This is a genomic window from Pedobacter sp. ASV28, from assembly GCF_016428855.1.
Taxonomy (GTDB): domain Bacteria; phylum Bacteroidota; class Bacteroidia; order Sphingobacteriales; family Sphingobacteriaceae; genus Pedobacter.
In genome coordinates this window covers 1-42,267 of sequence record NZ_JAELTN010000044.1, presented here as the reverse complement: position 1 = coordinate 42,267, position 42,267 = coordinate 1, and the positions used below count along the sequence as shown (strand labels likewise).

General features: G+C 41.0%; 51 protein-coding genes and 1 pseudogene. 26 read left to right on the top strand and 26 right to left on the bottom strand.

The window, feature by feature from the left end; genetic code table 11:
* Positions 1-333, top strand: a 333-nt coding sequence (locus tag JHD79_RS15910; RefSeq protein WP_199120287.1) for a cupin domain-containing protein, incomplete at its 5' end; no start/stop codon positions are given.
* A 174-nt stretch (positions 334-507) separates the two neighbouring features.
* On the opposite strand, the gene JHD79_RS15905 is transcribed toward JHD79_RS15910, so the two are convergent.
* From JHD79_RS15905 to JHD79_RS15890, 4 genes are read right to left on the bottom strand one after another with little or no spacing between them, the layout of a single operon-like run.
* Positions 508-906, bottom strand: a complete 399-nt coding sequence (locus tag JHD79_RS15905) for a glyoxalase (RefSeq protein WP_233164742.1) — start codon at positions 904-906, stop codon at positions 508-510.
* A 10-nt stretch (positions 907-916) separates the two neighbouring features.
* Positions 917-1,366, bottom strand: a complete 450-nt coding sequence (locus JHD79_RS15900; RefSeq protein WP_199120285.1) for an SRPBCC family protein — start codon at positions 1,364-1,366, stop codon at positions 917-919.
* Positions 1,356-1,739, bottom strand: coding sequence for a DoxX family protein (locus JHD79_RS15895; protein WP_199120284.1), 384 nt, complete (start codon positions 1,737-1,739; stop codon positions 1,356-1,358). Before JHD79_RS15895 ends, JHD79_RS15900 begins: the two co-directional genes overlap by 11 nt.
* Before the next feature lie 13 nt (positions 1,740-1,752).
* Entirely contained in the window at positions 1,753-2,172 is a 420-nt protein-coding gene (locus JHD79_RS15890; protein ID WP_199120283.1) for an SRPBCC family protein, read from the bottom strand.
* 132 nt (positions 2,173-2,304) lie between these two features.
* Between JHD79_RS15890 and JHD79_RS15885 the strand changes: the two genes are divergently transcribed.
* From JHD79_RS15885 to JHD79_RS15870, 4 genes are all read left to right on the top strand, one after another.
* Entirely contained in the window at positions 2,305-3,282 is a 978-nt protein-coding gene (locus tag JHD79_RS15885; RefSeq protein WP_199120282.1) for a GlxA family transcriptional regulator, read from the top strand.
* 255 nt (positions 3,283-3,537) lie between these two features.
* Positions 3,538-3,897 carry a VOC family protein gene (locus JHD79_RS15880; RefSeq protein WP_199120281.1) on the top strand — a complete coding sequence of 120 codons (360 nt, stop codon included), beginning with the start codon at positions 3,538-3,540 and terminating at the stop codon, positions 3,895-3,897.
* A gap of 12 nt (positions 3,898-3,909) precedes the next feature.
* A complete protein-coding gene (locus JHD79_RS15875; RefSeq protein ID WP_199120280.1) occupies positions 3,910-4,338 on the top strand; it encodes an EVE domain-containing protein in 429 nt (142 codons plus the stop codon).
* 4 nt (positions 4,339-4,342) lie between these two features.
* Positions 4,343-4,804, top strand: a complete 462-nt coding sequence (locus JHD79_RS15870; RefSeq protein WP_199120279.1) for a MarR family winged helix-turn-helix transcriptional regulator — start codon at positions 4,343-4,345, stop codon at positions 4,802-4,804.
* A gap of 35 nt (positions 4,805-4,839) precedes the next feature.
* Here the strand turns inward: JHD79_RS15870 and JHD79_RS15865 are convergent, their stop codons facing one another.
* Complete coding sequence (locus JHD79_RS15865; protein ID WP_199120278.1) at positions 4,840-5,541, bottom strand: CPBP family intramembrane glutamic endopeptidase; 702 nt, start codon at positions 5,539-5,541, stop codon at positions 4,840-4,842.
* Positions 5,542-5,602: 61 nt separating this feature from the next.
* On the opposite strand from JHD79_RS15865, the gene JHD79_RS15860 reads away from it, so the two are divergent.
* Complete coding sequence (locus JHD79_RS15860; protein WP_233164741.1) at positions 5,603-6,040, top strand: helix-turn-helix domain-containing protein; 438 nt, start codon at positions 5,603-5,605, stop codon at positions 6,038-6,040.
* A gap of 209 nt (positions 6,041-6,249) precedes the next feature.
* Here the strand turns inward: JHD79_RS15860 and JHD79_RS23010 are convergent, their stop codons facing one another.
* The 5 genes from JHD79_RS23010 to JHD79_RS15835 all read right to left on the bottom strand — a co-directional run bounded on the left by JHD79_RS23010 (position 6,250) and on the right by JHD79_RS15835 (position 9,007).
* Complete coding sequence (locus JHD79_RS23010) at positions 6,250-6,612, bottom strand: outer membrane beta-barrel protein (protein WP_199120276.1); 363 nt, start codon at positions 6,610-6,612, stop codon at positions 6,250-6,252.
* 11 nt (positions 6,613-6,623) lie between these two features.
* Positions 6,624-6,986: an outer membrane beta-barrel protein gene (locus tag JHD79_RS23005; protein WP_199120290.1), complete on the bottom strand. Its 363-nt coding sequence runs from the start codon at positions 6,984-6,986 to the stop codon at positions 6,624-6,626.
* Positions 6,987-7,201: 215 nt separating this feature from the next.
* Complete coding sequence (locus JHD79_RS15845; protein WP_199120275.1) at positions 7,202-7,402, bottom strand: hypothetical protein; 201 nt, start codon at positions 7,400-7,402, stop codon at positions 7,202-7,204.
* A gap of 137 nt (positions 7,403-7,539) precedes the next feature.
* On the bottom strand, positions 7,540-8,112 hold the full coding sequence (locus JHD79_RS15840; protein ID WP_199120274.1) for a YceI family protein: 573 nt from the start codon (positions 8,110-8,112) through the stop codon (positions 7,540-7,542).
* A gap of 106 nt (positions 8,113-8,218) precedes the next feature.
* Positions 8,219-9,007 (bottom strand): SDR family oxidoreductase, encoded by a 789-nt coding sequence (locus tag JHD79_RS15835; protein WP_199120273.1) that lies wholly within the window; start codon positions 9,005-9,007, stop codon positions 8,219-8,221.
* Between the two features lie 393 nt (positions 9,008-9,400).
* Between JHD79_RS15835 and JHD79_RS15830 the strand changes: the two genes are divergently transcribed.
* The gene (locus JHD79_RS15830; RefSeq protein ID WP_199120272.1) at positions 9,401-9,667 is read left to right on the top strand and encodes a hypothetical protein; all 267 of its coding nucleotides are present in this window, start codon (positions 9,401-9,403) and stop codon (positions 9,665-9,667) included.
* A 290-nt stretch (positions 9,668-9,957) separates the two neighbouring features.
* Complete coding sequence (locus tag JHD79_RS15825; RefSeq protein WP_199120271.1) at positions 9,958-10,143, top strand: hypothetical protein; 186 nt, start codon at positions 9,958-9,960, stop codon at positions 10,141-10,143.
* A 29-nt stretch (positions 10,144-10,172) separates the two neighbouring features.
* Here the strand turns inward: JHD79_RS15825 and JHD79_RS15820 are convergent, their stop codons facing one another.
* Positions 10,173-10,877 carry a VIT family protein gene (locus JHD79_RS15820; protein ID WP_199120270.1) on the bottom strand — a complete coding sequence of 235 codons (705 nt, stop codon included), beginning with the start codon at positions 10,875-10,877 and terminating at the stop codon, positions 10,173-10,175.
* A 60-nt stretch (positions 10,878-10,937) separates the two neighbouring features.
* Between JHD79_RS15820 and JHD79_RS15815 the strand changes: the two genes are divergently transcribed.
* The 5 genes from JHD79_RS15815 to JHD79_RS15795 all read left to right on the top strand — a co-directional run bounded on the left by JHD79_RS15815 (position 10,938) and on the right by JHD79_RS15795 (position 17,663).
* Positions 10,938-12,791, top strand: coding sequence for an ABC transporter ATP-binding protein (locus tag JHD79_RS15815; protein WP_370583346.1), 1,854 nt, complete (start codon positions 10,938-10,940; stop codon positions 12,789-12,791).
* On the top strand, positions 12,788-14,599 hold the full coding sequence (locus tag JHD79_RS15810) for an ABC transporter ATP-binding protein (RefSeq protein WP_199120269.1): 1,812 nt from the start codon (positions 12,788-12,790) through the stop codon (positions 14,597-14,599). The genes JHD79_RS15815 and JHD79_RS15810 overlap by 4 nt, the downstream gene beginning before the upstream one ends.
* A 176-nt stretch (positions 14,600-14,775) precedes the next feature.
* Positions 14,776-15,771, top strand: a complete 996-nt coding sequence (locus tag JHD79_RS15805; RefSeq protein WP_199120268.1) for an NADP-dependent oxidoreductase — start codon at positions 14,776-14,778, stop codon at positions 15,769-15,771.
* A gap of 26 nt (positions 15,772-15,797) precedes the next feature.
* On the top strand, positions 15,798-16,481 hold the full coding sequence (locus JHD79_RS15800; protein WP_199120267.1) for a type 1 glutamine amidotransferase domain-containing protein: 684 nt from the start codon (positions 15,798-15,800) through the stop codon (positions 16,479-16,481).
* A 96-nt stretch (positions 16,482-16,577) separates the two neighbouring features.
* Positions 16,578-17,663: a glycosidase gene (locus tag JHD79_RS15795; RefSeq protein WP_199120266.1), complete on the top strand. Its 1,086-nt coding sequence runs from the start codon at positions 16,578-16,580 to the stop codon at positions 17,661-17,663.
* A 19-nt stretch (positions 17,664-17,682) separates the two neighbouring features.
* Here JHD79_RS15795 and JHD79_RS22850 read toward each other — a convergent pair whose 3' ends face one another.
* The 3 genes from JHD79_RS22850 to JHD79_RS15785 all read right to left on the bottom strand — a co-directional run bounded on the left by JHD79_RS22850 (position 17,683) and on the right by JHD79_RS15785 (position 19,917).
* Complete coding sequence (locus JHD79_RS22850; RefSeq protein ID WP_233164740.1) at positions 17,683-18,069, bottom strand: hypothetical protein; 387 nt, start codon at positions 18,067-18,069, stop codon at positions 17,683-17,685.
* 6 nt (positions 18,070-18,075) lie between these two features.
* Positions 18,076-18,426 carry a hypothetical protein gene (locus tag JHD79_RS22845; protein ID WP_233164739.1) on the bottom strand — a complete coding sequence of 117 codons (351 nt, stop codon included), beginning with the start codon at positions 18,424-18,426 and terminating at the stop codon, positions 18,076-18,078.
* Positions 18,427-18,534: 108 nt separating this feature from the next.
* Complete coding sequence (locus tag JHD79_RS15785) at positions 18,535-19,917, bottom strand: NAD-dependent succinate-semialdehyde dehydrogenase (RefSeq protein ID WP_199120265.1); 1,383 nt, start codon at positions 19,915-19,917, stop codon at positions 18,535-18,537.
* 223 nt (positions 19,918-20,140) lie between these two features.
* Between JHD79_RS15785 and JHD79_RS15780 the strand changes: the two genes are divergently transcribed.
* The gene (locus JHD79_RS15780) at positions 20,141-20,701 is read left to right on the top strand and encodes an AraC family transcriptional regulator (protein ID WP_233164738.1); all 561 of its coding nucleotides are present in this window, start codon (positions 20,141-20,143) and stop codon (positions 20,699-20,701) included.
* A gap of 32 nt (positions 20,702-20,733) precedes the next feature.
* The gene (locus tag JHD79_RS15775; protein WP_199120264.1) at positions 20,734-21,756 is read left to right on the top strand and encodes a zinc-dependent alcohol dehydrogenase family protein; all 1,023 of its coding nucleotides are present in this window, start codon (positions 20,734-20,736) and stop codon (positions 21,754-21,756) included.
* A gap of 466 nt (positions 21,757-22,222) precedes the next feature.
* Here JHD79_RS15775 and JHD79_RS15770 read toward each other — a convergent pair whose 3' ends face one another.
* Complete coding sequence (locus JHD79_RS15770; RefSeq protein WP_199120263.1) at positions 22,223-22,531, bottom strand: phosphoribosylpyrophosphate synthetase; 309 nt, start codon at positions 22,529-22,531, stop codon at positions 22,223-22,225.
* Between the two features lie 267 nt (positions 22,532-22,798).
* Here JHD79_RS15770 and JHD79_RS23190 point away from each other — a divergent pair, with 267 nt between their 5' ends.
* On the top strand, positions 22,799-22,957 hold the full coding sequence (locus tag JHD79_RS23190; RefSeq protein WP_370583345.1) for an SHOCT domain-containing protein: 159 nt from the start codon (positions 22,799-22,801) through the stop codon (positions 22,955-22,957).
* A gap of 13 nt (positions 22,958-22,970) precedes the next feature.
* Entirely contained in the window at positions 22,971-23,360 is a 390-nt protein-coding gene (locus JHD79_RS15760) for a hypothetical protein (RefSeq protein ID WP_199120262.1), read from the top strand.
* 5 nt (positions 23,361-23,365) lie between these two features.
* On the opposite strand, the gene JHD79_RS15755 is transcribed toward JHD79_RS15760, so the two are convergent.
* From JHD79_RS15755 to JHD79_RS15745, 3 genes are all read right to left on the bottom strand, one after another.
* Positions 23,366-24,013 (bottom strand): DUF6629 family protein, encoded by a 648-nt coding sequence (locus JHD79_RS15755; protein WP_199120261.1) that lies wholly within the window; start codon positions 24,011-24,013, stop codon positions 23,366-23,368.
* A 14-nt stretch (positions 24,014-24,027) separates the two neighbouring features.
* Positions 24,028-24,513 carry a hypothetical protein gene (locus tag JHD79_RS15750; protein WP_199120260.1) on the bottom strand — a complete coding sequence of 162 codons (486 nt, stop codon included), beginning with the start codon at positions 24,511-24,513 and terminating at the stop codon, positions 24,028-24,030.
* A 65-nt stretch (positions 24,514-24,578) separates the two neighbouring features.
* On the bottom strand, positions 24,579-25,250 hold the full coding sequence (locus JHD79_RS15745; protein ID WP_199120259.1) for a BON domain-containing protein: 672 nt from the start codon (positions 25,248-25,250) through the stop codon (positions 24,579-24,581).
* Positions 25,251-25,491: 241 nt separating this feature from the next.
* Here JHD79_RS15745 and JHD79_RS15740 point away from each other — a divergent pair, with 241 nt between their 5' ends.
* The 5 genes and pseudogenes from JHD79_RS15740 (at position 25,492) to JHD79_RS23185 (ending at position 30,823) form a co-directional block, all read left to right on the top strand.
* Positions 25,492-26,112 (top strand): HAD family hydrolase, encoded by a 621-nt coding sequence (locus tag JHD79_RS15740; RefSeq protein ID WP_199120258.1) that lies wholly within the window; start codon positions 25,492-25,494, stop codon positions 26,110-26,112.
* A 63-nt stretch (positions 26,113-26,175) separates the two neighbouring features.
* Positions 26,176-28,560 carry a phosphoketolase gene (locus JHD79_RS15735; protein WP_199120257.1) on the top strand — a complete coding sequence of 795 codons (2,385 nt, stop codon included), beginning with the start codon at positions 26,176-26,178 and terminating at the stop codon, positions 28,558-28,560.
* Positions 28,557-29,582, top strand: a complete 1,026-nt coding sequence (locus JHD79_RS15730; protein WP_199120256.1) for a class I fructose-bisphosphate aldolase — start codon at positions 28,557-28,559, stop codon at positions 29,580-29,582. The genes JHD79_RS15735 and JHD79_RS15730 overlap by 4 nt, the downstream gene beginning before the upstream one ends.
* A 77-nt stretch (positions 29,583-29,659) precedes the next feature.
* On the top strand, positions 29,660-30,427 hold the full coding sequence (locus JHD79_RS15725; RefSeq protein WP_370583344.1) for a PAS domain S-box protein: 768 nt from the start codon (positions 29,660-29,662) through the stop codon (positions 30,425-30,427).
* Positions 30,428-30,823: pseudogene (locus JHD79_RS23185) on the top strand (sensor histidine kinase).
* A 546-nt stretch (positions 30,824-31,369) separates the two neighbouring features.
* Here the strand turns inward: JHD79_RS23185 and JHD79_RS15720 are convergent.
* The 3 genes from JHD79_RS15720 to JHD79_RS15710 form a co-directional block, all read right to left on the bottom strand.
* On the bottom strand, positions 31,370-33,766 hold the full coding sequence (locus JHD79_RS15720) for an outer membrane beta-barrel family protein (protein ID WP_199120255.1): 2,397 nt from the start codon (positions 33,764-33,766) through the stop codon (positions 31,370-31,372).
* 94 nt (positions 33,767-33,860) lie between these two features.
* Entirely contained in the window at positions 33,861-34,985 is a 1,125-nt protein-coding gene (locus JHD79_RS15715) for an energy transducer TonB (protein WP_199120254.1), read from the bottom strand.
* On the bottom strand, positions 34,985-35,353 hold the full coding sequence (locus tag JHD79_RS15710) for a BlaI/MecI/CopY family transcriptional regulator (protein WP_199120253.1): 369 nt from the start codon (positions 35,351-35,353) through the stop codon (positions 34,985-34,987). Before JHD79_RS15710 ends, JHD79_RS15715 begins: the two co-directional genes overlap by 1 nt.
* Before the next feature lie 512 nt (positions 35,354-35,865).
* Between JHD79_RS15710 and JHD79_RS15705 the strand changes: the two genes are divergently transcribed.
* From JHD79_RS15705 to JHD79_RS15695, 3 genes are read left to right on the top strand one after another with little or no spacing between them, the layout of a single operon-like run.
* On the top strand, positions 35,866-36,885 hold the full coding sequence (locus JHD79_RS15705; protein WP_199120252.1) for an SDR family NAD(P)-dependent oxidoreductase: 1,020 nt from the start codon (positions 35,866-35,868) through the stop codon (positions 36,883-36,885).
* A 3-nt stretch (positions 36,886-36,888) separates the two neighbouring features.
* A complete protein-coding gene (locus JHD79_RS15700) occupies positions 36,889-37,617 on the top strand; it encodes an SDR family oxidoreductase (protein ID WP_199120251.1) in 729 nt (242 codons plus the stop codon).
* Positions 37,618-37,671: 54 nt separating this feature from the next.
* Positions 37,672-38,475, top strand: coding sequence for an AraC family transcriptional regulator (locus JHD79_RS15695; RefSeq protein ID WP_199120250.1), 804 nt, complete (start codon positions 37,672-37,674; stop codon positions 38,473-38,475).
* A gap of 193 nt (positions 38,476-38,668) precedes the next feature.
* Here JHD79_RS15695 and JHD79_RS15690 read toward each other — a convergent pair whose 3' ends face one another.
* Positions 38,669-39,064: a hypothetical protein gene (locus JHD79_RS15690; protein ID WP_199120249.1), complete on the bottom strand. Its 396-nt coding sequence runs from the start codon at positions 39,062-39,064 to the stop codon at positions 38,669-38,671.
* Positions 39,065-39,205: 141 nt separating this feature from the next.
* On the opposite strand from JHD79_RS15690, the gene JHD79_RS15685 reads away from it, so the two are divergent.
* The gene (locus JHD79_RS15685; RefSeq protein WP_199120248.1) at positions 39,206-39,481 is read left to right on the top strand and encodes a hypothetical protein; all 276 of its coding nucleotides are present in this window, start codon (positions 39,206-39,208) and stop codon (positions 39,479-39,481) included.
* Positions 39,482-39,807: 326 nt separating this feature from the next.
* On the opposite strand, the gene JHD79_RS15680 is transcribed toward JHD79_RS15685, so the two are convergent.
* From JHD79_RS15680 to JHD79_RS15665, 4 genes are all read right to left on the bottom strand, one after another.
* Positions 39,808-40,428 carry a TMEM175 family protein gene (locus tag JHD79_RS15680; RefSeq protein WP_199120247.1) on the bottom strand — a complete coding sequence of 207 codons (621 nt, stop codon included), beginning with the start codon at positions 40,426-40,428 and terminating at the stop codon, positions 39,808-39,810.
* Between the two features lie 240 nt (positions 40,429-40,668).
* Positions 40,669-41,061: a hypothetical protein gene (locus tag JHD79_RS15675; RefSeq protein WP_199120246.1), complete on the bottom strand. Its 393-nt coding sequence runs from the start codon at positions 41,059-41,061 to the stop codon at positions 40,669-40,671.
* An 8-nt stretch (positions 41,062-41,069) separates the two neighbouring features.
* Positions 41,070-41,498, bottom strand: coding sequence for a hypothetical protein (locus JHD79_RS15670; protein ID WP_199120245.1), 429 nt, complete (start codon positions 41,496-41,498; stop codon positions 41,070-41,072).
* Between the two features lie 2 nt (positions 41,499-41,500).
* Complete coding sequence (locus JHD79_RS15665) at positions 41,501-41,854, bottom strand: DoxX family protein (RefSeq protein WP_199120244.1); 354 nt, start codon at positions 41,852-41,854, stop codon at positions 41,501-41,503.
* Between the last annotated feature and the right edge of the window lie 413 nt (positions 41,855-42,267).

The window sequence follows — 42,267 nt, the reverse complement described above, 5'->3', positions numbered from 1 at the left end:
ATTCTAATTATAAGAAAAGAAGAATTAACACCTTTTGAAAAAGAAGATGCAACAGGTTATCATTACCAAAGAATTTTCTCTAGAAGTCTTAAAAGTAGTACCATTGATTTTGTGCTACTTACATTAGAGCCGGGTGCGGAAAGAACACAAGTTGTAACAGAAGCTTTTGAATATAAATATATCATTGAAGGCGAAATCGTCTATCGTTTTGAGAATGAGGATATCGTTCTCAAAAAAGGGGACTCCATGTTTTTTGATGGACGGCTTTCACATGCACCGATCAATTTAAGTAACCAGAATGCAATAATATTGGTCGTATATTTTTTCGATTAGCAATTGGCTATTAAAACTATGTTTACTTGGCTATCATTTCAGAACAAGACTGAATGAATTCTTTATCTGAGCAGTAAAAAAACAAAAAAAGCAGCTCTTTTTAGCACTGCTTTAAAACTAGGGATAGGTCTGAAATTACAAGCATGCTGTCTATAACTTGAATTTAGCCTATTGTTAAACATACAAGATCCACCTTACCTCAAAAGCATCAGTAATTTCGATTAGCTTTTCCTCCTCATTGCTGGCCGAAGAAACCTTTTTGTTAAATTCCAGTTTTTCAATGAGCGCTCTTCTCGCATCAATAGTTGTACACTGTATAAAAATTGCCATATGGTTGCCTAGTATCCTTCCTTCATTGTGCACCAGATCAGAGCCGTGGATAATGATGGCGTCAGAAACAAGCGAACCACTCACCACAGGCATATCTGTATACCCTTGCAATTGTTTTTCAAAAGTTTCAAATCGCAATGAACCACCAAAGCAGGTTTGGTAAAATGTGAGCGCCTCCTTACAGTTTCCAGAAAAGGTAAGGAAAACCGCACTCACAAATTGATCACAGTCAGGCCTAGTCATAACAGTAGTGTTAAGCATCCGGAATTTCAGGTTCTACCAGCTTCATTAATTTTTCTAAAGATTCTTGCCAACCTAAATAACACATTTCGGCAGGGATCACTGCTGGGATACCTTCTTGTACTACCTTAAGTTCGGTGCCGCACAGAACTTTATTCAGCCATATGGTGGTGGTCATTTCACCTGGTAAATTGGGATCATCAAAGGTATCGGTGTATTTAATGAATGAATTTGGCTTGATTTCAAGGTACGTTCCACCGAAAGAATGGGCATTTCCTGTACTGAAATTGATAAACGTCATCTTAAATTGACCACCTTCTTTAAAATCCATTTGCTGTACGGTGCATATAAAGCCATAAGGGGGTAGCCATGTTGAATGGGCCAATGGGTCTGCAAATGCCCTAAATACTTTTTCGGGGCTCGCCTTGATCACCCTGTGCAAAGAAACCGAGTTATTTTCCATGGTTATTGAAATTTAGTTTACGATTATAAATGTAAGAAACAACAAGTATGCCCAACACTACCAATGGCATGAGCATGTACCCCACGTTTTGATCTACACAGGCATGACTGATGAAAGCGAAGACCAAGTTAAATGTAAGCCCAGCATATGCCCATTCTTTTAACCTACTCGGTGTTTTAGGATAGACAATTGCCAATGCACCTAATGCTTTACAGATGATCAATGCATAGGCAAAGTAATCAGGATAGCCTAGGGGCTTAGTGCCAGCCGTTACATATGCTGCTGAAAATAGAATGGTACTTAATGGCATTACACCTTCCCAAAGTACAATGATGACCGTTGCCACCCAAAAGATAATTTTATTTGTTTTCATCTGTTTAGATAAATTAATTTGATTCGACATATTTTACAAAGTTGTTCAAGATCGATTGCCATCCCTGTTTCTGAAATTCAGGTTCATTTTCTGTTTCGGGATCAAAAGTGGTGGCGATATGGGTTCTACCACCTTGCTCAGTAAACAAGGTAGTAGCCTGTCTACCATCACCCATGGTGTAAGTAATCTCTTGATATAATACCACGCTGTCGTAGATCCCTTCAAAGTCAAAACCAAAGCTTCCGTCTTTAGCTTCCATCCTATTCTTAAATTGACCACCAACTTTGAGGTCATTTTCACTGCTTGGGGTATGCCAACTAGGATCAGGGGTATTCCATTGCATAATGTCGCTTGGCGTGTTCCAAGTTTTCCATACTTTTGCTACGGGAGCATTCACTGTTGCTTCTACCGTAATTCGTGTTAATTTTGTCATTCTTTTTATGGGTTGATTTTACCATTCAAAACTACACCAGAACTTAAAGGTAAGGCTGTTGTGAAAACGACAAATAAGGGGTGGATTATGACAAAATAATTTTTACCTTGTGGTTCAATAAGATGTATTGATATGCAGATTTCTGTCTTTGTGCCTGAATATGGGGTAATTGAAGCTGTTACACCACCATTCAGAACTTTCCATACCGCCAATGAGTTTTTAACTGCATTTGGTAAAAAACCTATTTTCAAGGTTGAATACGTAGGCCTAAATGAATATGTACCTGCCAACAATGGCGAATACATGATCAAAACTGATCGCTTGCTCAAAGATGTGGCCGAAACAGACCTACTGATCATACCCCCTACTTTTGGCGATACCACCAAAGGCATCAAAGCCAATGCAGAAGCCATACCTTATTTTAAAAAGTTACATGATAAGGGCTCCAGTTTGGCCAGTTTGTGTATTGGTGCTTTTCTTTTGGCCGAAACAGGTCTACTCGATGGCAAAAAATGTTCTACACATTGGGCCTATATCAATGAGTTTAAAGAAAGATACCCAAATGTGGGTGTAGAAGATGGAGCCATCATTACAGAACACGATAATATCTACAGCAGTGGTGGAGCCAGTAGTTTGTGGAATTTGATATTATACTTGGTCGAAAAGTTCTCGGATAGAGAAATTGCGATCATGGTTTCCAAATACTTTGCCTTGGATATTGGAAGAGATAGCCAGTCTCAATTCGCCATATTTAAAGGTCAAAGAAATCATGGTGATGAGGATATTCAAAAAGTGCAGGATTACATCGAAAAAAACTATAGTGATAAAATATCGATAGAAACTTTGGCCAAATTGATCAATTCTGGTCGTAGAACTTTTGAAAGAAGGTTTAAAGAAGCCACCAACAATACCCCCTTAGAGTATATACAAAGGGTAAGGATAGAAGCCGCCAAAACCTTCTTTGAAGCATCGAGAAAAAACGTGACCGAAATCATGTTCGATGTAGGTTATACAGATACGAAATCATTTAGAGATATATTCAAGAAATTGACGGGCCTTACGCCAATTGAGTACAGAAATAAGTTTGCAAGGCTAGTTAATGAGGTGTAATCCAGAAAGCAATGGTTGCATATCGCTACATTGATAAATTTCACGCCTAAAAAACTGTATTTTAAAAGTTGCTTTAAAACCCGGTTCAGTATCCATAAATAATTCCGACTATTTTGTCTATGAATTATGCCATTTAATTTTTTTTAACTATTTGACCACATGAAGGTTATCCTGATCAAGGAAAAATTAAATATAAAAACAATTGCATATTGTTGTCGTGAATATTATATTTACGACAACAATAAAATAAATAACATGAGAAAATTAGATTTTGCTTCCCTTCAAGTTAGGGATTTAGACATTTCAAAAGACTTTTACACCAACAAACTGGGATTTGAAATATCAATATTGACACTTGAAGCTTGCATTTTTAGTTATAAACAAGGTGAGGCCAGCTTTGCCATCAGAAAACCCATAACAAACCTAGAGGGAAAAGAGCTTGGCATCGGCACATCGTTATGGTTTGCCATTGATGGAAATATCGAGGATCTCCATCAACAGCTTATTTCAATGGAAGTTGCACTTCTCGGATCAATCAATACCACGCCATTCGGAAGAACCCTAATCGTAAAAGACCCTGATGGATACAACATCACTTTTTTGCAGCCAAATTAACACAACCACAACATGGAAAATGAAAGTACAAAATACTGGATCATCGTAGCCTCCAAAGACCACGTTAAAAATGGTATAGCTGAGGGAATTGCGCAGGCTTGCCATGGGAAGGCCTCACCCTTAAAAAGAATGTGCAAAGGTGATTTTATCATCTATTATTCTGGGAAACAGACCATGGGACAGCCACAGCTATGCCAGCAATTTACCGCCATTGGCAAGGTAACAGATGAACAGCCCTATCATTTCCAGGTTTCTGAAGATTTCTGCCCCTTGAGGCGAAATATAGAATTTTTGCCGAGCAAAGATATTTCTATCCTACCTTTGATAGGTGAACTAGATTTCATCCACAACAAAAAAAGTTGGGGCTATCCTTTCCGTTTTGGCTTTTTCGAGATCAAAAGACACGATTTTGAACTGATATCCTCACAAATGCTCAAATAAGATTATGCCTAAAAAAATAGAATTCCATTTTAAGAGCCCTCTAGATAGCCCGGGTTACCTCCTTGGACAGTTGACCATGTTATGGCAACGCAAGTTGAAGCGTGTACTTGACCCTTTGGATCTGACCCATACCCAATTTGCTTTGCTCTGCGCACTGGCCTGGCTCTCCAGAGAAAGCGACGATATTACCCAAGTTGATATCGCCAACCAGGGCAATGCGGATCGGATGATGGTATCGAAGGTATTACGTACCCTGGAAGAAAAAAAATTCATTATTAGAAAAGCGCATCAAACCGATACCAGGGCAAAATCCATCAGCCTAACCGAGACTGGGGAAATCGTACTCCAAAAGGCCATTATCTGTGTAGAAACTGCAGACTTAGCCTTCTTCTCTATGTTAGACAAAGATCTGCCTAACTTTAATTCCAACATGGCCTCACTTATAGAAATGAACAAAAACGACTGATTACAGCGCCTAGCATCTTACTAAATTGCATGAGTTTATTTTTTCCTGTTCAACAGCCTACTTTTCTTCAGCAACCAGTAAGTAAATAGCTGAAATCCGATAAAATGAATAATCAGAACGGTTATAGAAATAACGGCAATAGGTACAAAGGGATCCTTTGAAAAACTTTTAACAAGCCATTGCGCACCAACTGTCTTATCTTTAGAGAAGATAATCATGGTGGCAAAATTACAGCCAAAATGCAGTCCGAACTGAAGATACATAGATCTAGTTTGCAGGTAAGCCATGGCAAATAGGAAGCCGGCAGTTGCCGTAGTATAGAAAATAAACAGCATCTGTAGCGGATTGCCGAAAGCCTGCCACGAAAACCAGTGATAGATACCAAAAGCGCAGGCAGAAAATAGCAGCGCCTTCTGACCACCGATCTTTTCAATAAGAAGGTAAAGAATGGCACCCCGAAAAATAAGTTCTTCATAAGCTACCGTACGGAGCACATAGCCGGCTGAATTCAAAAAATCCGTAAATCTGTAGGGTTGATTTAACCTATATGGATTATGGACAAAGTAAGCGAGCACAAATTCGTAAAGGCAATAAAAAACAATCGGCCATAAAATACCCACCAATAGTTGGGTAATCCTTAACTTATTGGGCTTTAGCCCCAGCACTTCGATATCTTGACCAGCAACATATTTTAGCAATAAAAATGAAATAACGAGTTCAATGAGTATACCTAACATATATTTTCGATAAGCATCAAATTTATTAGTTTTGTAAACGCCCATCATACGACAAATACAAATGGCGCAAGAATGGCGTATATGTCCTATGGCAGAAAGCAGAGAAAAAATAGCCCATCTGATCAAAACGCGCAGGCTTGCAAAAGGTTTGACACAATCGCAACTTGCTGAATGCTCAGGGCTGAGTCTTCGTTCTATTCAACGGATCGAATCCGGAGCTGTAATACCGAGGGCGTATACCTTGAACGTACTTGCCGATCAACTTGGATTTGATATTGAAAACCTATTAGAAGTAACGGCTACTGAAATCCCGTCCATAAAACATAAAACTCCAAAAAGACTTATTCTGACCATAAGTATTGCAATATTGTTGCTTCTTTTAGCAAGTGCCTATCTATCTCAATCCTCAAAATTCCCTGAAACTAATTTTGAGTATTTTATGTTTTGGAGCATTATTATTGGCGCATACACCGTGTTTCTTCTGAGGTTGTGGAAATGATATCGCTACATCAATAATCAGCGAGCAGCCTAAGTCTACTTCGACTTGCAGACCGTTGTTGCCAAATGGAGACTTTAAGTAGTGAGGGCTATAAAGTTAAGTTGCTCTTTTCTAAAATCTTTACTCAATATTTCACCGCCAACAATTCCACTTGGCTAGATTTATCGGGAACAAAATAACGGACAATACAAATCCTTTCAGAACTGCTTTCAAATTAACGGGTCAGTGACGGTGCACAATTCGAACCAATTTTGTAGATAAATTGATTGAAATAGGTGGTTTTTCAAAGAAAGCCCCAAACCATAATTAAGCTGCAGAATTTTGAAGATTTTATTGCTATAGGATTCATTAAAACCAATATTACGATAAGAACTTAGGTTGGTTTTAAAGCTATTGGTGATCTGGTTTTGTGGATCCCTCGTTCGCAGATCCGTAATTACATTTTTGGCATGGCTATAAGAAGTAGCAATCGTGAATTTACTTTTTAAGGCAAAAGCTAACCTCAGGTTATCTGTATACGATGGATTAAGGTTCGGGTTGCCACTTCTGGTCGTAAAAGTACTTGTAACCATTATAAATGGATTCAACTTATTATATAAAGGTCTTCCAAGCCAAACGAAACATTTGGAAAAAGATTAAGGTATTGTCTTTCTACTTCGTTATTTAAGGTAACGGAATTACCTGTGGTAAAGCTCTGCTCACCCCTTAGTCCTAACAGCATTGAAAATTTGCCCAAAGCTAACCTCTGATTTGCATAGGCAGCCAAAATGGTTTCCTGATACAAAAAATCATTGCTGCCCATATCTTGTGTATGTTGCGTATCAGTGCTAAAGAAGGAGCTAAAATTGTTTTCAATCTTTACATGGCTAAATTTTAATCCTGTTTCGAAAAGACCTTTGCTTAACTTTTTGGCATAATCGCTTTTAGGGTTTGATGGTCTTTTAATACAATGACCAACTCGAGCTTAACCGCCAAATCAACGGCAACATTTCTTCGTTCCTCTTCACTTACATGTGGGCCAAATAGCCTATCGAACTCTTTAGGATGGGTATAATTACTGTTCCTTTAGGGAGTTTCTTAAAACGTTTGCGATTGTTGGCCAGCACATTCAGTGCATCTGAATCTAACAAAACGGCCCCTTAAAGGATTTGAGAAGATTTTTCAAGGCCTTCCTGCTATCCTTCCCCACTCCCATACCCTGATCCCTACTGCGGTAATACTGGTGAAGTCGGTTTTATCTTCGCGAAAGCCAAGCATGGCCTCGGGAACAGCTGTCCGCAAGATCGACCTTTCTGATTTGGGTACATAAACATTTAGCAGTCCGGTACCCGACCGGAGACATGCGCTTGCTGCCGCCCCCATTTTGCCGATACCGCCAGCATAAGAAGGCTATGACCATAATCGCCCTTATTAGCCGAGGGATCACGTTATTTGAGCAATGGCTTTATATTTAAGCGGTTAACAATTGTATTTTCTCTTTGTCCATGCTATACCGTTAATTATTTACCAATGGTAAATTCGATGTTCGATGAAACCTGGATCTGGTTACTTACCCCGCTTGTCAATGGATCACTTCCTACACCAAAATCCAATCTGTTCAGGGTGCCCTTGATCGTAAATCCAGCAGTAGGCTGTTTCATGGCCGTTATAGCGGTGCCATTATAGGTTACGCTAAAAGCCACCTGTTTGCTTACCCCATGAATGGTGATGTTTCCGATCAGTACATAGCTATTTCCCTTTATTCTTTTAAATGCGATACTCTTAAAGGTTAGTTCCGGATATTTTGCGGCATCAAAATAGGCCGCACCTTTAAGGTCATTGTCCCTAAACTCCACATCGGTATTGATAGAGGCTACCTGTGCGGTAAAAGAAATCACTGCATCGGTAAAGTCCTTTCGTTTTGAAATGAGCGAAGCATCTACTGTTTTGAAATTTCCCTCCACATGCGAAATCCCAAAGTGAGTGGCACTAAAGCTTACGCGGGTATGGTACTTGTCTATGGTATAGGTTTGGCCAATGGCCGATTGGCAAAGCAGGAATAGGCCAATGGCCGGTAAAAGTATCCTTTTCATTTTTTTAGGTTTAAGTGAAGTGCAATTTAGGCACAACATGGTTTATCGTACTATGCGCAAGGTCATCCCCAGCGTTGATGGTGGTCAATAGCTGAAAATTTATTGGTTATCTATTATTTTTCTTACGCATCACATAAGCGGACATGGCCAACAACAGTGTTCTGGATGGCGTAATTCCAGTGGCAAAGGCCAATATTTTATTGAACAGGCCGGGCACTACGTTAAGTTTTCCTGCAAACATCGCTTTATAACCACAACTTGCTACCTGTCCTGCATCTAACTGATATCCACTGGTAAAAGCCGCGCTTTCCATTTTTGCCCTTGTTACAAACCCTGTTTTGGTTAATCCCGGACTTAGGACCGTTGCGGTAACACCAGTACCCTTAAGTTCGGCATGCAGGGCCTCGGTAAAATGCATCACATACGATTTAGAAGCCGCATATACAGCCATCATTGGCCCAGGTTGGAACCCAGCCAGAGAGCCCACATTGAGAATTTTTCCCGAGCCTCTAATAACCATATCCTTTACAAAAAGCGTGCTTAGGTCTGTTAAAGCCAACACATTTAGCTGAAGCATATTGGCATAAAGTTCAGGTTTTGCATCCACTACCTTGTTATAATCGCCATAACCCGCATTGTTAACCAGGTAATCGATCTTGATATCTACCGACAAGCAATGTTGATATAACCGAGTTGAACTTCCAGCTATGGAAAGATCCATGTCAAAACAATTTATACTTATCGGATATCGTCCAAATTCGAGTTTAACATCTTCTAGTTCCTCTTTGCGACGTGCCACCAAAACCAGATCTATCCCATCGGCGGCGAAAAGTTTGGCAATTTCGTAACCAATACCGCCAGTTGCCCCTGTTATCAATGCTGTTTGTCTTGCCATCTGCTTTATGTGATTGAACTTGATCATCCAGACCAAAGCTGGACGTTATTTCATCAACAAGATTGTTCAATTTTGCTTATTTCTTATATGATTCACACTACCAATAGCCGATAAGGCTTGATAAAAATTATGCTGTGTTATGCCGACCATCACCTGCCCAAACTGAAATCAGAATTAAATTAATCAATTAAAAATCAATTAGATAACAAAAAATCTTAATAATATGACAGCCATCAAAAAACTAACCATAGCACTGCTGCTAACTAGCATCACCCTTGGTTTAAACGGTTGCACAGTTAGCCAGGGTTAGAAATTAATATCCGAACCCTGCTTGGGCGCCACCCTACAGTGCTGGTTTACGTTATTATTACTTTCCAGATCTAGAAATCTACTATGATCTTTCAAGATGGGATTTTGAGTATCTATATCTCCAGTTCATTGCCGATAGCGTATGCCGGCTACGATCTCTATGATGCCTTTACGGTTGCGCTCAACACTAAGGCATTGCAGCCTTGGATGCATCATGATTTCTACACCTCGCATTATCCAAGATATTACTATAGGAGCCTGTATAAAGGTACCGAGAAGGATTACATCAGGGATTTCAATGAAAATTTGAATGGGCCAACACAACGAATTACAATAGATAGGCCAATATAAGCTCCTGCCCGTCCGATTAGAATAGTACCTCCGCCTCAACAAGCTCCAGCACAAATCCTTCCACCAAGTTATGCAACATACCGTTGTAACAGCATCGGCCGGCCGGTGCCTGTAAAAAGAAGTATGAAAGTAGGTAAAGGAGCTAGATCAAAGCATCAGAAGCCTATTAAAAACACAGATGATAAGCGCCAACCATAGGGTTGATGGGAAGCATTTTACATGTATGGCAATCTATCTACCTTTATTGCAGGCGACAGAAATAATTCTGAAACCTTTTATTCAATACGATAATGAAAAAGTTAATCTTTCTAATTGTTGCAATCGCTTTTGAAACTACCGTAGTAAACGCTCAGATTGTTAAACCCCAACAGCACAAAACGCAACAAAAAAAACAACCCGAAAAAAATCATAAGGAATGTGCAGATATAATGGGACATTTCCATAAATCAGGTAGCGAACACCATAAAAAACCGTAGTATTTTTTTGCAAGGAATCTTAAGAACTTTTATCCGGTACTCATACCAAACAGATGTCCAACCAGCGCAGTTACACCCATGGCTACGGTGCCCCAAAAACCGATCCGCAGCATTGCCGTTCCTATATGTGAACCTCCAGTTCGGGCAGCTACTGCACCCAATACCATTAGAAAAAGAATCGAAAAAATATATTGTTGGTAAACCATGTACTTTAGCGGAGCTAAAATAGACACCATAAACGGAAGGAGTGCTCCAATAGTGAATGAACCAAAAGAAGCGAAGGCAGCCTGTAGTGGCTTGGCAGTTGTGATTTCACTCATGCCCAGCTCATCTTTGGCATGGCTCTGCAATGCGCCATGTTTGGTCAATTGTTCCGCCACTTGTAGTGCCAGTTCGGCATCCAGACCACGCCCTACGTAGATCTGTGCCAATTCCTGCAACTCTTCATCGGGCATGGTACGGAGTTCTTCTGCCTCCCTTTTAAGGTCGGCACTTTCGGTATCGGCCTGAGAACTCACCGAAACATACTCTCCTGCAGCCATAGACATTGCGCCTGCCATCAGTCCAGCCAGTGCAGCTAGTACGATTGTATGCCGCTCTGACGAAGCAGCAGCCACACCAATCACAATACTGGTGGTAGAAAGGATACCATCATTGGCGCCAAGTACCGAAGCCCTAAGCCATCCCATACGAGTAACATAATGCTTTTCAACGAAATTTCCTGTTTTTGCCATAGATTACCAGATTAATATACACCAAATTACGGATTAAGGCCACAAAAAAATCCGACAGGTGTGAATAATATAAATCAACAATCAAATTATATAACGGCCACCAGCTCAGAAAAGGCATCTTTAACCAAAGCTGTATTTCAAGCCTCAGCATTTCCATCCCCATCAGGCATAAGATCCATGAATAGCTATTTCATCTTTTTCCATAAATATAAAAAAGCTTTGCTGTTTGCTCCACTTCTTGTAGTGATCGATGTTTGCTGTGAAATTGTACAGCCCGAACTAATGTCGAAGATTGTAGATACGGGAATCAGTCAAAAGAACCTCTCCTTTGTTTATCAAATAGGCGGGGTAATGATCCTATTATCGTTGATTGCCATTGTTGCTAACATCGGTAATATCTATTATTCCTCCCAAGCATCGGTAGGTTTTGCCACCGAGCTAAGAAAAGGCATGTTCGAAAAAATACAGGAATTTTCCTTTGCCGATCTGGACCGCTTCAGTTCTGCCTCGTTAACCACCCGGATCACCAATGATGTGAACATCCTGCAAGAAGTTATCATGATGTCACTGCGCCTATTGATCCGGGCTCCACTTATGCTGCTCTTCGCTGTGGTGATCGCCGTTAGGATCAACGCCTCGCTGGCCTCTATCATTGCTGTGGCCATCCCTGTACTAGCTACCGCAATTTACCTCATCTTGAAAAGGGGAATTCCTTTTTTCGAAAAAATGCAGCAACGGCTGGATCAGCTCAACGGTGTGGTGGAGGAAAACCTCATGAACGTGAGGGTAGTGAAATCATTCGCCAGAGCGGATTTTGAAGAGCACAAGTTCTCCCTAAAAAACCAGCACTTGCAAAAGATGGCGGTCAAAGCATCTGGAACGGTGATATTGATTATGCCGATCATGCAACTGGTGATGAATGTTTCCATTGTAGCCATCGTTTGGTTTGGTGGCAACAAGATCATGTCCAATACCTTCCATATTGGACAATTGATGTCTTTCATTACCTATATCACCCAAATTTTGATGTCCTTAATGATGCTCTCTATGACAATCATGTCACTTTCTAGGGCGCAAGCTTCTTCAGAACGCATATTGGATGTGTTACATACCAGTCCAAGCATTTCAAATTCGGAAATATCTATCACTAAAGACCTTAAGCTGACCCAAGGAAAGATCGAATTCAGGGACGTTTGTTTCAGCTATCATACACTCGGCAAAAAAACCTTGCTAAAAAATATCAGTTTTACCGTTTCACCAGCCGAAACAGTGGCCATTATTGGCACTACCGGATCGGCAAAAAGCACATTGGTACAACTCATTCCCCGGTTATATGATATTTCGAGCGGACATATCTATATCGATGATCATGACATTAAAGACTATACCCTAGCCAACCTCCGTGCGGGCGTTAATCTGGTGCTGCAGCAAAACCAGCTGTTTTCTGGCACTATCGCTGAAAACCTCAAATGGGGAAATACACAGGCTACCAGCCAACAGCTGCACACTGCTGCCAGATATGCACAGGCACATGGTTTTATCATGGGCTTCCCCAATCAGTACCAAACCGTGCTGGGCCAAGGTGGAGTTAACCTTTCTGGCGGACAGAAGCAGCGTCTATGTTTGGCAAGGGCAATATTAAGTCAGCCCCTCATCCTCATTATGGACGATAGCACCAGCGCAGTTGATGTAACTACAGAAGCAAAAATAAGGTCACTGTTCAATTTATACCTTAAGAATACCACTATCATTATCATCGCCCAGCGCATCAGTTCCATCCAGTCGGCCGATCGGATCCTGTTGCTGGACCAAGGTGAAATCATTGCAAACGGCACCCATTCCGTACTCCTAAAAACAAGTCAGCTTTACCGTGAAATTTGCAGGTCACAGCAGTTACAACCTACTATCAAATGAAAACGCAAGACATCAATGCTAACAAAGCAAGCCTATCCGGACTACCGGGCAGGCATGGGAGAATTAAAACGGGCAAACCACAACATTCCCTTCAAACCATCCTGCGGCTTTGGAAATATCTTGGCAGGCAAAAATTAAAGCTCCTGGTTATCTTGTTGCTGTTACTATTGAACATTGGTGCCACACTCTCAGGATCCTATTTGTTACGTCCCATCATCAATCACTACATTATCCCAAAAGATGTACCTGGCCTCATCAAAATGGTGGCTCTACTGCTCGGGATCTACCTTATTTCGGCCGTTGCCGCAACGTTACAAAACCGCTTGATGATAAATGTTGCGCAACAGACGGTTAGCAAGATTAGGAGCGAGCTTTTTTGCAGGCTACAATCCATTCCTCTAAAATTTTTCGACACTCATAGCCAGGGCGATCTGATGAGCCGCTTTGCCAATGATACCGATAATATCAGTGATCTTTTAAATACAAGTGTGCTCCAGCTGTTCAGTAGCGGTATCACCTTGGTTGGGATTTTTGCTCTAATGTTATATATTAGTCCAGAATTAACCCTCATTACCCTGCTCATTGTTCCACTAATGCTATGGTTTGCTGCAGGGATTATCAAAAAGAGCAAGGTATTTTTTGCTACACAGCAATCTGCCCTCGGTGCGGTTAACGGTTATGTAGAAGAAATGGTAAACGGACAGAAGGTGGTAGAAGTATTTGGCTACCAACAGAGTGTGGAAGCAGCCTTTGAAAAACTCAACTACGACCTCCGCGACAAAGCTACTCAGGCCCAGTTGTATGCCGGAGTGATGATGCCCGTGATCCAGAATTTGAATACCATTAACTTTGCCCTTACGGCAATAGTTGGCGGGTTATTGGCGATACTGAAGGGTTTTGATCTTGGCGGACTTGCTGCGTTCCTTCAGTATTCAAGGCAGTTTGGCCGCCCGGTAAATGAAATATCCAGCCAGTACAACAGCATCCAATCTGGTCTTGCCGGAGCAGAGCGGGTGTTCCAGATCATGGATGAAATACCAGAACTGCCCGATTCTCCAGATGCTGTAGTATTGGCGAATGTTAGAGGGAACGTAAACTTCAGGTCGGTGACTTTTGGATATGATCCCGCCCATCCGGTAATCACAAACCTGACGCTGGAAGTGAAGGCTGGACAGAAGATCGCCTTTGTTGGTGCTACAGGTGCGGGCAAAACTACCATCATGAATCTGTTGCCCAGATTTTACGACATACAGTCGGGCGAAATCACCATAGACGGTATTCCCATCCAACATATCAAGCGCAACAATCTTCGTCAGGCTTTGGCCATCGTGCTCCAAGATACCCATTTGTTTACAGGAACTGTACTAGAGAATATCCGCTATGGACAATTGCAAGCTACAGATAATGAGGTAATCGAGGCCTGCAAATTGGCAGGAGCAGATCCATTTATCCAGCAATTAGCAAAGGGGTATGCTACCGTTCTGCAAAAAGATGGCGACAATCTTAGTCAGGGACAACGGCAACTGTTGAACATTGCCCGTGCCACCGTATCACAACCGGCCATTTTGATCATGGACGAGGCCACCAGTTCTGTAGATACGCGTACCGAACAATACATCCAACGGGGAATGGATCAATTGATGATAGGCAGAACCAGTTTTGTGATCGCCCATCGCCTTTCTACCGTGAGAAATGCAGACGAGATTATCGTACTCGAAAATGGTAAGATAATAGAAAGGGGCAACCATGATGCGCTATTGGCCAAGAGAGGCAAATATTACCAATTGTATACTACCCAGTTCGATTAGATCAATGCCCGATGCCATCTTGCGGTAAAAGAGCTTCTCCGTTATCTACCCCATTTAGCCTAAACAGAAATGTGCGAATGATATAATCTTTCTGGATAATTATGTAATGGCAAGAGGGATAGGGATTACCACCTTTACAATGAATCTACAGATCTAACTATTAATGAATAGTCTTTATGAACAAAGTAATCGTTTTACATCAAAGACCAGTCGGCACACCCGATCTGAGTGATTTTAAGATAATCATCGAAGAAGTGCCTTCGGCCGATGATGGTGAAGTTCTGTTAAAAACACGTTATGTCTCTGTTGATCCATATTTGAGAGGCAGAATGAGCGATAGCGAGTCTTACATCCCACCCTTTGAACTGAATAAACCGTTGCGATCTGCAATTATTGCTGAAGTAACCGATTCAAATCACACGCAATTTAAGGTAGGTGATCTTGTATTGGGAAACCTGGAGTGGAAAGAATACCAGGTGTCTGATGGCAAAAGTCTGCAGGCGATCGCCAACCACCCAGCCTATCTAACTGCCTATCTCGGTGTTTTGGGCATGACAGGGCTAACTGCTTACCTTGGCCTTACCAAGATCGGTTCTCCAAAACCGGGCGAAACGCTAGTGGTTTCGGGAGCCGCAGGAGCCGTTGGCAGCATTGCCGGTCAGGTGGGCAAACTGCTGGGCTGCCGCGTGGTTGGCCTCACTGGTTCGGATGAAAAAGCTCACCTGATCAAATCAAAATTCGGCTTTGATGAAGCGATCAACTATAAAACCACTAACGATTTGGGCCAGGCCATCAAAGCGGCGTGCCCAGATGGCGTGGATATCTATTTTGACAACGTAGGCGGAAAGCTATCGGATAGTGTGTTGGCCACCATCAATAAGCATGCACGTATTCCCTTATGCGGAGCCATTTCACTCTATAACTCCTCCGTCCCCGAGCTTGGTCCTTATATCCAGCCTGTGCTGATCAAAAAAAGTGCACTGATACAGGGATTTATCGTAGGTGATTTTGCATCCGAATTCCCTGCCGCAATTACACAGCTGACCACTTGGTTGACCGAAGGGAAACTTACCTATCATGAAACCGTTTACGAAGGATTTGAACAGGTTCCTCAGGCATTTCTGGGTCTGTTTGAAGGCCGTAATGAAGGAAAAATGATCGTTAAAGTTTAATCGGTCAAACATTATAAAAATAAACAATGAAAATATTAATGGTATTGACTTCCCATAGTGAATTGGGGAAAACCGGAAAGAAAACCGGATTTTGGATAGAGGAATTTGCAGCACCTTATTATATATTGGCTGATGCGGGCGCAAAAATAACGTTGGCATCGCCCGAGGGCGGACAACCGCCAATAGACCCTAAAAGCGAAGGGCCCGATGCGCAGACATCGGCTACGCTGAGATTTGACAAGGACAAAGACCTCAAAGAAAAACTGTCGCGTACACTTCCACTCCATACGGTAAACGAGATGCATTATGATGCTGTATTCTATCCCGGAGGCCACGGCCCCTTGTGGGACTTGGCGAACGATGGTACATCTATCAAACTGATCGAAGATTTTTATGTACACCATAAACCCATAGCTTTTGTTTGCCATGCACCAGGGGTGCTGATGAAAGTAAAATCGCCAAACGGTAGTCCCTTGGTAAAAGGCAAATTGGTAACCGGGTTCTCCAATACAGAAGAAGAGGCCGTTCAGTTAACCGATATCGTTCCGTTTTTGGTAGAAGATGAGCTGAAGAAGCTGGGCGGACTGTACTGTAAAGGTCCGGACTGGAATTCCTTTGTCAAACAAGATGGACTTTTAATTACCGGCCAAAATCCCGCATCCTCAGCAGATGTCGCTAAACTATTGTTAAAAGCGTTAGCCAAGCCATAATATTTACAGCTGACCAACAATGATAACCATCACTAAAACCACCAACCCACATTAACAGGGTACCTCACCGAAGACGTAGATTTAACTATTTTTTATATGGATCCTTTTGAACTGAAACGCCTGGGCATAATCATGGAGCCAGAACCTGGAAACCCCTTAGAGGTAGAAGGTGTACTTAACCCTGCCGTAGTCCGAGGTCCTGATGGAGAACTTTATCTATTTCCCAGAATGGTGGCAAAAGGCAACTACTCACGTATTGGCATCGCCAGGGTTCTTTTTAACCCAAAAGGAGATCCGATTGGTGTACAGCGAATCGGAATTGCATTGGAGCCCGAAGCTGATTATGAGAAGAGGCCAAATGGAGGAGGAGGCTGCGAGGACCCCAGGATTACCTTTGTAGAACCACTCAACAGCTTTGTAATGACCTACACCGCATTTTCTGCTGCCGGCCCGAGAATTGCGTTGGCCGTATCTGCAGACCTGTTGCATTGGGAACGATTAGGACTTGCGAAATTTGCGCCCTATAACTACATCCAGTTTAATGAGGTCAACAACAAGGATGCCTGTATTTTCCCCAAAGCATTGTTGAGCCCACATGCCCATCCCTCATTGGTGATGCTGCACCGTCCTCTTTTTCCGGGTACCAGACCAGAAGATTTCGTTAAACAGCCAAAGGAAAGAAGAATTAGGGACCATCACGAGTGCATCTGGATTTCCTATAGCCACCTCAATAGCAAGCCATATCACAGCAGCCCATTACCAAGGTTTGCTTCAAACAGTCCGCTTGCACTTCCACAATCGTCCTGGGAAAGGCTAAAGATTGGCGCAGGAGCACCACCGATAATGAGCAGGCACGGCTGGCTACTTGTATACCATGGAGTGATGCAGGGAAACAGCACACCAGATATCCACGACGAACTGGTCTATGCAGCGGGCGTAATGGTATTGGATACTGTAAACCCCCATAAAATTCTTTACCGATCAACTGATCCGGTACTAAGCCCAGAGCTACCCCAAGAACGTATAGGAATGGTGGGCGATGTAGTTTTTCCGACAGGAATAGACCAGCGCAGTGATATTGGCTGTCCAGACAGGTACGACGTTTACTACGGAATGGCCGATAACCGGATTGGAGTGGCCCAGTTGGACTTACCAGACAAGCTTCCTGAAGACAAGAATTAAGCGTAAATCTTTAATGCCATTAAACCCACAAAGCCAAAACCGTTTCGATAACTTTCTTGGTTTCTTCCGGACCACTCACCTGAATGCAGGTAGCTCCGGTTTTGCGCACTGGCTGATCATTCCCACCTTCAAATAACGCATCACCGATAAACAGCATTTCGATAGGTTTTAGGAATAATTTCTCTGCTAATTTTGCAATGCCATAGGCCTTATCTATCCCTTTTCGGGTCACGTCAACCGAAGTTGCTCCTCCCAAGTTTACGGCAAAGCCAGCCAGTTTTACATCCAAAATTATTTTCAGCCGCTTTCGTTTTGCAAAGTCAGGATCCCATTTTTGCTTCTCTATTAGTGGCGCATTTTGGCCCAGACCAGAATAGGTAATCTGGCTCCCCCTATCGGCGATCAATTCTTCCTATTTTTGTTTCGGAATAAGATCGTTGTCGATAATGGCCACATTAAGCTCATAGAAAATCTGCTTTTTCTCCGTAGTAGTAAAATCTTCTTCGTAAAGTTTTTCCCATTGTTGGGCGTAACTGTAATATTTGGTTCCACAGGCAGGAAGTATAGAAAGGTTGCCAAAAGCCTCCGAGCCGGAAAGACTGGCAATTACCTGCTTTTGAAACTGCGGCCAATCACCACCTGAAATGATGGCTACTTTGACCACTTCAAGCAATCGATCCAAAAGCCCACCCATTTCTGCGTCTATGGCCGACTTGCTGAGGGCCAAGGTTCCATCTAGATCAAATACAATGCGTTTTTTCATTTCTTCCAAATTCTTTTTTCAGTGGTGATGAAGCTATCATGATGTTTATCATTTAAAAAATGAAACCGACACCTGATACCAGCTTCCAATCAAATATTTCCGTTACTGTTAAAAGGGATCGGTAAGCTTGCTTACCCTGATGAGCTTTTTGTTCACGAATTCCTGTATGCCCAAACTGGAAAGTTCCCTGCCATAACCTGAACGTTTGGTGCCACCAAAGGGAAGGTCTGCCTGTGTCCAGGTGGGGTGGTTGATAAAGACCATGCCCGTATCGATCTGTTCTGCCAAACGCTTTCCCTTTTCGATGTCTTGGGTGAAGATGCTGCCACCAAGCCCGAAAGGGGAATCATTGGCCAGTTCGATTGCCGCCTGTTCATCTTTTACGCGGTAAAATGCTGCTACAGGACCAAAAAGTTCTTCTTGATAAGCCGCCATTCCCGGTTTGATATCGCTGATGATTGTGGCTTCGATAAATGCGCCATCGCGATCAATCAAGTTACCGCCTAGCAATACTTTTGCTCCAGCATCTACGCTACGCTTCACCTGATCGATGAGCTGATCGGCAGCCCCCTGCGAACTCAAAGGGCCTAGTTCAGTCTGTGGCTCCATAGGGTCGCCAACTTTCAGTCCCGTTAGTTTAGCCTTGAACTTGTTCAGGAACTCTTCTGCAATCTCTTCTACAACAATAATCCTTTTGGCGGCCACACAGCATTGTCCGGTATTGTTCATCCTTCCGATCACGGCCCAATGAACCGCCTGTTCGATATCAGCATCGGCAAGCACGATAAAAGCGTCACTTCCGCCAAGTTCCAATACCGATTTTTTAAGTGCTTTACCGGCAGCAGCGGCTATACTTGCACCAGCCGCCTCACTTCCCGTAAGCGCAACGCCTTTGATGCGTACATCGGCAACCACTTCATCTACACGACTGCCACTCAAGAAAAGATTGGTATAAACTCCAATTGGAGCACCCGCTTCCCTAAACAGCCTCTCTATAGCTAGGGCACACTGCGGAACATTGCTGGCATGTTTAACCAGCACTACATTACCTGCCATAATATTTGGTGCTGCAAAACGAGCCACCTGATAAAATGGAAAGTTCCACGGCTCAACACCAAGCAGCACGCCAATAGGGGTACTTTTAATATAGGCCTCTCCAAATGTTGGGTTTAGTGGCTGGTCTTTCAAGAATGTCTCGCCGTGGTCGGCGTAGTAATCGATAATGTCTGCACTTAACGTAATCTCTCCCTTACTCTGGGCGAGCAGTTTACCCATCTCGAGGGTGATCAATCTGGCGAGCTGATCGCTTTGGGCACGCATCAGCTTTGCTACCTTGTGCAAAAGTGCTGCCCGCTCACTAAAAGCGGTTTTACGCCAATGCTGAAAAGCCTCGTCGGCAATTGAAATAATCGCCTTTACCGCTTCGGGAGGCATTTCTTCGTAACTCTCAACCACACTATTGGTGAAAGGATTAATGGTCTGTATAGCCATGGTTATAGATTTAATGGATGATATATAAAGGTGATCCTATTATACTTATGCCAAAATGATCGTCGTCATCGATGTTGGCAATGCTCATCAAATTGGTGACGAGAATCCCTAGATCAGATGATGTCAATCATTCCAAACCAATCCAATAATCTACAATTTTGGTGTAGCAAACGATTAGTAGCGCATGTAATTTTAGTTTCCAATCATCATCAACGGCCCAACTATGAAACTACATATCAGGAATATGGTTAGCAAGCCCTGCAAGATGATAGTCAAAGACAAACTTGATCATCTTAGTCTATCCTACAATTATATCTCACTTGGCGAGGTGGATATGCAGGAAGCCCCAACAAAAGACCAATACAGGCAATTAAAAATAGCACTTTCAAACTACGGTTTTGAACTCATAGTGGACAAGAAAGCTATACTTATTGAGCTCATCAAAAATACCATCATCGATATGGTTCATTATATTGAAGAAAAACCCAGAGTGAAAAATTCTAACTACTTGAGTGAAAAAATAGCCCATGACTACACCTACCTAGCAAATGTTTTCTCGCAGGGAACTGGAAATACCATTGAACACTACATCATATGCCAGAAAATCGAAAGAGCAAAAGAACTGATTCTCTACCATGAGCTTAACCTCACCGAAATCTCTTACCTACTCAACTATAGTAGTGTTGCCCACCTTTCGCGTCAGTTTAAGCAGGTTACCGGCTTAACAGCATCGCTGTTTAAGAGCTCCTCGTTCGCATGCAGAACCGAACTCGAAAACGTGTAGCCATATAACCCAATCCTTCACCAAAAAAGATCATGCAAAAAAAACATCAATTATATCCCAGCAAAATGAAAGCCATGGTGATGGAAGCCCCAGGGCAACCATTAGTACTTAAAAACCTGGATGTTCCCAAACCCGCTGCGGATCAGGTACTGGTGAAGATCATTGCTTGCGGCGTTTGCCGCACAGATCTCCATATCATGGATGGTGAACTTTCGAGGCCCAAACTGCCACTGGTGATGGGACATGAGATTATTGCTAGGGTTGTTAGAACAGGAACTACAGTTCTTAACTTGAGAGAAGGCGATCTTGTAGGAATACCCTGGCTGGGCTACACCTGTGGAAAGTGTCGCTATTGTTTAAAAGGTATGGAAAACCTTTGCGAAAACGCACAGTTTACAGGATATGACATTGATGGAGGATACGCAGAATATACGCTTGCACATCAGGATTACTGTTTCCCATTGGATCCCAGTTATGGAAATCCGACCGCGGCATCATTGATGTGTGCCGGACTGATCGGTTACCGCAGCTACAAGATGATCGATAAAAATGCAAAGCGGATTGGGCTCTATGGCTTTGGCGCCGCAGCAAGCTTATTGATCCAACTGGCCAATTGGCAAAAAAAAGAAATTTATGCCTTTACACGCGATGAAGATCGTAAAGCCCAACAGTTTGCACTCCGTCTTGGTGCAGCCTGGGCCGGAGATTCCTCCCAAACACCACCAAAACCTATGGACGCTTCGATCATATTTGCCCCTGTTGGTCCACTGATACCCAAAGCACTGCAGGATGTGGATAAAGGTGGAACCGTTGTTTGCGGAGGAATCCACATGAGTGATATCCCCTCCTTTCCGTACGATATACTGTGGGAAGAAAGAACATTACGTTCAGTGGCCAACCTTACCCGCATGGATGCTACAGATTATCTTGCGATTGCACCGAAGATCCCCGTAAAAGCCAACATCACTACCTTTAAACTGGAGGAGGCCAACATGGCTTTGGAAGCACTAAGAAATGGAAAACTGGAAGGTGCCGCCGTACTGGTAATGGACTGATCAAGTTTTTTTTAACGCTACATCTCTAAATACAAAGCAATGCCGATTACCCAACAGCTCATCTGGCCCTTATTGTTATCAATACCAATTGCCTGCGTGGAATGGAACCTTGATCCATAAAGAGGTTTTCAGGGATCCCAGGGAATACTTTACCAAACGTAGCCTCAATGGAAAAACATTTTGGCCTGAAAGTTTTTCTACCTCTTTACCTGCGAATATTGTTTCAGCCATTACGTAACCATCATCTTTATAGTTCTTACCAATTTTCATCTATTGATGAACGATTGCAGTGGCTATCTCATTGCCAGATTTGCCCTGGCTTAGGTGACCCAATGCTTACATGAGCCTTTTCGGATTGATACGCCGGGACATTACAAAGAAAAACAGAAATTAAAGCAATGGTAAAAAGTTGGATGAGCATACTCCACCTAGTTAGCTTAATGTATTGCTAGATATGTTCTAACTATCATTTCAAGTCATAATGAAGCCTGTCCAACATTCGTGGTGAAACGCCATCCATGATGGCACCATAACCGGTAACCAAAATGCCTTTAAGGCCCGATTCCGACCTGATGGCATACACAATGGCTTCATCTGCTGGGTCGGTATTGCCCTCATAACGGTAAACCTGGACAATCTCGAACTGATGTGGTTCTAACACCACACCATTTGCGTATAGAAAGTTCTGATCAAGGTTAAAATCGGTAGTATACCCCTGTTTGGTAAGTTCGGCTATTGCCTCGCTAACGGTTTCATAGTGAAATAAAGGTTCCATAAAGCTATTGATTTGGGATAAACAAAGATGGCTGTTAATATCCACTACATATTATACAACTTTGTGATTAGCTTATATTATTCACACACCTCATTCTAGTGTACCAATGTGTGAATAATGCAAGTTTTGATAATAATTGAATAAGTTTAGCGATAGCAATCACCTCATCTTTGTACAGATCGGATGTCTGGTCATCTATACTTAAAAATTATGGTATTCTATGAAAACAGCTATTGGGGAATAGATTTTTTCTGATGGTGCATATGGTTGGTTTTATTGTCCTGGATCTTTGTCCTGCCCTTCGATATCCCAGGTCAGCGAAGTAAAAAAGACACACCATTGGACCTACTGAAAAAAAGATTTGCCGCTGGAGAAATCAGCAAGGAAGAATTCCAGGAAAGGAAAAACATTCTCCAATCATCTTAACAAATCAAATATCATGGACAAAACTACCAAACTTGGCATCTTTATGGATCATGCCACAGCCAATCTTATTTCATTTCCAGCAGATAACAGCACCGATAAGACGATCCACTGCAGCTTTACCCATGAGGCAAAGGAAGAGGCCTTACAAAGGGGCGAAAGTATCATGCACACCAAAGAACAAGGCGAAAAGGCCGACTATTATAGGAAACTTGCCGATACCATTAGGAATTATGACGAGGTGCTACTGTTTGGCCCAACCGAGGCTAAAACAGAGTTGTACGACACCTTTAAACATAATCACTTGTTCACTGGCACCAAATTGGAAATTATGCAGGCCGACAAAATGACTGCAAACCAGCAGCGTGCTTTCGTAAAAGAGTTCTTCAAAGATGAGGAAGATTAAAATAGCTAAGCTTTATCCTGATGTATTTCGAGCATGACCACATAGATCGATAGGCTAACTACAGACGCGAAGAAACACCATACCGATACGATATAGTTTTCGTAAAAACTTGCCGTAATGAGGTAGGAGACCATCACGGTTACACTCAGTATCCACATCTTTTTAAGATGTGAAAACAAAGGAGGTAAAATGGTGGCCATGATGTACATTACCCCGCCAACAACCCTGAAGGTTTCTGGATAAAACTGGTGGTATTCGATGTGATAGCAACTGATTTCGGCACTCACCCGGTATCTGATCATGCAATACCCAAGGTATACGGAAACCATCAGACCAATGCCTACTAATATTTTCTGAAAAAATCTTCTGGTTTGATGCTTTTCCAATAGCAATACGGCCATCGGAATCCATACAGGCCAAAGTACCTGTGCAAACACGAGAAAGAAATAGGTAACCAGTTTATCAATATGATAGGTATCTGTACCCGGTAATGCCAGCCATAATACACCTTCAGCAATCTGCTGCGCAGCAAAAATTAGCGGTATTGAAGCAAAGGGAAGCTGTGAGCGATGTTGCACCTTCTTTAGCGAGACAATTCCTATCACAGTAAGAACTGCCCCGGCACTAAAGCTGGCCGTTGCGGAAAAACACATAGTCTATCGCACAATTATTTAACATTGTCCTTGAAGATATCCTTTAGCGCCGTACCGAGTTCATGGCTATCGTGGTCAAATTCTCTTTTGAAATATTCGTTTCGGACTTTTGCTTCTTCATTCAACGCATGCATCTCCCTGTTGAATTCTTCATCCTCTTTTTTTAATTTTTGCTTAAGCTGATCCAATTTCAGCTTGGCTTTTTTTATGTCCTTATTCAGCTTAAGTTGTTCTTTTTTATTTGCTTTTGCAACTCTGGCATCAGTGGCGACCATATCCTTATCCATTGTAGTTAAGGTACTGTCTGAATGTTGTTTAAAATGCCTCCAGTCTGCTGCAATTTTTTCCCTTGCCAGCGAATCCGACTCTTTGGCAACCATAGCAAGCTCCTTATCTCCCTTGTTGAAATCCTCATTTGCTTTATCAGTCTCCTTTTTTGAAGATTGTTTGCAACTCACTGCAAATAATGCCATGATAATGATGGTAATACTACGTTTCATGATATTTTTAGTTAAATGTTCAAATGGAAAAAAGGGGCAGTTAAAAACTACCCCTAGCATAAACTTTAATCTACCAACAAGTAGTCGTATTCAATTTCCAGGTTGTTATCTACAAACCACACGCCAGGAGCATTCCACGCAATACGAGCGGCTTCGTCTTTTTGGAAAATAGAACCAACCGCACCGCTTAAGGTTACCCGGTTACCAGAAACGTTTACCTGAATATCCTGGTCATTGATAGACCAGTTGCGGGCAATAGCTTTTTCGATATCTCCCTTCTCTACTGCGTCTTTTACATCAGAAGCAATCTTGATGTTGTTGACCACGCCATTCACTCCCAAAAGGTTTTTTATAGCTGTCTTTGCCGCATCTTTCTGGTAGTTCCAATTTACTTCACCATCTAAGTAGACCCATCCTTTTTCTACCTTTACAGTAATTTTATCATTGGGTACCTGCCAATTCCATTTAAACGCATTAAGTATCTCTTTAGCAATGTCGTTATCATTCTTAACGCCCCATTCACCATACTTCACCACAATATTTTCAACAATGGCCTTTACACCAGCTACTTTTTTTGCCGCATCTTCAGCTTCGGTTTTTTTAACATAACTATCAACCGTGCCTGTTAAGGTAACTACTCCTTCCTTAACTGTTACGCCTATTTCGGCAGCTTTTAAAAGTGGTTCCCATTTTATGGCATCCTGAACTTCTTTCTGTAAACTCTCGTTGCTTTTCATCTTTGTTTTTTAAACGTGAACTATTTCACTGCCCAAAGTTCTATGGTATCACTTGCTATTCGTTATACCATTTATGGTAATCTTTGTACAATTCCCATGTAAAATCAATGTAAAAACGCCCAAAGGATGAGATAAAAAGGTGTGAAACATATAACTTTTATATAGAGTTGTGCAACACCAGAAAAAGCTGATTTACAATCTTTACCGAAGCCTACTAAAGCATTGCTTAACAATTGTGATCATGGAAAGACAAAAACACATCACCACCCTTTTCCTCGATATTGGAGGCGTCCTACTGAGCGATGGCTGGGACAGAAATGCCAGAAAAGATGCTTCGGCACACTTTCATATCGACCATCTGGCAATGGAAGAAAGACACCACATCAACTTTTCGACCTATGAACTGGGCAAGCTGAGCCTTAACGACTATCTGGCTAGTGTGGTATTCAATGAAGGTCGGGACTTTAGCACCACCGCTTTTAAAAAGTTCATGTTCAGCCAGTCCAAACCCCTGCCAAACATGCTGAAGCTGATCAGACTGCTCAAAAAAAAATATCAGCTCAAGATTGCCGCAGTAAGCAACGAGGGACGGGAACTTAACCAGTATAGGATCCATAAATTCAGATTGGACGATATCATAGACACCTTTATTTCCTCCTGTTTCGTACACTTAAGCAAGCCAGACCTAGACCTTTTCAGGCTTGCAATAGATACCATGCAAAGCCCGGTATCAAAAATACTCTATATCGAGAACCAGCCCATCTTTGTAGCCAATGCCGCAGCTTTGGGCATCAGCACCATCTTGCACAGGGACTACGATACCACGCTTGCCCAACTCTCAATATTTGGCCTTAAACCTTAAGTAAACAAGCAATACCCACCAAAATCAACCTAAAAACTACCCTACCTAAATAACCACAAGCAAATGGAAGCATCACTCACAAAACCCGATTTTGAAACGGTTACCCAAGAACTGCTAAAAAAAATGGATGCCTATTGGCGGGCGGCAAACTACCTATCCGTAGGGCAGATCTACCTTTACGACAATGCCCTGTTGCGAGAACCTTTACTGCTCTCCCATATCAAACCGATCGTAGTTGGCCATTGGGGAACTACTCCCGGCCAGAACTTTATCTACGTACACCTTAACCGTATCATCAAAAAATACGACCTGAACATGTTCTACGTATCTGGGCCAGGGCATGGAGGACCAGCACTAGTGGCAAATACCTATCTGGAAGGCAGCTATAGCGAAATCTATCCCAATATCAGCGAAGATGAGGCAGGTATGAAAAAACTGTTTACCCAGTTCTCTTTTCCTGGTGGTATTTCCAGCCATGTAGCCCCTACCACACCAGGCTCTATCCATGAAGGTGGTGAGCTAGGCTATTCTCTAAGCCATGCCTTTGGTGCTGTATTTGATAATCCCGACCTGATTGTGGCATGCATTGTTGGCGATGGGGAAGCAGAAACAGGACCGCTTGCCACCGCATGGCACTCCAATAAATTCCTAGACCCCGTTACCGACGGCGTAGTACTGCCCATCCTCCACCTCAATGGCTATAAGATCAGTAATCCAACCCTTTTGGCCAGAATTGAACATGGGGAATTGGAGCAGTTTTTTAAGGGCTGTGGATGGAAACCCTATTTTGTAGAAGGCGACGATCCAGGAACCATGCACCAACTCATGGCCGATATACTGGATCAAGCTGCTCAAGATATCAGGACATATCAAACAAATGCCAGAAATAATGCTGATCCTACCCGTCCACGCTGGCCCATGATCGTACTCCGCTCGCCAAAGGGATGGACAGGTCCCAAAGTAGTCGATGGCCTACAGGTCGAAGGCACATTTAGATCCCACCAAGTTCCTCTTTTAGTTGACGAGGAGCATCCTAACAACGTAAAACAGCTCGAAAAATGGATGAAAAGTTACCATGCCGAAGAACTGTTCGACAAGGATGGTAAACTGATAGCAGAACTAAAGGCATTGGCACCAACAGGTGAAAGAAGAATGGGAACTAACCCGCACACTAATGGCGGATTGCTGCTAAAAGAACTACTGATGCCTAATTTTAGAGACTTTGGCCTCAAAGTCCCCTCACCTGGAGCAATAATGGGGCAAGATACCATGGTACTGGGCAAATTCCTAAAAGAAGTCATCAAACTTAATCCTGTCAACTTCCGCCTTTTCGGTCCAGATGAAACCCTTTCGAACCTTTTGGGGGCAGTTTTTGAAGAAAGTAATCGGCAGTGGGATGCCGCGATGCTTCCGAACGACGAATTTCTCGCCCCAACTGGACGCATACTGGATGCCCAACTGAGCGAACATCAATGCGAAGGATGGCTGGAAGGATACCTGCTTACCGGAAGGCACGGGATCTTTAATAGCTACGAAGCCTTTATCCGCATTGTCGATTCGATGTTCAGCCAACATGCCAAATGGCTGAAGGTGACACAAGAACTCCCTTGGCGCAGGCCTATTGCTTCGCTGAACTATCTGTTGGCCTCTCATGTATGGCAACAGGACCACAACGGATTTACCCATCAGGATCCCGGATTTCTAGATCATGTGATCAATAAAAAAGCAGATGTGGTACGCGTTTATCTACCGCCTGATGCCAATTGCCTGCTCTCAGTCATGGACCATTGCCTTCGCAGCAGGCACTATGTAAATGTAGTAGTGGCAGGAAAACATGCCCTACCGCAGTGGCTGGACATAGAAGCGGCCGATAAACATTGTACGGAAGGCATCGGGATCTGGCAATGGGCCAGCAATGACCAAAATACTGAACCTGATGTGGTAATGGCAAGTTGCGGCGACACCGTAACCTTGGAACTATTGGCAGCGGTTTCGATATTGAGGAATCACCTTCCCGAACTTAAGATAAGGGTTGTTAATGTGGTAGACCTCATGAAGCTCCAATCATCTTCAGAACATCCACATGGACTGAGCGATACAGATTATGATTCCATGTTTACCAGAGACAAGCACATTATCTTCAATTTCCATGGCTATCCATGGCTCTTACATCGCATCAGCTACCGAAGAACGAATAAAAATCTTCACGTAAGGGGCTATAAGGAAGAAGGCACTATTACAACCCCTTTCGATTTGAGGGTACAGAACGAAATAGACCGTTTCCATTTGGTAATCGATGTAATAGACCGCTTGCCTCGCTTAGGCAGCAAAGGCGATTATTTGAAACAGCAACTCAAAGATAAGCTTATCGAGCACAAACACTATGTAAACCGCTATGGCAAGGATATGCCCGAAATACTCAACTGGAAATGGAACATCAATCCATGAACGCATTAAAATTAACTCAAACCATTACCGGCTTGCTGGCAGACCAAAAAGGCTTACTGGCCATGGACGAGAGCATCTCTACCTGTAATAAGCGGCTTGCAGAAGCTGGCATAGCCCAAACCGAAGAAAACAGAAGAAGCTACCGTCAACTCTTGATCAAAACACCTGGTCTGAAAGAGAACATTAGTGGGATAATCCTGTTTGATGAAACAATCCGACAAAGGGATGATGAAGACGTGCCTTTGATCAACACAATCATCAAATCAGGAATTATTCCAGGCATAAAAGTCGATTTGGGAACACAAGAACTAGCTGGATTTACTGGTGAAAGAATAACCGAAGGATTGGACGGTCTAAGAGAGAGGCTAAACGAATATGCCTCCATGGGCGCCAGGTTTGCCAAATGGCGTGCCGTGATCACCATCGGGAAAGAACTCCCTTCCAGAAATTGCGTGGAGGCCAATACCAATGCATTGGCCAGATACGCCGCCCTTTGTCAGGAATCTGGCTTGGTACCAATTGTTGAACCAGAGGTGATGATGACCGGTAACCATACTACCAATGTCTGTTTTGAAACTACCCGTTATGTACTCGAAAATTTGTTCGATCAGCTTTATTTACAAGGCATTGCATTGGAAGGCATGATCTTAAAGCCTAATATGATCCTTCCAGGTTTGGACCGCAAGGAAAAAAAATCGGCGGCTAGCTTGGCCGAAAATACGATAAGATGTTTATTAGAATCTGTGCCCGCCGCAGTGCCAGGTATTGCATTCCTCTCTGGAGGCCAATCTGAAAAACAGGCCACCAAGATGCTCAATGCGCTTCAGATTATGGCTGGAGATAGGTTACCTTGGACGCTTACCTTCTCTTTTGGTCGTGCATTACAACATACTGCACTTCAAATCTGGAAAGGTAAAGAAGAGAATACGATCTTTGCCCAACAAGAACTTCAGCATAGAGCTACCTGCAACCATGCAGCCAATATGGGACTTTACGATGGCACTACCGAAAAACGCGAATAGCATACAACTTAAAACAATATTGCCATATGTATTGTATTAATGGCACAGAAATATATTTTATTCTGTAATCAATATTTATGGAAAACGCCGTCTTGCTTAAAGCGATCATTGATAATGCGATAGAAGGTCTAATCACCATAGATGATCTTGGAAAAATCGAAGCCATAAATCCTTCCGCATGCAAACTTTTTGACTATACCGAAAATGAGTTGCTGGGCAAGAACATTTCTATGCTGATACCGGCTAACGATACTTCCAAGCATGATGATTACCTTAACAGATACAAACAGACCGGCCACATTAGCGTCATAGGTATCGGCAGGGAATTGATCGGCCTTAAGAAAAATGGAAAACAGTTTCCATTTAGGTTAGGTGTTAGCGAGGTAAAATATGCTGGAAGGACAGTTTATGCAGGTTTCATCCACGATCTGACCAGAGAGAAGCAATCCGAGGTCCTACTCCAGGACTATGCCTCACAACTGGAGGAACAGGTTCAGAAACGAACAGTATCTCTTCAGGAAACCGCTAAAATACTGCAGCAGACTAAGGAAGAACTAAGCTTGTCCCTAGAAAAAGAAAAAGAGCTCGGAAAACTTAAAAGCCGCTTTGTGTCGATTGCCTCTCACGAATTTCGCACGCCGTTAAGTTTAGTACTACTATCTGCCTCTCTGATCGAACATCATGTTGTTCCACACCAAAATCCTAATATCAAAAAACATCTGAGCAAGATCAACCATGCCATATTGAATATCACCGCCATATTGAATGATTTTCTCTCACTGGAAAAGTCGATACTCAGCTCAGCAATTTCAATGAGCGTTCTTGACAAGGAGATTACTGATTAAATGCAGATGATGCTAAAACCGGGCCAACAGATTATCTTCAAACATCGCGGTGAAAGTGAGCTGGTTAGTTTAGACCAAAACCTGTTAAAAAATTGCATCATCATCCTTATCGACAACGCCATAAAATATTCTAAAAATGCGATTTTCATACATTTTCACATCAAAATAAATGAAAAAAAATGTGCGATACGGATCTCTGACAATGGCATAGATATACCCTAAGATGACCAAAAACATCTATTCGATACCTTTTTTCGTGCACATAATAATGGCAAGATTTCTGGAAACGGTCTCGAACTAATTATCCTTTCCAGGTACATTGGATTAATAGACGGTGAGGTCAGCTTTAAAAGCAGGATAAATAAAGGAACGCTATTCGTAATCAAATCTCTGTAACCATTAACACAAAGTACACGTCATTGAAAACCATAACGAAATCAGGGCCAACATCATTGAAATCTTACAAATGGCTTCGTATACCGTGATAGAGGCCTACGGTTTAACAGGCTATAGCCATTTTAAAACAGGGAGATATCCATACAGATGAAGCTCAAGCTAACGGAATACTCGACTTTTTATACCCTATAGCCAAAACTTACAGCACGAAAATTTTCGAATCGATTTTCACACCACAAAAAAGCTCATAATCGACTTATAATCAGTTCTTCATTTGATTTAAAAAAGGAGATGATCAAAACTGACCATCTCCTTAAGGCCCATACAGGGCTCGAACCAAAAATCTGTCTCTATTAACCCTATTCAAAGATTTCAAAATTCTCTAAAAACAAAAAAGCCCTTTAAGATATCTTAAAGGGCTCACGGGTCAGTGGCGGTGCGTAATTCGAACCATTTTGTGGATGAATTGATTGAATTAGGCGGTTTTCGAAAAACTTGATTGATGACTTGATTAGCTTTTAAAGGATTGATAGAGATTATTATTTCTTAGTTCTCACTCAAAGCACTTCGTTTTCGTTCATCTTCTGCACTATTGCTTTTTTTAGTGTTTTTTACCGTACCTCCAAAGCTGTAGCTAAAATTCAGCTTAACCATCCTGGTTTCAAACTGGTTTCGCCACAACTGTTGCAGGGTACCACTATTCTGGTTATACTCATTACGGTATGATTTAAAAATATCCATTGCATTGACTTGTATAGATGCACGTTTATTTAAAAATTGTTGACGAATACCTGCCGTTATATATGTAAAAGCTCGATTGGTAATTGTTCGGTCTACACTTTTACCGCGATAATTGAAAAGCAGCATTACAGAAAAATTTCTGCTCAATGAGAAACTATTATACGAAGTTGCCGAAAGGCTGGCGATGCCATCGCTCTGTAACAAAGCCCCATTAAATTCCCCTTTAAAAGAGCGCTTGGATAAAATTGCATTGGTACTGGTGTACCACCATGGCAGCACTTGTTTACCATACATGGCTTGTAGCGTAAAATAGCTCCCATAATCTGCATTACCGGGCAATGTAGAGATTGTATTATCAGGTAGGGGAACAGAGATACTCGTAAAATCATCTACACTATAACTATACGTTAGGCCAAAGAAAAATGCGTTTTTATATCCATACCACAAATCGGCATTATAGGCAATCAAAGGTAGAAGCGCTGGATTTCCCTGTTGCAGGTTGTTGCTGCTGATAATTCGCACCAGTGGATTTAGGCTTTCGTAACCAGGGCGTTCTATCCTTTTGTTCATCCCTAAGCTAAGGCTATGGTTTTTGGTAAACTTATAGTCAAGATGTACAGATGGAAATGGCTGGAAATAGCTTCTGGTAAATCGTTCTTTTCCAAACTCCTGTTCACCCTGTCCATTAGTATACTCACCCCTTATGCCCAACTGGTAGGAAAATTTCTCGCCTGTGCGAGCATAAGTTAAATAAAGTGCTGAAATACTTTCTTTGTAATTAAATAAATTGGTTTGCTGACGAGTGAAATCCTGATAAAAGTTGGAATTTTTAGCATTAACATAGCTCGTTTTCATACCCATTTCTAATTGATGGCCTTTGGCCAAAGGATGGGTGTAATCCATTTTAAAAGCATAAACATCGAATACACGGTCTTGACCAACCACACTTGGCAGGTCTGATGTGGGACTGAACGTTACGGTTCTATTGTCCTGATCGTTATAATTTCCGTAACGGTAATAATCTAAATCGACTGTCAAATCCCTTCCCAAGCTATCTATTTGATGTTGTAGTCGAAGTCCAGATGAGAAATTAGACGCACGAATATGAACTAGATTAATAAACTGCGATTGCCCAACAACATCATCGATATTCGCAGTGCTATTGCGACCGAAGGTCTGAAATCCAGGTTTAACCGAAGCAGACAAGGTAGTGCGTTTCGAGAGATAAAAATCCATTCCCAGATTTGGCGTGTAATTGGCATTGGTTCTGGTGCTTTTGATATCAGTACTTGATTGACTTAAGGCTATTCCCTGGGCATCGACAAAAGTGGAAGCGATGTAACTATCGTAGAAATATTTGTTGTAATTATAGTCGAGATTTAGCAACAGATTATAAGCTTTTCCTTTGTAATTAAGGTTAAGGCCACCATTTGCTTTTCCAAATGTCCCTTTCCCTCCTCCTGTGTAAACATTTCCATTCAGCCCAGCCTTATAATTACGTTTACGGATAATATTAATAATGGCACCATTCCCAGCAGCATCATATTTTGCAGAGGGCTGGGCAATGAGCTCTACTTTTTGAATGGCAGACGAAGAAATTCCTTTTAACATACCTGCCAATGCTTCGGCCGAAAGTGTAGTGGCCTTACCATCGATATAAATCTGAACCGATTTCCCGTTCAAACTAATCCTATCATCTGGAGTAACGCTTACACCGGGCAGTTGGTTCATCACTTCCATAATCGGTGCACCAGCACCCAAGCCATTGAGGTTTACGATGAGCTTATCGGCCCTCCTTTCTACAAATGGAGGTGGTGAAGAGACATTTACCGCAGCCAATTGTGTTGATGTTGGTAGCAGTTGAATGACATCAAGTGATTGGTTCCGAGCATTAACCATATCGAAAACTTTCGAGTACACCGTACCGTAGCCCATCATCCTCAGTTCAAGTATATATTTGCCATCGGGAATTTCAAAACTAAATTGTCCCTTATCAGTAGCAAGCATAGCTTTAACGGTACTAGAGTCTGCACTCCTTTTCAAAAGCACTTGTACAAATGGGAGTTCAGCAGACTTTTCATCAACTACTTTCCCAGTAACTTTACCCAACTTTTGTTGGGCATTAACAAGCAAGGTACTGAGAAGCAAAATGAAAACTAGACCATAATAAGAGCGGGCCGATTTAAGTAGAATAAAAAGCATAACGTTTGGATTAATTTAAGTAATCCAAACATATAACTAATTTATTAGTCAAACAACTAATAAATTAGCTACTACAGCTAAATATTTAATTTAATTACTTATCTAACTGATTATCAGCTTTAAAATTTATACCAATTTGATAACCCGAGCGTACTTTTTCTCCGTTTTGCAGGGCAGGTTTCCATTTCGGACTCAATTTGATGACCCTTAATGCTTCTTTATCGCTTGCTTCATCTAAACTATTTTCAACTTTTTGATTACTAACTGTCCCATCAGTTTCTACAATGAAACTCACGCTCACCTTTCCACTCTTATCGGAAACTTTTTTTGTCGTTTGAATAAGGTACTTACTGAATGCTTCAAATCCGCCAGGGAAACTTGCTGCTTGATCTACTTTGTGATCATTACTACTGAAACCTGAGCTATTAAATGAACACAACAGCGCAACCAATGCAAACAGAGGCAAGCATAACACATATTTCCATAACCTGTAGCGGTTAGATTTTTTTCGTTGCAACATCTTGATTCTCAATTCGAGCAGGGAGGTAGTATAGAAAGTATTTGCCAATGTTGGCCCAGCGTTTAGGTTTTGCAAAAATAGCAACATCGCATATTGCTTTCTGCTTTCTGCAAAGTTACATGCATACTCATCGGCCAAATATTCGTGGATAAACTTCAGGCTTTTACGATATCCATAAACAATGGGGTTAAACCAAAAAAATATGCCTATCATTTCAACTAATAGAAGATCGAGCGTATGTAACTGTCTAACATGTATATTTTCATGGGCATTAATTACAGCTAAACCAGATAGTTTTTGGTCGATCACCTTTATTTTCCAAAAAGAAAATGCGTCCCCATCTTTGGGCAACATTATTTGTTTTCTTACATCTGCTATTTTGAGGAACAATCGTATCGCACTGAGTGCTACACCTATCCAATACACAAGTAATAGCCAGTTCAATTGTTTCCCAACAGTATTTCCTAATTTTCCTACTTCTACAACAGTGAACGTAGAGGTAACCAACTTAACCTTGGGCAGTACCATTAACCAAGATAAATCTAAGAATGGCATTAGCATCGATAAGCAAAGTGCAACAAGCAGGTAGACCCTATTGAAAAGGAAAAAGGTTTCTCCCCTTAGCAATAGCAGATAGAAAAGATAAAATATAACTAGCGAAACATTAGACCAGATAAAATAATATTCGAACTGCATCATTAATCTTTTATTTGATCTATCATTTTTAGTATTTGTTCTGCATCTTTCATGTCGATTTTCTTTTCTCGAACAAAAAATGAAAGCATGTCTTGTACAGAATTAGAGAAATAACTGCCTAAAAATTTATCTGCTTCATAACGCATGTATTTTTCCTTGGTAATCAAGGGAAAGTAGCGATGGGTTTTCCCAAAAGCTTCATAACCAATTACACCTTTGCTCTCTAAAATCCTGATGATGGTAGAAACGGTACTGTATGCAGGTTTTGGATCAGGTAGCTCGCTAATAATTTCTTTTACAAATGCTTTTTCTAGTTTCCAAAGCACCTGCATTAATTGGCTTTCAACTCTGGTTAAATCTTTGATGTCCATAGCATATCTATTTAATTTCAAATATCAGCTAAAAATTTAGTTGTCACAACTAAAAGCAGATTTAAAATAAAGATTTAATTAACTTGGCAAAATAAGTATAAGATGGCAATGGAGGCATCGAACCGTACATATATACTACTGTCTTAATTTCTCAGACCAACAACCAAATAAGCAATCAAAAGTAGAAGATAAGCGAGAGTAGGACTCTAACTTTCACAGTTGGTGTACTGTCAAGGCACTCGAACAAAAAAGCCCTTTAAGATATCTTAAAGAACTTTCGGGTTAGGGATGGTGCGTAATTCGAACCATTTTGTTACGAATTGAATTGAAATAAGCAGTTTTTCGAAAATTTTGGAAGAATAAAAATAAACCGATTAAAGGTAAAAACTCCTTTAAAACTTGAGGCGACTGGGAGAAAACGACACGGAAAACAAAGTAAATTGACACGCTAAACAAAACTAACCCATTGGCAACCGCCTAAATTTGTCCTATAACATTTAAATAAGAACAAAATGGAAAAGAACAATTATCAAGGCGCATTACAGCACCCACTGGGTTCAGGTTTTAATGCTACCTCAACTGCAACAGAAGTTATCAAAGGTATTAACCTGACAGGCAAAATCGCAATCGTTACTGGCGGTAATGCGGGTATAGGTTTGGAAACTACAAAAGTACTTGCAACAGCAGGTGCAACCGTAATTGTACCTGCAAGAGATGTTGAAAAGGCAAAGAAAAATCTAGAAGGCGTTCCAAACGTAGAAATTGAGGCAATGGATCTCTCTAAGCCTGAAACTATTGATTCCTTTGCCGAAAAATTCCTTGCTTCGGGCAGGCTACTTCACCTATTGATCAATAACGCAGGAATCATGTGGGTGCCCCTTCAACGTAACAGTCGTGGTATTGAATCGCAACTATCAACCAATTATCTGGGACAGTTTCAGCTCGTGGCAAGATTATGGCCAGCCCTTAAAAATGCCAATGGTGCACGCGTAGTCAATGTTTCCTCGCTAGGGCACCACATGGCACCCTTCAATTTCGATGACCCCAATTTCGAGCATAGAGAATACCAAACACTCCTTGGCTATGGACAATCAAAAACAGCAAGTAACCTATTTGCCCTTGAGTTAGATAATCGTGCCAAAGCATATCAAGTAAGAGCATACTCACTACACCCTGGTTCAATTGCCGGAACAGAGTTAGCCAGAGATGCGGATATGGAACTCTTCAAGCAAATGGGTTTCTTTGATGAGCATGGAAATATGCGTCCAGAAATACTTGCCAGCTTGAAAACCATACCACAAGGTGCTGCAACTTCTGTTTGGGTAGCAACCAGCCCATTATTGAACAACATTGGTGGCGTTTATTGCGAGGATGGCGATATCGCCGAGCTTCTTTCTGAGAGCCCAGTAGTTCAAACGAATGCCAAACTGCATCAAAGTGGTGTGCAAGCGTATTCACTAGACGAAAGCAAGGCTAAACAACTTTGGAAGCTAACCGAGGAAATGACAGGTATTAAATTTAAAGTGGACTAGATCATGAGAAATTTGAAAGGAAAAATTGCCCTGATTACAGGAGGTAATAGCGGAATCGGATATGCTACTGCCAAGGAACTTAAAAAAAACGGTGCACAAGTAATCATCACTGGCAGAAGAAAAGAAGCGGTTGAACAGGCCGCCTCAGTACTCGGTGTAACTGGACTTGTTGCAGACCAGTCTAACTTAATGGATATCAACGACCTAGCGATGGAAGTTGCCAGATGCTTTGGCAAAATTGATATCCTATTGGTAAATGCAGGAGTCACCAAATTTTCGCTCATTGAGTACATGCCCGAATCTATTTTTGACGAAGTGATGAACATCAATTTCAAAGGAGCCTATTTCACCCTTAGTAAATTTATTCCCATTTTAAATGACAATGCTGCAGTAGTCCTGCTGTCATCCACCTCTGCGCATATCTCTCCCATCCAGGCCTCTGTTTATGCTGCAAGTAAGGCGGCCCTAAATGCGATTATGAAAATTGCCGCATTGGAACTGGCCAATCGCAAGATCAGGGTAAATGCAGTTAGCCCAGGTCCCGTATCAACAGAGATCATGGGAAAAATTGGCTTAACCCAAGCTTTGGAGAACCAGATGACCAGCACGATCCCATTGTCGAGATTTGGCAAGGCCGAAGAAGTAGCCAAACTGATTGGCTTTCTGGCAAGTGATAGTGCCGCCTTTATTACAGGATCAGAATATCTGATTGATGGCGGTCAATGTATTTAGTATAAGGGCGGGTTTCGTTAAAGAAATTCGCCTAAAACAAATAACTTTATTCCTATGGAACATTTATCCAAATACTTAACCAAAGATATTAAGCTTTCCAGCTATGAAGACAAACTGTTCAAATCGGACTTGATGTTTGATGACCACATGCTGGTTTGGTTTATTTCTGGGGAAACCAAAATCATCCAGGCAGACCGAACCTTTTATTTCAAAACTGGGGATATTTTTCTGATCCCAAGAAACGAACTGGCAACGATCATCAATTATCCAAAGAATGGTCTGCCCCATAAAACAGTGGTGATGCATCTTTCAACCGATCGGTTGAAGCAATTTTATGAAAAAATAGATATCAGGACTAAAATGCAGCCAGAGCATAAAATTTACGGTTTCAGTAACCATCCGCTATTAGAAAGCTGTTTGGCTTCGCTGGTACCTTATTTTAATGTGGAAGGGGAATTTCCAGAAAGCCTTGCTTCGCTAAAAATTATGGAAGCCATTAGCATTCTAAGGATAATAAACCCGGGAGTAGATAGTGTTTTGGCAAATTTTGATGCCCCCGGAAAAATCGACCTGATGAATTTTATGCAACGAAATTTTATGTTCAATATGCCACTAGAAAAATTGGGCTATTTAACAGGTCGTAGTCTGTCAACATTCAATAGGGATTTCAAGAAGCTTTTTAATACAAGCCCTCAAAAATGGCTAACCGACAAAAGACTTGAACTCGCCTATTATAATCTTAGCGAAAAAAAGAAAAGGCCAACTGAGGTATATCTAGAAGTAGGATTTGAAGACCTCTCCCATTTTTCCTTTATTTTCAAAAAGAAATATGGTTTTTCGCCCAATCAGCTCCTTTGAACCGGTGTTGAGCGGGCTCTTCATTAATTAGGCATCGATCTTACTTTTCTTCATACAAAGTTTTTTAACATGAGATATTCATCATATAAAGAAAATTAAATTATCTTTATATAACAACTCTATTATGCAAAGAATGTTTACATGAAGGTTGGGTATAGCCGAATCCAGTATAAACAAAAAAATAGCATCCAATTTAATTTTTTAACATATCTAGGAACACTTTCATATCAAAACCTAACTTCATTCCATCAGGTTGTTTATCATTAACCTCACGAGTAAGGTTTTCAATTTTATCTAACAGGTGGTTGACACTTTTTGTAGAATCATTACCATGCTTCAGGAATTTTTCATGCTCAAAACCTGCTAGTTTCATGGTCAAATGTTGGATTGGACTAAATGCCTTCAGAAATGCAATAGTCATATCTGCAGCATATTGAGGTTCTAAATCAACAACCGTTTCGTACCAAAGACAATAGTCATTATGAATATGCCCGCCTACCCTATTCCTTACCTCTTTGATTAAGGTATGTAATTTATATTTCTTGACGAAAGCTCTCTCCAGAACGCTGATAGATTTAAATTCATCCATCAATTCAGGATGAAAATCAGAAATGAGTTTTACTAAAAATTGTCTTTTATTATTAAACGTTTAGCATAAATCAATGAATAGATTTGTTTCATAAAAAATATCTGCTTCAATCTGTTCTTGTTCAAATATAACTCTATGGAAATGACTGATAAATTAATTGAAGTTATGGTAACAAGGGCATCTAATGTATACAGGTTAAATATCTGCATCTTTGCCATTAAAACATCGAATCACTTTTCTCAAGAAAAATTATCTTGTAAGCTACTGCAAATAGATACCTTAAACAAAAAAATCAGCTCTTTTCAGAACTGCTTTCAAAACTCGGGGTCAGTGGCGGTGCATAATTCGAACCATTTTGTGGGCGAATTGATCGAAATAGGCGGTTTTTCGAAAATTTTCGAAGAAAGCAATCAATAACGCTATTTTTATTTTTTTAGGTAGACAAACCAACTTATTTGCCCCCTCTTCACCAACCTTTAATTATTTGTAATCTCATTGATAAACAATGGATTATGAGAAAAATATTTTTAGTAAGAAGGGGTCAATTGGCTCTGTCTTATACACGAGACACCCTTTTATGGCAAATTACTAAAACAATGAAAATCATTTTTTAGCAACTTTATTTTTAGTCATAGTCGAGTGGTCAGGCTACAACAAGAACTAAAAGATAAGCCCCTTAATAAAAGTTTTTGGGACGAAAAATTTTGTTTTGATTAATCTATTCAATTTTAACGCTTTTCTACTTAATCAGATTTGCCTCTACCGATAAAAGCAAAAGCATAATTAAGTTGTATAATAATAATAAATCCAATGCCAAGGTACGGATTGGCAAAGCACAGTAATGCACCTGCTAAATAAAGTAATTGTGCAGTAATAATGCGTCTTTTAATACCTCCAGAAACTACATCAAGTTCTTCATCTGCAATAAAATTATGTTTACTTGCATAACTCCAGTTAATAAATAGCATAATGCCTAACAGAAAAATATTTAACCAGTAAACACCAATTGCAAACTCATGCTCCATGTGATCGCCCAAAAATGCGGTTGTAAAAGGCAATAAAGAAACAAATAGTAGAAAAAGTAAATTAATCCAGTTCAGGTTTCTATCGCTTTTTTTGATGTATTCGAATTGTGTAGCCTGTCCCATCCAAAAAATACCTGCGGTCATAAAGCTAAGGAAGTAAACCAAAAATTTAGGCATTAAATCCCAAACTGCTACTGCCAATTCTTTGTTTCCGCCTTCTATTTCGGGTACTTTAATTTCTAAAACCAAAAGTGTCATTGCAACACCAAATACAGCATCGCTTATGGCAATTATGCGACCAACATCTTTTCCAGCAATTTTATTGTAATTATTTCTCATGTGCTTTTGTAAGGTTTAAATTAATAAATGGACCAATGTTTCGCTCTGTTTCATGATGGCTTCTCATTTCTTCAAAATTGGTGGTAATACCGAATGTGAGCCGAGAACTGTATTTTGCACCTAGTTTAAAAGTTTGTGCGCTAAATTGGTGACCCATGTTATAGTTAATGGCTGTGCGAAATTCTGCACTCGTAAATAACCTCCATTTTTCAGTAATCTTAGGTAAGTAATTTCCAATTACTAAAATCTGCCATCGGGATTTTTTGTAACCGCACTGGTTAGGTTTGCATAGGCTAAAAACTCTTCACTTTCTACAAAGTACTGTAATCCCAAACGGGCGCTAAATTGATAGGCTGAAGAAGCATAAGTACCAGCAGTAAGACCTAAGTTTTTCACAAAGTTGTAAGAGATTGTATTGAAATTGATGAAAGTTGGATGCTCGGTTTTATAATCGTGTAAAAATACCTCTGTTCTAGAGAACACAGCCCACTTGTTTTGCTGATCAATTGTACTCAGATAGAAAAATTCGGCATTTTGTCCTTTGCTCCCAGAAAATGCATCTATATAGATTTGCGATTGTGCCTTAGATTGGTAATAGCTTAAACACAAAAGGCTAGCAATTATTATTTTCATTTTCGTATTTAATTCGTTTGTCCAATATCTAATCTGTCAAATTTGCCATCAGCGTTTTGATGAAATTTGAAATATGTTTTAAAATTGCCCCAGCTTTCTGTATGAAAATTTCCGTAAATATCTTTACCACTATTTTCAACCATATCTATCGTTGTAAAGTGTTCATGCCCGCAGGCTTCGTTTACAAATTTTTTAAAATCTCTTGAATTGCCATCGTCAAGTAACTTTGCTTCTGCTATAAAAAATGATAAAAACGTTTCCTTTTCACCTTTTTGCCAAGCATTAAATGCTTCTTTTACTTTGCTGTTTGTTATTTTAGTTAAATCCATCTTTTTAGTTTGTTTAGCTGTGCCTAATTTTTGTTTTTCTGCTTTTTGTGCGCAAGCATTAAAACTTATTGCAATGCTGCAGATGATTAAGAGCGCAAATGTTTTCATTGCTAATTGACTTTTGATAATGGGTATTGCAGATAAATAATTACCAAATTCAATAGCAGGAAAGGGAGTTCTATTGCCATACCTTTCAAATCTCTATTTAATAAGTGGAAACAGATGATCAATAAAATTCCTGCTGCCATTAAAAAATTTCCCCAAACAAAAGTTTTAGGAAAACCAATTAGCACAGCACTTAACATGGTGATGCCTCCAATTACCATTAAGCCAGTTTTATTAATGTTCCATTTGCTAAACATTTCCAACATTTCGGGTTTGCCCGAAAACATTGCCCAGCCCTGTTTTAAGCCCATAAAAATGGCTACAAGGATTAGTGCCGAATTAAGTATTTTGATAATCATTATTTTGTTTTAATTAAAATTGATAATTGAGACTTTGTAGCGCCTCGATTATAAATGAGTGATACTGAATAAAGGAATAATTATCCATCATTTATATCTCACTTTTTAAAGTGGAATTTCAGGATCAATCAAGTATACCTTGTCTAGTTCAAGGTGAGCCTTAATGTTTTCTTCTCCAATGGTATCCAACAGTTCTGTGACGCCATAATAATTAATTGCAGCAATAATATCGACAGAGGCAAACAAATTATGAATTGATGCTTCCGAATTGTTAAACTTATGTTTTGTCAAAGCCAGCACCGTACCTATTAAACAGAAAATAACCATCTTTATATTTAATATTTATAATATTTCTTACAAATTTATGGAAACGGTTCCCATCAGATTTTCGTGCCTGGGGAGAACCTATATAA

Bases quoted from the DNA above. Each gene is read 5' to 3' on its own strand.
- JHD79_RS15905 (WP_233164742.1), bottom strand. From the start codon at position 906: ATGACTAGGCCTGACTGTGATCAATTTGTGAGTGCGGTTTTCCTTACC.
- JHD79_RS15900 (WP_199120285.1), bottom strand. From the start codon at position 1,366: ATGGAAAATAACTCGGTTTCTTTGCACAGGGTGATCAAGGCGAGCCCC.
- JHD79_RS15895 (WP_199120284.1), bottom strand. From the start codon at position 1,739: ATGAAAACAAATAAAATTATCTTTTGGGTGGCAACGGTCATCATTGTA.
- JHD79_RS15890 (WP_199120283.1), bottom strand. From the start codon at position 2,172: ATGACAAAATTAACACGAATTACGGTAGAAGCAACAGTGAATGCTCCC.
- JHD79_RS15885 (WP_199120282.1), top strand. From the start codon at position 2,305: ATGCAGATTTCTGTCTTTGTGCCTGAATATGGGGTAATTGAAGCTGTT.
- JHD79_RS15880 (WP_199120281.1), top strand. From the start codon at position 3,538: ATGAGAAAATTAGATTTTGCTTCCCTTCAAGTTAGGGATTTAGACATT.
- JHD79_RS15875 (WP_199120280.1), top strand. From the start codon at position 3,910: ATGGAAAATGAAAGTACAAAATACTGGATCATCGTAGCCTCCAAAGAC.
- JHD79_RS15870 (WP_199120279.1), top strand. From the start codon at position 4,343: ATGCCTAAAAAAATAGAATTCCATTTTAAGAGCCCTCTAGATAGCCCG.
- JHD79_RS15865 (WP_199120278.1), bottom strand. From the start codon at position 5,541: ATGTTAGGTATACTCATTGAACTCGTTATTTCATTTTTATTGCTAAAA.
- JHD79_RS15860 (WP_233164741.1), top strand. From the start codon at position 5,603: ATGGCGCAAGAATGGCGTATATGTCCTATGGCAGAAAGCAGAGAAAAA.
- JHD79_RS23010 (WP_199120276.1), bottom strand. From the start codon at position 6,612: ATGGTTACAAGTACTTTTACGACCAGAAGTGGCAACCCGAACCTTAAT.
- JHD79_RS15845 (WP_199120275.1), bottom strand. From the start codon at position 7,402: ATGGGGGCGGCAGCAAGCGCATGTCTCCGGTCGGGTACCGGACTGCTA.
- JHD79_RS15840 (WP_199120274.1), bottom strand. From the start codon at position 8,112: ATGAAAAGGATACTTTTACCGGCCATTGGCCTATTCCTGCTTTGCCAA.
- JHD79_RS15835 (WP_199120273.1), bottom strand. From the start codon at position 9,007: ATGGCAAGACAAACAGCATTGATAACAGGGGCAACTGGCGGTATTGGT.
- JHD79_RS15830 (WP_199120272.1), top strand. From the start codon at position 9,401: ATGATCTTTCAAGATGGGATTTTGAGTATCTATATCTCCAGTTCATTG.
- JHD79_RS15825 (WP_199120271.1), top strand. From the start codon at position 9,958: ATGAAAAAGTTAATCTTTCTAATTGTTGCAATCGCTTTTGAAACTACC.
- JHD79_RS15820 (WP_199120270.1), bottom strand. From the start codon at position 10,877: ATGGCAAAAACAGGAAATTTCGTTGAAAAGCATTATGTTACTCGTATG.
- JHD79_RS15810 (WP_199120269.1), top strand. From the start codon at position 12,788: ATGAAAACGCAAGACATCAATGCTAACAAAGCAAGCCTATCCGGACTA.
- JHD79_RS15805 (WP_199120268.1), top strand. From the start codon at position 14,776: ATGAACAAAGTAATCGTTTTACATCAAAGACCAGTCGGCACACCCGAT.
- JHD79_RS15800 (WP_199120267.1), top strand. From the start codon at position 15,798: ATGAAAATATTAATGGTATTGACTTCCCATAGTGAATTGGGGAAAACC.
- JHD79_RS15795 (WP_199120266.1), top strand. From the start codon at position 16,578: ATGGATCCTTTTGAACTGAAACGCCTGGGCATAATCATGGAGCCAGAA.
- JHD79_RS22845 (WP_233164739.1), bottom strand. From the start codon at position 18,426: ATGAAAAAACGCATTGTATTTGATCTAGATGGAACCTTGGCCCTCAGC.
- JHD79_RS15785 (WP_199120265.1), bottom strand. From the start codon at position 19,917: ATGGCTATACAGACCATTAATCCTTTCACCAATAGTGTGGTTGAGAGT.
- JHD79_RS15780 (WP_233164738.1), top strand. From the start codon at position 20,141: ATGAAACTACATATCAGGAATATGGTTAGCAAGCCCTGCAAGATGATA.
- JHD79_RS15775 (WP_199120264.1), top strand. From the start codon at position 20,734: ATGCAAAAAAAACATCAATTATATCCCAGCAAAATGAAAGCCATGGTG.
- JHD79_RS15770 (WP_199120263.1), bottom strand. From the start codon at position 22,531: ATGGAACCTTTATTTCACTATGAAACCGTTAGCGAGGCAATAGCCGAA.
- JHD79_RS15760 (WP_199120262.1), top strand. From the start codon at position 22,971: ATGGACAAAACTACCAAACTTGGCATCTTTATGGATCATGCCACAGCC.
- JHD79_RS15755 (WP_199120261.1), bottom strand. From the start codon at position 24,013: ATGTGTTTTTCCGCAACGGCCAGCTTTAGTGCCGGGGCAGTTCTTACT.
- JHD79_RS15750 (WP_199120260.1), bottom strand. From the start codon at position 24,513: ATGAAACGTAGTATTACCATCATTATCATGGCATTATTTGCAGTGAGT.
- JHD79_RS15745 (WP_199120259.1), bottom strand. From the start codon at position 25,250: ATGAAAAGCAACGAGAGTTTACAGAAAGAAGTTCAGGATGCCATAAAA.
- JHD79_RS15740 (WP_199120258.1), top strand. From the start codon at position 25,492: ATGGAAAGACAAAAACACATCACCACCCTTTTCCTCGATATTGGAGGC.
- JHD79_RS15735 (WP_199120257.1), top strand. From the start codon at position 26,176: ATGGAAGCATCACTCACAAAACCCGATTTTGAAACGGTTACCCAAGAA.
- JHD79_RS15730 (WP_199120256.1), top strand. From the start codon at position 28,557: ATGAACGCATTAAAATTAACTCAAACCATTACCGGCTTGCTGGCAGAC.
- JHD79_RS15725 (WP_370583344.1), top strand. From the start codon at position 29,660: ATGGAAAACGCCGTCTTGCTTAAAGCGATCATTGATAATGCGATAGAA.
- JHD79_RS15720 (WP_199120255.1), bottom strand. From the start codon at position 33,766: ATGCTTTTTATTCTACTTAAATCGGCCCGCTCTTATTATGGTCTAGTT.
- JHD79_RS15715 (WP_199120254.1), bottom strand. From the start codon at position 34,985: ATGATGCAGTTCGAATATTATTTTATCTGGTCTAATGTTTCGCTAGTT.
- JHD79_RS15710 (WP_199120253.1), bottom strand. From the start codon at position 35,353: ATGGACATCAAAGATTTAACCAGAGTTGAAAGCCAATTAATGCAGGTG.
- JHD79_RS15705 (WP_199120252.1), top strand. From the start codon at position 35,866: ATGGAAAAGAACAATTATCAAGGCGCATTACAGCACCCACTGGGTTCA.
- JHD79_RS15700 (WP_199120251.1), top strand. From the start codon at position 36,889: ATGAGAAATTTGAAAGGAAAAATTGCCCTGATTACAGGAGGTAATAGC.
- JHD79_RS15695 (WP_199120250.1), top strand. From the start codon at position 37,672: ATGGAACATTTATCCAAATACTTAACCAAAGATATTAAGCTTTCCAGC.
- JHD79_RS15690 (WP_199120249.1), bottom strand. From the start codon at position 39,064: ATGGATGAATTTAAATCTATCAGCGTTCTGGAGAGAGCTTTCGTCAAG.
- JHD79_RS15685 (WP_199120248.1), top strand. From the start codon at position 39,206: ATGACTGATAAATTAATTGAAGTTATGGTAACAAGGGCATCTAATGTA.
- JHD79_RS15680 (WP_199120247.1), bottom strand. From the start codon at position 40,428: ATGAGAAATAATTACAATAAAATTGCTGGAAAAGATGTTGGTCGCATA.
- JHD79_RS15675 (WP_199120246.1), bottom strand. From the start codon at position 41,061: ATGAAAATAATAATTGCTAGCCTTTTGTGTTTAAGCTATTACCAATCT.
- JHD79_RS15670 (WP_199120245.1), bottom strand. From the start codon at position 41,498: ATGAAAACATTTGCGCTCTTAATCATCTGCAGCATTGCAATAAGTTTT.
- JHD79_RS15665 (WP_199120244.1), bottom strand. From the start codon at position 41,854: ATGATTATCAAAATACTTAATTCGGCACTAATCCTTGTAGCCATTTTT.